Genomic DNA, 53,592 nt, shown 5'->3' on the forward strand with positions numbered 1-53,592 from the left:
AAGTGCTCGGCGGCGGCACCGTCGGGGAGGGGCCCGCTCCACAGGTCGCGGGCGCGCTCGATGGCAATGCGGTTCCGAACCTCGGCGAGCATCCGCTCGAGCCGGGTGACGCTCTGCTCGACAATGTCGGGGTGCTCCTTGAGGTAGCCGCGGACCCGGACGTCGGACCAGTGGGTGATCGCATCGGAAGCGGCTGCGCTCAGTTCGAGCATCTTGTTGTTGACGTCTTCGATGGTCATCAGAGGGCCTTTCGGGTTGCGGTCGGGAGAGGGTGGAAAGCGGTCATGCGGCCTTCGCTCCGTGTTCGAAGCGGGCGGTGCGGCCGAGGGTGTAGGCCGCTTCGAGGTGCGGGCCTGCCGGGATACCGGGGTGCAGGAGGGTCTTGGTCAGGTCTCCGCGGGGAATCGTGAGGATCGGCTTGCCATAGGGGATGGGGTGAGCGCCCCACTTCCGCCAGACCTCGAGGTCGCGCGGACGCGCCTTGCTGAGGTCGCTGCCGAGGCTGGCCAGGTCGTCGATGGCGAGGAAGTAGTCCAGGCCGTAGAGCGGCGGCGGGAAGTCGCAGTCGTCGTCGCAGCGATGCAGGCTGCCGCAGTGGGCGGCCCGACTGATGCTGAAGTGGAGCGGCGTTGCCCCGCAGGTGTCGGGAATCGGGCCAAGGATCAGCAGGTTGGTTGAGCCGCCGTCGGGTCCGATGCCCTTGGTCGGGTGGACTGCGTCCGTTAGGAGATCCATGTCGAGGCGGTCGCTGGTGCCCTTGACCTCGATCCACCAGCCGATGTCAGGCAACCGGAAGTCGGGCAGGTACGGACGCCGCTGCTCGCCGATCAGGAAGCCCTGCGGTTCGTACTCCCAGCGGAGGCCAAGGTCGTTGAAGACTGTTGCCCAACGGGCCTCCAGGCGCGAGCGGAACAGGTGCCCGGCGTAGTAGGTCTCGATCGCTGTTATGGCCATGCGGATCACATCCGTCCCATGGAGCGGAGGCGGGCGTAGTGCCCCTGGAAGGTGAGTGCGACGGTCCGGCCGGCGGCTCCGTTGCGGTTCTTCGCGACGATGAGGTCGATCTCTCCGGCGCGTTCGCCGGTGTCGGAGCCGTCTTCGGCGAGCGGCCGGTGCAGGAGGACGATCACGTTGGAGTCCTGCTCGATCGCCGAGGAGTCCTTGAAGTCGGTGACTTGCGGGAGCCGGCCGACGGCGTTGCGGTTGAACTGGGCGAGCGCGATCACGGGGATCTCGAACTCCATCGCGAGGAGCTTCAGGCCACGGGACAGCTCGGCGACTTCGTTGGCGCGGGTGGCGTTGGACTTGCTGCCTTCGGGCGTCATGAGCTGGAGGTAGTCGGCGACGACCATGGCGGCCGGGGTTCCGCGGGAGGCCATCCAGCGCATGCGGGCCCGGATCTTGCCGAGGGTGAGGTTCGCCGAGTCGTCGAGGATGAAGTTCCCGGCGTTCTGCATGGCGGGTGCCGCCTTGTAGACCTTGGCCCAGTCGGCTTCGTCGAGCTTGCGCCGGATGAGCCGGTCAAGAGGGACGCTGGCCTCGGCGGACGTGAGGCGGGCCATGAGCTCGGAGCCGCCCATCTCCATGCTGGCGACGAGGACGGGCTTGCCGCGGGTGAGAGCGACGTGCGCGGCGAGGTTCATGCCGAACAGGGACTTGCCTCCGCCGGTCGCGGCGCCGACGGTGACGAGCTGGCCGGGCTTGAGTTCCACGACCTGGTTGAGGTCGGGCCACGGGGTGTCGAGGGCGTTGGGGTCGGTGCCGACTTCGAGTTCGTCGATGAAGCCCATCCAGCGTTCGGCGACGGACAGCTGGACATCGCCGGTCGGGGCTCCGGAGGCGGCGGCTTGGAGGTCTGCCATGGCGGCGTCGAGGATCTCCGCGGCGGTGGAGGCGGCGGTGAGGGCCCGGCTGGTGGCACGGCGTGTGGCGGTGAGGACGGCCCGGAGCTTGGCGTTCTCGCGGACGATCTCGGCGTAGTAGTCGCCGTGGGCGGCCGTCGGAACGGACTGGACCAGCATGTGGAGGTAGGCGGCGCCGCCGACCTTGCCGAGTTCCCCGCTGGACATGAGCTGTGCGGCCACCGTGATCGGGTCGATCTTCGGGTCCCGGCTGGCGGCGTACAGGTCGCAGATCGTCATGTAGATCGTCTGGTGGCTGGGCTTGTAGAAGTCCGCGGCGCCGCCGGTGAGGACCGAGGAGATCGGTTCGATGACGGACTTTTGGAGGAGCATCGCGCCGAGGACGGCCATTTCGGCTTCCTCGTTGTGCGGTACTGCGGTGGTGATCTCGTCGGGGAACTCGGGCTCCCAGGCGGGCTCGGTCATGCGGCTTGTCCTTTGCTGGCGGGGTGACAGTCGGGGCAGCGCTCGAGGTGGCGGAGTCCGCGGTCGTCCTCGACTTCGCGGGTGCGGCTGATCTCGTCGCAGTCGGGGTCTCCGCAGTGCGCCGGCTTGGTGCCGGCTGCGGGACGGGGCTGCGGCACGTTGGCGGCTGCGGGCGGCAGGCCCTTCCAGCCGCCGCGGAGGAAGAACGTGGCGTATCGGATGGGCTGGCGGGCCGTCGCCTTGGTGTCGAGCGCGAACTTGACCATGGCGGGCACGCCTGCTCGTTCGACGATCGAGGCGATCTGCATCGTGTCGCCGGCTTGCATGCTCCAGCTGACGACGATCCCGGCCTCGGTCATTGCCTTGATGAGCGGCTGGCAGCGCGTGAAGGCGTCCGGCTGCGATGGGGCCTCGCTGCTTGCCTGCTCTTTTGGGAATGGGGAAGGTGGTCCACTTTCTGGACCACTACGTGCAAAACCTGGACCACTACGGTCCTCATGCGGTCCAGAATCTGGACCACTACGAGAGGTGTCGTCACGGGTTTGCGGTCCAGTTTCTGGACTGCTACCAGGCTCTAGTGGTCCAGTTTCTGGACCGCTACGAGCGGCCGACCGGGAGTATCCGATGGCCTTCGGCAGCCTGTAGAGATGAGACCGACGGCCCGCCGCCTCCTCCGCAACCTCTAGTTCGCCGAGCTTCTTGGCCGCAACGAGAGCGGCGCTGACGGTCGATTTCGACTTCGTATTCAGCGCTCGCATAAGGGCCGGGTAGCTGAGCTTTACTTCGCACGCCGCGGTGCGCACCTGGTCCGCTACGAACAGCACGGCGATCCGCGCGTTGCCCTTCGACTGGGAGTGATCCCACACCCAGTTCATGGCGTCCAAGGTCACGGCAGGCTTCTCTCTGGCTGGTGCGGGTAAAGGGGTGCGGGCTAGGCCGCGGTGGCCATGGCTTCGAGGTCGGCGCACAGCAGGCGCCGGTAGCCTTCGACGGCCTGGCGGGTGACGACGCCGTTGCCGAGGATCTTCAGCTGCTGGGCGCGCGGCAGGTCGAGGCCGGTAACCCAGCCCTCCGGGCAGCCCATGAGCCACTCGACGAACTGCGGGGTGAGGCGGCGGTTACCGCGCGCGCCGGGTTCGGTGGGTTCCGGCGCCGGACGCCCGAGGAGGGCTTCCCAGCGGCGCACGGCGGGGCCGTAGTCCACTCCGTCACTCGTCACCCAGCGCTCGGGGCCGAGCTCGGCCTTCCGTACAGCGATGCTGAGCGGGGTGCCCTGTCCGTTGCCGTTGATCTTCTTGGCAAGGTTGCGCTGGCGCCGGGCCTCCCAGGACTCGATCGACTCGCTGTCGTTCGGGTTCGAGGCGGCAGGGGTGGGGAGGAGCCACGCGATGTCGGTCAGCGTCTTGCCGGCGTTGAACTTCTTCCCGGGTGTACGGCGCGAGGTCCAGTTGCGGCTGCAGCGGGCGTCGGCAACGGTCGGCGTCGACATGAGGACTACGCCGTCATCTCCCGTGGGGGCGGCAGCAGGAACACCACCTCGTCCTCCAGTGTCGGCCCGTGCCCGCCGGCCTTCCGCTTCTCCGGGTGCTGCGGCCCACCGTTCACGCCAAGCTGCGCTGTCGGGGTCTTCAGCAACGGGATGGGCGATGAGGAACCAGCGGTCCCGCGGGTGCGGCGCGCCGACGGCGGGGTCGCCAGCTCGTACACATGTCCACCGCGCGTCATACCCGATCGCGGCCAGCTCGGCGACGACTTCGCCGAGGCCCCGCGACCTGATCGCCGCCACGTTTTCCAGGAAGACGAGGCGGGGTCGAATGATCCGAACAGCCTGAGCAACGTTCGTCCAGATCCCGGAGCGGGCATCGGCTAGTCCCTTTCGGAGTCCGGCGTTGGAGAGCCCCTGGCAGGGGAAGCCGGCGGTGAGTGTGTGGATCTGGTACTGGGCAGCGACGGCGGCCCAGTCGGCCTTGGTGATGTCGTGGAGGTTGGTGGCCCACGGGAAGCGGGCGGCCATGACCTGGGCGGCGTACTTGTCGTTCTCGGCGTAGACGAGGGTCTTGTTGCCGGTGATCTGCTCGACGGCAAGATCCAATCCGCCAAAACCTGAACATAGGGACAAGTTGGTCATTTCGCACTCCCCTTCCTGATGGGCGAGGTTCGCCGCCCCGTGGCTGCTCGGCGGGCGGAATCGAGCTTTCGATGGCAGGGGACACAGAGGCGCTGGTAGTCGCTGACGTCTCCGTAGCGGCCGGTCAAGTTCGCCCACTCGTATCGCTGGTCGGTAGCCGATGTGCCGCACTTCTGGCAGTGGTTCGGCTTCCCTCTGACTGACTCCACGCGGAGGTGCAGGGCCTGATATCCGGCGGCTTCGCCTTTCCACATGGGATTGTTCTCGCCGGACTGATCCCTCTTGATGGCCTTGCGCCGAGCTATGCCATGTCGCGGCATGAGGCGCTGCAAAACCTTGTGCGTTGTGCCGGTGAGCTGGGCGACCTCTCGCATGGTGTGGCCCGCCTCGTAGAGCTCGCGGACCTTAGCCACCAGCTCGGGGTCGTAGTCCTTGGTCGGAGGGGGTTGCCACTGCGATGCGGCTCGGTCGTAGATCCCCTTAGGCATGTCGACCGCCGAAACCCGAGCAGAGGGAGAGGTTCGTCATCAGGCGGCCTTTCGCATGTCGCGGATCTTGTCGTGGACGTAGTCGGCGCTCATGTCGAGCCGGGCGGCAATCTCGTGCGGGGGGATGGCGAATGCGGCCAGGTGCTCGATGTCTGCGCGGCGGGCGGCAGCGAGCGCCCTGCGGTTCCCGTCATCGAGAGCTGGCTGGAAGTCCGGGTCATCGAAGTCCTCGGCGTCCCAGTAGGCGGTGCCGGCCCACCCCTTCGCAGCGGCCTTGGCGCGCACCGCCTTCGCCGACCGGTGCAGGACTCCGAAGCTCTCCGGCTCCTGTCCGGCGAGTTCGGCGCAGGCGTCCTTAACGGCAACCGCAGTGAAGAGTCGGATGGTCCGGCCGAGTTCTTGCCGCATCAGGTAGGCGACGTAGCCCTCGCCGGTCTTGAGTCGGGAGTCGAGCCACGGCGTGGGCCAGCCGTCTGCCGACAGAGCCCTGAGCCGCCGGATCGTGCCGACGTTGGGAATGAAGGCCCCGTTGCGAGTGGACGTGGCCTCCGGAACGGGTACCGCCAGGATCTTTGCGGCGGTGTAATAGCGGATCTTCTTAGCGATAAGGACCTGGTGCAGGTGGGCTTCTCCCACCCCTGCGCGCTGGGCGATCAGCCGGTCCGGCAGGCCAGCCATTCGAAGTGCCCAGATGTGGGCGACGGCCGGCTTGGCTGAGACGAAGGAGCCCCGGCCGGTGGCGCGGAGGTACTTCCACTTCGAGGCCTGCGCACAAGCTGCGGCGGTGCAGAGCGTGCAGTGGCATCCGCGGTGATAGCGACGGTGGTCGCCGTGGTCCAGCGCTTCGGTGGGGATGATGGTCCGGCTCACTTGTCTTCCTCCGTCCGGCGGGTCTGGTGGGGGATGAATACGAGTTCTGCTGCGATGCGGTCGTCGCTGTACGGGTCGCCGGGTTCCTGCTCGATGCCGGCTTTGCGGAGGGCGCGGTAGGCGGCGAGGTCTGCGATGAGCTGGGGCCGCCGGTCGGGGATTGGCTCCGGACCGGGCCCGCTGCAGTGCCAGCCGACGGTGACGAGGAGGCCAAGGACGGCGCCGATCGCGAACCAGTCGTAGGCGCTCATGCCGCCCTCCGGCTGCGTGCGGCGCGGGCCTTCTCGGCGGCTGCCTTCTTGGCCCGCTCAGCCCGGCGGATCTTCAGGAAGTGGTGCGGGGTGACCGTCAGCCGGTACTGGTTGACCTTCTTGCCGCGGGCCTTCGGGTTGGCGGACCGGACCTCGCCGACGACGATCAGCAGGTGCGGCTCCCGCATCAGTAGGCCGTGGAAGTACAGGCCGGCCTGGTGGTGTTCTGTCTCGGGGAGGACGGCCCGCAGGTCGTTCATGGATACCGGCTGGCCGTCGGCGGCTATGTGGGCGAGGGCCTGGTCGTAGGTGGCCTCGGTCCAGTCGGACACGCGGCTGTAGAGGTTGGCGAGGTGGGCGTTGGCCTGGGTGCGGGCCTCGTCCGGGGTGAGTTCCATGACGGTTCCTCTCGCGTGTGCTCTTCTTGGGGTGGGCCAGCCCGATTGCCGCGGGCTGGCCCGGCCCTGCTAGTCGACGAGTTCGCCGTCGATGGGGTCGTCGTCTTCGTCGGGGTCGACTTCGCCGAGCGGGGCGGCTGTCAGCGTCGGCGCGTCGAGGCGTTCGATGACGGCGCTGCGCTTCTCGGCTGAGGTGGGCACCCACTTGCCGAGCCGGCGGGCTGCGGTCTTCAGCCACATGGCCTCTTCGTCGGTCCGCCACGGGCTGTACTCGCCGTCGGCGCCGTCGGACTTGGCCTTGGCGCGGGCGATGTGGCTGGCGTTGAGGACGACGACCTTGCTGATTGCCCCGCCCTGCATGGCGGCGTAGGCGTAGGCGCCGACGAGGGGGCCGCGGTCGGCGAACCAGTCGGCCTTGTGGAAAGGCTGCTTCATGGCGCCGGGCCAGCGCGGGGGGTGCTGTTCGTCGAGGGCGCCGGGTGTCCAGAGGAACAGGTCGTTCTGCCGGACGACTTCGACGACGACCGAGGAGGCGGCGCCGGCGTTGTAGATCAGTTCGACGATGCCCTGGTAGCCGACGATGCCCTGGACCTCGGGCCGGCCCTTGCGCTTGATGGGCCGCAGGTAGAACTGTTCGGTGCCGGGTTCCAGGCCGAGGCGGGCGGCGGTCATGAGGGCGCTCATGAGGGAGCCGGGGTTGGACTGGGCGGCCTCCATGAGGCGGGGGTTCTGCCGGAGGACCCCGACGGCGAGGCGGGCGAACGTGTCGACCTTGACGTGGCTGGCCGCCACGGTCGCGAGCTCCGCCTTGTACTGCTCGATGAGGGCGGCGGGTGTCTGTTCCTGCCGGGCGATGGCGTTGCCGATCTGGCTCACGGGTGGCTCCTCAGTGCGTGTAACGGGCGGCGGGTTCGTCGAACTCGGGGCGGTGATCGCCGCCGTAGCGAACGGATACGACGTCGTCATGTGATGAGCCGTCGCTGTAGCGCTGGGTGAAGAGCTCCGCGAATTGGCGCCGGTACTCGCTCGCCTCCTCGGCTGCGGGCCACCCCTTCTTGCTGCCGTCGGGCAGGAAGACGTAGGAGACGTAGCCATTGAGGGGCGCCACGACGGGCCCAAGTACGAGGTGCCGGTAGCCCTCGGGCAGGGACTGGCGGAAGGCCTCGATGTTCGGCAGGCCGCCGGGGCGGTAGTCGTTGGTGGTGACGATCACGGTGTCGTGGGCGACGTATCCCATCAGTGGCTCCTGTACGGGACGAGGGAGTGTGTGGTGCCGTCTTCGCGGACGGTGCGGTAGGCGATGCGGCGGTCGCCGTGGACGGCGCGGTAGCCGTTGCCGATCAGGTCCAGGACTTCGGAGCGGACCTGGCCGAGCTGGGCGTCGGCGGTCCGGCTTTCGGAGTAGGCCTTGTCCCAGCGCGCCACCAGCTCGGCGGGGATCTCGACGTCGCGGTCCTCGCGGCCGTCGGGCTGGACGCGGATGGTCTGGTAGGTGGCGTCATCGGCGTCGATCGACGGGCGTTCGTCCCGCCAGATGGAGTCGAGGAACCGCTCGGCTGCAGCTCGGAGGATCAGCGCCTCCGACTCGTCGTACTCGACGACGTACTCGCGGTAGTCGTGGCCGGAGATCAGGACGGCCACGTGGCAGACCTTCAGGCCGAGCGTGTCGAGCTGCCACTGGATCTGGCACCGGTAGTGGACGGGGATCTGCTCGCTGCCCGACGGACCCCATTCGTCACCGAACGGGGACGTCTTCACCTCGAGGAGCTGCGGCAGCGTGCCCGGTTCGACCATCCACCCTGTGAACGGAGTGAAGATCCGGTCGGGGGTGGCGCGCTGCCAGGGCCGATCGCGGTGCCGCCAGGTGCCAGCCTCGACGACCTCGCTGGTGTCCTGGTGTTCGTCCATCCACTTCTGGGCGACCGCGCCTTCGAGGCGGGTGCCCCACTCCACGGCCGGGTTGGGCTGGAACGGCGGGGACGGGAGGCCGGCCTTGCTGTGCCAGAGGGAGAAGCGGGACTGCCACGGGGAGAGGCCGACCACCGCGGCGATCTGGGTTGCGGTGATGCACAGGCCGTTGCGGGCCTCCTCCCATTCCGGCGTACCGGGGGTGAACTCGCCCAGGAGGATCCCGGTCGGGGTCTCGATGGCGCTCATGCCGCCACCTCGCCGAACGCGTCGTATTCGAGGTCGCTCTCCTCGTCCTCGACCGAGGCGGCCGAGAAACAGCGGGCGCAGAGTTCCGCGCTGGTGAACTCCATCCAGCCGCGGGGCACCCAGGAGAACGTGAACAGGGGGCGGACCTGCTTGCAGCTCTGGCAGCGCCCTTCCGGCGCCGGCTTTGCCATCAGCTGGCCTTCGGGAGGACACGGTCGACGGTGCAGGGACCGCACTCGGGGTGTCCGCAGTCGACGCCGAAGGAGTGCTCGACGGCCTGGTTCCAGGCGTAGCCCCAGTGGAGGACGACGGCGTACATGACGGGCGAGTACTGACTGTCGTCCCGCAGCCGAAGCTCGGCGAAGATGGCGTTGTGTTCGGCGGCGAACTCCAGCGCTTCGGCCAGGGAACTCTTGTCGTGAAGGTCGTCCATTCCGAGGATCCAGACGGACCATTCCTGGTCGTCGTAGCCGACCTTCTGGCGGTTGGGGCCGAAGAGGTGCGCGGTCATTCGATCTCCTTCAGGGATGGGTCGGGCCAGCCTCCGAGGGGGAGGTGGAGGCTGGCCCGTGGCCGGAGCTGCGTTGGAGCGCTGCTCGACGGCCGGTCAGTTGGTTTGGTGCGTCCGCCGCTGGCCTGTGGGCATCCGGCGGCGGACGGGTTCAGGTGTTCTTCTGGTGTCGGGCCAGCTGGTGCGGCAGGTCGTCCTTCGGGCAGGCCAACCCGTCCTGTCCGAGCCGCACCCACTCGGAGGCGATGGCCGCGGCCTCGGCTTCCGCGGTGGAACCGAACAGGGCCACGTGGTCGCCGTTCTCGAAGGGATGCAGGCAGACGTCGCAGTCGACGACGAAGCTCGTCACGGTCCGGAAGCTCATCCGAGGACCCCCTCGGCTGCAGCCTGCGCCAGCGTCCGGACCAGCCCCCGGTTGTGCTCGGCGACGATCCGCTCGGCCAGCTCCGGGGACTCGGCGTCCGCCACGTACTGGATGCGGTCGCCGTCGCCGGTCACGATGAGGCAGCGGCAGAACTCCCGGTACTCGTCGGTGCACTCCTCGGCCCGCCACTCGGCGGCTATCCGGGTGTCGCTCATCGGGTCCTCCGGAGGTAGTGGCGCCCGGTGAGGGCGAGAGCGGCGAAGAAGAGGGCTGCGCCAGCGTTCAGCGCGGCGAGCCTGCCGACGGTCATCCGGGCGCCGAACTCCTCGAGCGTCTCGACGTACCCGGCGGCCGCGGTCGCGGCGAAGTCCGGGTCGACCGGCAAGGCCTTCCGCGACGGCGCGGCCGGCGGGTCCGTCAGCAGCGGCGACACGACGGTCTCCATGGCCATCACGCCACCTGCCTCTGCTGGAACTGCGTGAAGCGGGCGTAGCGGGCGTGGACCGCGGCGACCTTGTCGAGGTACTCGGCGATCGTCCACGGCTTGAAGCCCTGGGCGCGGCGACCGAACTCGACCTCCAGACGAGCCAGCTCGGCGATCTCCAGGTCGGCGAGGGACTGCATCAGGGCGCTCACGACGCCACCGCCTGCGGCTTCTTCGCGGCGTCGTACTGGGCGATGCCCCAGACGGTTGCGTGGCAGCACCACAGGTAGTGGGTGGTGAAGCGCTCAAAGTCCAGCTCGTGCGTGTCCTCGAAGCGGAAGTCCTTGTACTCGAACATCGCGAGGGCGTCGTGCGCGGCCTCGACGGTTCGGATCGATTCGTCCGACAGGATGTCCGCGTAGACCTCGTCGATCAGGTTCGGGTAGTCGCGGACGCTGCCGCTGATGTAGTCAAGGACTTCCTTGCGGAACTCGTCGCGGGAGAACTCCTTGACGCCCGCCCCGCCCGACACCTTCTGCGACCAGTAGTTCGGGTTGATCCCTTTGCCGCGGAAGAACTCGAACATGTCCGGCATCCGGGAACTCATGAACGTGTCGGCGTCCGCCTTGGTGGCGAAGCTCTCCATGTCTCCGGTGATCGCCAGGTGCCCAGGCCAGGTGACGATCTCGAACCAGTGGAGCCACGAGTTCGGCTGCGGGGCCGCAAACCGGAGGTGTCGGTGGAGGCCGCTATCAAGCAGAACGGTCATCTCGTGCGTGGCGACGTCCTTGGCGAACCGGGCTTCGATCTTCGTGGCGTCGCTCACGACTGACCTCCGGCTCGCAGGTACGGGTAGCGGCTGGCGCCCTCGATCGGGCAGGTGCTGTCGGCGTCCAGGTCGAGGAGCTGGTGACGCTGCTCGGCCAGCAGGCCGGCGCGCTCACGGCGGGCGGCGAGAGCCTTGAGCTCGGTGATCAGGACGGCCTCGGCGACGTCCAGGCGGGCGATCTCGGGGGTCGGAGTGCTCATCGAACGCCTCCCTCGACACGCAGCCGGTCGATCAGGAGCGGGGCTGGCGTCGTGGTGTCGCTGGCCAGGAGCCGCGCCACCTCGGCCAGTACCTGGGCGCGGATCTCGGCGCGGTAGGCGTCGGCCTTCTGCTCCAGGTGCCGCGGCTCGCAGCCCGTGCAGGCCGCGGACTCGCAGTCGTCGAGGTGGATGTCGAGGATGCGGGGGCTGCGACCGTTCGCCTGGAGGGCGGTCAGGAGTTCGCGGTCGGAGGCGTTCATCGGGCACCGCCCTGGGGGACTGCCGGCCAGCCGTCCTCGGTGGGCGACCCAGCGGCCAGCCACTCGACGTACCGGGCGAGGATCTCAACCTCGGCGTCGTCGCCATCCCACTGACCGGGGTTGGTCATCGTCGCCTCGATCCGCTCGACGAGCAGGCGGTACGAGACGGCATTCAGTACGAGCTTCGACGGGTTTGCCTCGTCGCCGAGCAGGTCACGCTCGACCTCGGCGCGGTAGGCGTCGAGCGTGGCGGTGTAGACCTTCGGCTCGACGAGCCCGTTGCCAGTCGCCAGCTGGAAGGCCATTACCTCCAGTCGACCCCGGGCGGTGGGGTTGGTGGGAGCCGGATCACCGGCGATGATGTGGGACATCGGGGTCCTCGTTTTCTCTGCAGGAACGTGCAGGGTGAGGGTGGATCGCGGTAGGCCCTCGGTGCCGGCGACCGGCGAAGTAGTCGGCGTCGGGGGCCGCATAGCCGCTAGGCGGCGCGGGTGCGGGGGGACCGGCTAAGGCGGCGGCCGCCCTGGCGGCGCATGTCGTAGTAGTACTGAAGGTCGTTGCGGTGGACCCGGATGGGAGCCCGCTTGCCTGCGCGGCTGACCGGGGCGCCCTCCGCGATCAGGCGGCGCACAGTGCGCACGCTGCATCGCAGCTCATAGGCCACTTCCTGCACGACGAGGATCATGGCGTCGGGATCCGGCTTCCTCGGCTTGTTTGCGTCGTTGATGTCGATGTCGGGCGACCTCGTGGTGTCCACGGGTGTCCTTTCAAGCGGGGACCTATGCGAGCAGGTCGTCGTCGGCTGACTGAAGCGCGTCACGGAGGCGGACGTAGAAGCCCGGGCTCATGTGCCGGCGAACACCTCGTTCGATCTTTCTGAGGTAGTTCGGCGTGCAGCCCACCTGGAGGGCGAGTGCACTCACTGACTTGCCGGCTTCCATGCGCTTGGTGCATATCGCCGTCCCGTCCACCTCGTAGGTGGTTGGGGGGTGGTTCATGCCTCGAAGTTAGCCTGTAGTTGACCGCCATGTCTAGCCGTTGTTAGCAGCTAGTTGGACGTAGGTTTGCCAGACTTGGCGCTTACTTGGCGTTGACCTGCACAAAGAGGCTGACAAGTTGCAGCCAAAAAGGGGGTCAGTCCTAGCTGGTCCCCGCGAGTCCTGCGATGATGGCTGTCATGGCACCCAGTGACCCCGCGCCTTACTCCGACGCCGATCTCCAGCGCCTCGCCGACGCTGCCGTCCAGCGACGCCGAGAACTGGGACTGGCCCTGAACGCCGAAAACGCAAAGAAGGCCGGGCTATCCCGGGGCCCCTGGCAACGCGTCGAGCGCGGCGAGGTGCTTCGGCTCGGCAACTACGTGAAGATGGACGCCCTGCTCCGTTGGGCCCCCGGCACATGCGTCAGCATCCTCAAGGGTGGAGTCCCGGTGTCGGCCGAGCCGTCGGCAGTCGAGCCGGGTACGGTCATCTCCGAGCTCCCGCCCGAGGTCCACGAAGCCGAGGCGCGGGACGTGATCAAGCTGGCCGCCATTGCGACCACTGACGGCCTGACGGCGGAGCAGATCCGGGCGCTGAGTGAGCGGGCTGTGCAGGATCTTCGCGCTGCCGGGCTCATCTGATCTTTAAACTCAGTCGATGGTCGTACAACCATCCCCAGAGTCACAGCTACAGCCAGAAAAACACCGATCACTTTCTGCTGAAGTGGTTCACATTTCCACCACACGTGGCAGAGTCAGATCACGTCCTCCGAGGCTCCCGCACCGTCCCTGACACTAGGGGGAGCCATGCTCAACACTGGCGCGCTCATAGTCGACTACGGTCCCACCTTCCGCGGTGAGGCCGTTCTCTCCGACACTGGGATCGTCTGCGTAGTACCAGGCCAGAGTCGGATGGCCCGCGATGCGGCAAAGCCCGTCATGCGGGAGCTCGTTCGGCGGCTTGGCGGTAACTGCGACAGCTGTCACGGCTGCCCTCTAGGCGCCTGAAGCTGGCGCATGGAGCGCGCCGTGGGGTCTCGGCAGCATGGGGTTGCCGAGCCCGCGGCGGCTGGCACAGCAAGGGGACGCATCATGGCCAAGAGGGCCCTCGACGTGTACACGGAGTGGCGCGGCGGCACGTGCCGCGTCAAGTGGTGGACAGGCGCCTACCACGCAAATGGGCGCAAGCGATTTGAGTCCAAGGGTGGCTTCGAAGACGAGGAAGTCGCGTACCAGCACGGCCTCGACCAGATGCACGACATCCGGCACGGCGTGCACGTCAGCAACCATGACGGCTCGACCCTGATGGGGGACTGGCTCGACAGCTGGCTGGCCTCCATGGATCACGCCCACCTCACGGAGAAGGGCTACCGGTCGGCCGTCGAGACCCATATCCGCCCTTACTTCAAAGGCAAGTCCGTCTCGCAGATCGACGTCCTGGCCTATCGTGCCTTCCGTAAGCACGTTCATAGCGTCTTGGGTGACCGGTCCGCCCGACAGATCATGATGGTCCTCGGGATGATCCTCGACGACGCCGTGCCCAGGCTCATCAAAACTTCGCCCGTGGAGCGAACCAAGCGCCGGGGCAAGTTCATCAAGAAGCCGAAGGAGCGGAAGAAGGACATGCTTCCGCAGGCCGTCGAGCAACTGGCCCGCAATGCGGAGACCCTGTTCGGCCGCTCCGGCTACGCGTTCGTCTGGACGATGGCCATGACCGGGATGCGTCCGTCCGAGCTGTACGGCCTCACCCGCGAGTACTGCTACCCGAAGTGGCCGGCGTCCGACCCGCGGGTTGATCCCGAGGAGTCGGAGCGCTACGACGAAGACCTGCAGCGGTACGGGAAGGGCGACGAGCTCATGCAGGCCATTCGTGTTGAACGTCAAGTTCAGTACGCTGACAGCCGGCTGCAGTTCTTCCCGCCGAAGTACGAAAGCGCGCGCACGTTGGTCATCCCGCCCTTTTTGGCTGACCTGCTGGAAGAGCTCCTCGAGAGTCACGACAAGAACTGGGTCTTCCCTGCCATCGAGGGCGGATCGCTTGCCGCGGTGAACTTCGACTACGCGTACTGGCGCCTGATCGCAGACGGGGCACCCAAACGGGTCGGGCGATTCGCGAGGGAAGCAATGGTTAAGGTCCCGGCGTTCGTTGGGAAGCGCCTGTATCTGATGCGCCACGGGCACAAGGCCTGGCTGGACGAGGATGGGCACAGCAAGTTCGCGGTGGAGTCCCGCATGGGGCACGAGGTGCCCGGCGTGGAGGGCGTCTACAGCAGCGTGACAGTGGCCATGGAGAAGGCCATCATGAAGACTCTGCAGGAGCGGTGGGAAACGCTGCGAGACTCGGTTGGAGAAGTTTCCCAGTCTTTTCCCAAAGAGGTATCGGCGACAGAGTCGACTGCAGGTCAGGCGGATGGCTGACCTGTAAGTATCGACTTCGCGAAGATCTTCAAGGACACCTCCGGCGGCGCCTACTTCTACCTGGACGACCAGGACCGGGCCGTGCTGGCCGACTCCCGCCAGCACGTCCTGCGGCTCTCGCACGCGCAGAACCCGGACGGCAGCTGGAAGTTCACCGTCGACGACGACTGGGACCTCACCGGTCACGTCCCGCACGACTGCGTCGGCTGGACCAACCTGTGGCCCAGCGGCACCTGCGACCCCGTCACCTCCGTGATGCCCGACTGGAACGGCCGCATCTGGTGGGTCACCCGCCAGGGCCGCGTCGGCACGGTGGACCCGGCGACCGCGCAGATCCGCTCCGTCCAGCTGACCGGAGAGGAGATCCAGAACTCCTTCTCGGTCGCCGAGGACGGCGTCTCCATCGTCACCGACCACGCGCTCTACAGCTTCCGCGCCGCCGCCGACGGCGCCCCCCGGGTGCAGTGGCGCGAGACGTACGACCGCGGTACCGCCGCCAAACCCGGCTCGGTCAACCAGGGTTCGGGCACCACCCCGGACCTCTTCGGCAACGGCTACGTGGCCATCACCGACAACGCCGACGACCGGATGAACGTGCTGGTCTACCGGCGGGGCCCGGACGTCCCCGCGGGCGGCCGGCTGGTCTGCAAGGTCCCGGTCTTCGGATCCGGCGCCTCCACCACCGACAACTCCCTGATCACCTGGGGCAACAGCATCGTCGTCGAGAACAACTACGGCTACGAGAACCCCACCACGCTGCTCCTGGGCAAGTCCGTCGTCGGCGGCGTGAGCCGCATCGACGTCCGCGCCGACGGCAGCGGTTGCGACACGGTCTGGGAGAGCGCGATCCGCTCCCCCTCCACGGTGCCCAAGCTCTCCACCGGCAACGGCCTGCTCTACTTCTACGAGAAGGAGCCCAACGCCTGGGGCATCGACGCCTGGTACCTCACCGCCGTCGACTTCCGCACCGGCGAGCGCCGCTGGCGCCGGCTGACCGGCACCGGACCGCTGTACGACAACAACTGGGCGCCGATCACCCTCGGCCCGGACGGCACCGCGTACATCGGCGTCTTCAACGGCATCGTCGCGGTCCGCGACGGCGGCTGACGCCGCTCCCCGCCCCGCACCCCGGCCGGCACGCGATCCGCGCCGGCCGGGCCCCGCCGGGGCGGGCTCAGCGCCGGTACCACTCCTCGGCGAGCAGCCGGTACGAGCGCACCCGGTCGGCATGGCCGTGCGTGATGGTGGTGATCAGCAGCTCGTCGGCGCCGGTGGCCTCCTGCAGCCGCTCCAGGTCGTCGGCGACCGTCCGGGGCGAGCCGACGAACTGCGTCTCCACCCGGTCCGCCACCAGCTCCTGGTCCGCGTCGGTCCAGGGCAGCGCCCGCGCCTGGTCCGGCGACGGGAAGGGTACGGCGCCCTCGGCGGTACGGATGCTGCGCACCCAGGGCCCGTACCCGGCGGCCAGTTCGCGCGCACTCGCGTCGTCCTCGGCCACGACCACGTCGGACGACACCGCCAGCAGGGGCCGGTCCAGGACGGCGGAGGGCTTGAACGCCGCCCGGTAGCCCTCGGCGGCCTCCAGTACCGTGGCAGGGCTGACGTGGTAATTGGCTGCGAAGGGCAGGCCGTTGCGGCCCGCAGTCTCCGCGCTCGGGCCGCCGCTGCTGCCGAGGATCCACACCTGGATGTCGGCCCCCTCACCGGGCACCGCGTGCGCCTCCACCCCCTGCGCGGAGCGGTACTCGCCGCGCAGCAGGGCGAGGACGTCGTCCACCTGCTCGCCGTAGTCCGGGGGCTCGGCGCCCGGCAGGTTGAGGAGCTGCTGCTGGAGGGCGACCCGGGGGTGGCCGAGCAGGTGGGCGAAGGAGAAGCGGGGCGGGATGCGCAGTCCGCCCGGCGTGTACCCGCCCGCCACCGGGGCCGCGGGCGGCGCGGGCTCCGCCGAGTGCCGGGGCGGCCGGCCCGCGGAACGGCCCAGCCCGAGGTCGAGACGGCCCGGGTGCAAGGCGTCGATCAGGCCGAACTCCTCCACCACGGACAGGGCAGTGCGGTGGCCGAGCTGGACGGCTCCGGAACCGAGGCGGATCGTGCGGGTGGCGGCGGCCGTCAGCGCGATCACCACGGCCGGGGAGGTCCCGGCAACACCCGGGTTCAGGTGGTGCTCGGCGAACCAGTAGCGGGTGTAGCCGAAGGCCTCCGCCTGCCGGGCCAGGTCGATGCTGCGGTGCAGGGCCTCGGCGGCCGTCGAGCCGGAGGAGACCGGGACGAGGTCGAGGACCCCGAGGGGAATGCCGGACATGACCGCTCCTTGGGGGGTCGGGGCAGAGGGCAGGGGGCGCGCGGCGCAGCCTTCAGGGGCCCGGCGGCCGCCCGGCGGTGGACGCCGCGGGTACGGCGAGGCCGAGGTGGTCGCGCAGGGTGGGGCCCGTGTACGCGCTGCGGAAGACCCCGCGCTCCTGGAGCAGCGGTACGACGGTGTCGGCGAAGGCGTCCAGGCCGCCCGGGGTGAGGTGCGGGACGAGGATGAAGCCGTCGGCCGCATCCGCCTGCACCAGGGCGTTGATCGACTCCGCGACCGTGGCCGGGGAGCCGATGAACGTCTGCCGGGCGGTGGTGGCGATGACCAGTTCGCGGATCGAGAGGTTCTCGGCCCGGGCCCGCTCGCGCCACTGGCGGGCGGTGGCGAGCGGGTCGCGGAACTGTCGCACGCTCGCCCGCCCGAGGGCGACGGTGTTCTCGCCCGGCACGGGATCACTGTCGGGGAGCGGACCGTCCGGGTCGTGACCGGACAGGTCCCGGTTCCACACCTGCTCCAGGTACGTGATCGCGGTCTGGCCGCTCACCTGGAGGCGGCGCACCTTGCGGGCGCTCTCGTGCGCCTCGGCATCGGTGTCGCCGAGGACGAAGGTGGCCGCGGGAAGGATCTTCACCTGCTCGGGGGTGCGCCCGTACGCGGGCAGCCGCCGCTTCACGTCCGCGAAGAACCTGCGCCCCTCGTCGAGGGTCGCGTACCGGCTGAAGACGGCGTCCGCGCGCGCGGCGGCGAACTCGCGGCCCTCTTCGGAGTCACCGGCCTGGAAGATCACCGGGCGGCCCTGGGGGCTGCGCGGCACGTTGAAGTGGCCCTCGATGTCGAAGTGGCGGCCGCGGTGGGCGAACGCACCGGCCTGCGCCTCCCGCAGGAAGGTGCCGGAGCCGGGGTCGGCGGCGACCTCCGTCCCGTCCCAGGAGTCGAACAGCCCGGTGGCGGCGTCCAGGAACTCGCGGGCCCGGGAGTAGCGCTCCTCGCGCGGCAGGAAGGCGCCGCGGCGGAAGTTCTCCCCGGTGAAGGCGTCCCAGGAGGTCACGACGTTCCAGGCGGCCCGGCCCTCGGACAGGTGGTCGAGGGAAGCGAACTGCCGGGCCACCTCATAGGGTTCGTTGAAGGTGGAGTTGATCGTGCCGGTGAGGCCGAGGCGCTCGGTGACGGCCGCCAGGGCGGCCAGCACGGTGAAGGTGTCCGGCCGGCCCACCACGTCCAAGTCGTATATGCGGCCGCCTTGTTCCCGCAGTCTCAGCCCTTCCGCCAGGAAGAGGAAGTCGAACTTCGCGCGCTCGGCGGTCCGGGCGAAGTGCACGAAGGAGTCGAAGTCGATGTGGCTGCCGGCCGCCGGATCGCTCCACACGGTGGTGTTGTTGACCCCGGGGAAGTGCGCCGCGAGGTGGATCTGCTTGAGCGGCTCGGTGCTCATGGTGGTCCCTTCCGGTTCCGGGGTCAGGCAGTGGGGCGGGCGGCGGCGTACCGGCCGGCCGGGCGGTCCAGTCCCAGCAGCCCGCGCAGGGTGTCTGCCTCGTACGCACGGCGGAACAGCCTGCGCCGCTGGAGTTCGGGCACCAGCGTGCGGGTGATGGCGGGCAGGTCCTGGGCGGTCACGCCGGGGTGCAGCCGGAAGCCCGACAGGCCGACGCCCCGCCACTCCTGGAGGAGGTCGGCGAGCTGCCCGGACGTCCCGGTGAAGACCGCGGTGCCGGCGCTGTACGGGACCTGCAGCGCGCGGGCGTCGAGCCGGTCCCGGCGGGCCGCGGCCGCCGGGCCGTCCTCGTCGAGGAACACGGTGAACTCCCCGAACAGGTGGAGCGGGCCGGGCGCCGCGGGCCCGCGGGCCTGCCGGAGCTCCGTGACGGCGGCGCGGACCCCTTCGGTGTCGTGCGCGGCGAGGAAGCCGAGGTCCGCGGACCGGACGACGTGGCCGCCGGCCGCGGCGCCGTCGGCGCGGGCGGCCACCAGCGGCTGCCCCTGGGGCGGCCGCGGGGTGATCGAGGGCCCCCGGATACGGAAGTGGCGTCCCTCGAAGTCGATGGGGTGCAACCGGTCCCGGTCGACGAACCGGCCGGTGGCCACGTCGCGGATCTCCGCGTCGTCGTCCCAGCTGTCCCACAGCCGCCGGACCACCTCGACGTGGTCGACGGCCTCCTGGTACGCCTCCTCCACGGGCAGCGGGGCGGGCCGGCGGCCGAAGTGGCGTCCCTCGTCGGTGCGTCGGGTCACCCGGACGCACAGGCCCGCCCGGCCCCGGCTGACGTGGTCCAGGGTGGCGATGGCCTTCGAGACGTGGAAGGGCTCGGTATGGGTGGCGGTCACGCCCGGGACCAGGCCGATGCGGCGGGTCAGCGGCGCCACGCGAGCGGCGGTGAGCACCGCGTCGAGCCGTCCCCGGACCAGGTCCGTGCGGCCGTCGGGGCCCGTGAAGGAGTCCTCGAAGGTGACGAAGTCGAGCAGGCCGGCCTCGGCCTCGACGACGGCGTCGGCCCACAGGCGGGCCGTGAACAGCTCTCCGGGCCGGGCACCCGGCTCGCGCCAGGCGGCCGGGTGCCGGCCCGCGCCGTCGAGAGCGACGGCGAGGTGCAGCGGTGGGGCGGGTGCGGACACGTCGGATGGCGCCTTCCTGCTCGGCCGGACGGCTGACCGCAGGCCCCGTCCGGGAGGAGGAAGGCCGGTCGGCGCCTTCCGCCCACCACGCTAAGCCCGGCCCGGACGCCGTTCAATGACCGCAGTGTTAAGAGCAGTCGGCGGCTGCCGGGACGCCGTCCGAGGCTCCCGGGGAGGGAGGCCCGTCACAGCCAGGGGAGTTGGTCGGCCGCGTACCGGTAGGCACGGAAGACGGAGTTCTGGGCGCCGGCCGAGGACTCCAGGCCGACTCCGTCCCCGAAGGACCGGAACTGCGGCACCACGAACTCCCAGACCACGTCCCCCGCGGGCGTCACCTCGAAGAGCCGGCCGAAGGAGCCCTCGGCGATGAACGTGTTGCCGTTCGGCAGGCGCTGCGCGCTGGACATGTACGGGCTGTAGAAGTTCTGCGGCGGGTTGTCCACGTACGACCACACCTCCTTGCCGGTGCGCGGGTCCAGCTCCAGCACGCGCGAGTACGGCACCGAGGTGGTGTCGCGGTAGGTCCCGTTGTCGAAGACCAGCACGGTGCCCCCGGGGAGCTCATGCGGGTGGTGCTGCTGCGCCAGGACGTCGGGGCCGATGCGCCAGATCACGGAGCCGTCGGCCCGGGAGACGGCCACCGTGCTGGACGCGCTGCGGAAGCCCACCACGACCGAGCCGTCGGCCAGCTCGTTGACGGTGTTCGCCATCGGCCAGTGCTCGCGGGCGAAGTGCGGGTTGAGCGGGTAGTCCTTCGGGTCGAGGTGGTCGATGGCCGCCCAGCGCCACACTTCCTCCCCGTCCCAGGTCAACTCGTACACCACGTCGCCGTAGATCAGCCCGCCGGGCGCCTCCGACCCCGGGATGCCGCCGAGGATCCGTGCCGCGTCCGCGGGGGCCAGCGGCTCCACGACTGTGATCAGGAGGTTCCCGTTGCGCAGGACCGAGGCGTCGTGGTGGTGGAAGGGGTGGCGGGCTTCGCGCAGCACCGTGGAGTCCGGGGCCAGTTCCTGGAAGATGCCTCCGTGGTAGACGTCCCAGATGGGAAACAGGCCCGGTCGGGAGGTGTCCTTCGCGGCGTAGAAGAGGGTGCCGCCCGGCAGCAGCTGGGCCTGGCGGCCGGGCGGGTGCGGGGAGTTCCAGGTGTGCGCAGGCCGGCCCTCGATGTCCACGAGGTGGATCTCCCCGGCACCGGTGATCGGGGTGTAGAGGGTGTATCCGCCGTAACTGCGCTCGGGGTCGTGGGCGATGAGGCCGACGCCGCGGCGGCGCACGGTGTTCTGGTCGACGGTCATGGGGGTCTCCTCAGGGGTGGGGCGGGTCGGTCGGGGCGGGTCAGTGCACGGTGACGGCGGCGGGGTCCACCGCGGTCAGGGGCGCGGTGTGCAGGCGGCCGAGGAGTGCGGCGCGGTCGGCGGAGCCCGGCAGTCCTTGGGCCGCCTTGGCCCAGGCGGCCTCCTGCCCGAGGTCGGCCAGGAGCTCGGCGGAGAGGGTCGCGCCGTAGCCGTAGCGCGGCTGGAAGGCGTCCACGTAGCCGGCCTGCAGGGCGCCCTTGGACTGGGTGAGCACGGCCTTGCGCGCACCCGCGGGGTCGGCGTCCATCGCGCGCTGCGCCTTCAGCAGGGTGCGAAGCACGGCCGCGGTGGCGCCCTCGTCGGCGGACGGGCCCGCCACGAGCAGGGTCCGGGCGGTGTAGCCGGAAAAGGGGAGTTCGGCGTACCGCTCGCCGAGCGCGGTGCGGGCCGCGTCGTAGAAGCTGGGGAAGGTCACCCCGGCGTCGATGTCCCCGCGGGCGAGGGCGGCCGGCACCTGGTTCGGCGCGAGGTTGACCACCGACACGTCGGCCGTGGTCAACTGCGCCGAGGCCAGCATCCGCGACAGCGCGTACTCCACGTTGGTGCCCTGCGGGACACCGACCTTGCGGCCCCGCAGGGCGGCGAAGCCGGTGACGGGACGGTCGGTGCGGGTGAGCAGGCGCCAGTCGGAGAACCGGGACAGGTCGGCGACGACGCGCAGCTCGCGCCCGCCGAGGACGGCGGTCACCGCGGGCAGGTCGCCCACCACGCCGAGCTGCGCCTGCCCGCCGAGTACGGCGTTCAGTGCGTCCCTGCCGGTGGGCTGCGTGCTGACGGTGGCGTGCAGGCCCTCGGCGGACCACAGCCCGCGCTCCTGGGCCACGTACACGGGTGCGCCGCCGAGGTGGTCGCTGGCGGCGAGGGTGACGGCGGGGCGGCCGTCCGCGCCGCCGGAGCCCGCCGGGGCGGGGGCGCCGTCGCAGGCGGTGGCGAGCGGGGAGAGCAGGGCCGCCAGCAGTACGGCGAGCACCGCGCGGGGTCGGGGCACGGGGAGTCCTTCCAGGGAGAACCGAGCAGGGGAAACGGGCAGGGGGAGTGGAGTGCAGGAGTGGCGGGGTCAGTCCGCCCTGAGATGGCGGGCGATCAGGGCCCGCAGGTCCGGGTCGGCAGGCCCGGGCGGCACCCGGTGGTCGGCCAGGACACGGCCGGGGGTCCCGCCGAGGACGACGACCCGCTGGGCGAGCGCCAGTGCTTCGTCGATGTCGTGCGTGACGAACAGCACCGTGGTGCCCCGGCGCTGCCACAGCTGCCGCAGCAGGCTCTGCATCCGGGACCGGGTCAAGGCGTCCAGCGCCCCGAACGGCTCGTCCATCAGCAGCACTTCGGGTTCGGCGGCCAGGGCGCGGGCCAGCGCCACCCGCTGCTGCATGCCGCCGGACAGCTGGGCGGGGTACTTCCTGGTCCCGTCCGCCAGGCCGACCTCGGCGAGCGCCTCCAGGGCGCGCCGGCGGCGCTGGGCGCGCGGCAGGCCGAGCCGCTTGAGGGCGAACTCGACGTTGCCGCGCGCCGTGCGCCAGGGGAAGAGCGCGTAGTGCTGGAAGACCACCCCCCGGTCGGGGCCCGGGGCGCGCACCGGCCGGGACCCTGCCGTCACCCGGCCGGCGAGGGGCGCCACGAACCCGGCCACGGCGCCCAGCACCGTGGACTTGCCGCAACCGCTGGGCCCCAGCAGGGCGGTGAAGGACCCCGCGGGGAACTCCAGGTCGGTGGGCCCCAGTACCGGGGCGGCGCCGTAGCCGACCGACAGCCCCTCCAGTCGCACGTCCAGGCTCACGAGGTGCTCCAGTGGGCGAACCGGCGGCCGATCCCGGCCAGGACGAGGTCGACGGCCACACCGAGCAGCCCGAGCACGAGGAGACCGGCGAACATCCGGTCCACGCGCAGGAACTGGCCGTCGACCTGCAGCCGGTAGGCCAGTCCGCTGTCCGCGCCGCCCAGTTCCGCGGCCACCAGGGCGAGCAGTGCCACGGAGGCGCCGTAGCGCAGCGCGGCGAGCAGGGCGGGTGCGGCGGCGGGCAGCAGCACCTCGGTGAAGCGCCGGTGCAGCGGGGCGCCCAGCGAACGGGCCGCCCGGAGGTGGGACACCGGTATCCGGGAGACGCCGTCGTGGACGTACAGCCACACGGCGAGCAGGACGGCGTACGCGATGAGCAGCCGCTTGGCGCTCTCCCCGATGCCGAACCAGGCGGTCGCGAGCGGGACCAGGGCGATCGCCGGGATGGGCCTCAGGAAGGAGACCACCGGCGTGACGGCGGCGGACAGCCAGGGCAGGTAGCCGGTGGCGAAGCCCAGCGCGCTGCCGACGAGGGCCCCCAGCGCGAAGCCCTGCCCGGCACGGGCCGCGCTGGCGCCCAGATCGGCGGCCAGGACCCCGCTGCGGGCGCTGTCCGCGAGGGCCGCGAGGGTCTGTCCCGGCGTGGGCAGCAGCCCGGGGGCCACCGCACCCGACCCGGCGGCCAGGTACCAGAGCGCGAGCACGGCGCCGGCTGCGCCCAGGGCCGGGCCGAGCCGGCCGAGAGCCCGGCCGGGCGGTGAGGGGGTGGCGTGCACGGGGCGGCTCCTCGTCGTTGATAAGTGAGGTCAATAATTGACCACGCTTATGACGGGAGTGTTGCGGCCGTGCGAAACCTGACCGGAGCGCCCGGAGGCCGTGATCGTCCATGCGGTACGTTCACCAGCGTGTCTCGACCCGAACCCACGCCCGAGGCGATCGAGGTCGGACGGGTGATCCGGGCCTGCCGCAAGCAGCGCGGCGTCCCGATGGCCGTCCTCGCCACCCGCTCGGGCCTCTCGCAGCCCTTCCTCAGCCAGCTGGAACGCGGCCTCGCCGCGCCCAGCCTCAGCTCGATCTACCGGATCGCCGAAGCGCTCGGCGTCGCCCCCGGCGCCTTCCTGCGGCCGCCCGCGCGGCCGGGCGCCGTCAGCCATGAGAGCGACCCCCAGGTGATCCGGGTGGACGAGAGCGCCGGGCAGGTCGCCCGCGTGCTGATCCCGGGCGGGCGCAGCGGCCTCATGGAGGCCTACGAGCACCACTTCGAGCCCGGCCGGGGCGAACGCGGCTGGTTCGAACACCCCGGCGAGGACTTCCTCTACGTCCTGGAGGGAGAGGTCCTGCTGGAGGTCGAGGGCGAGGAGCCGCTGCTCCTGCGCGCCGGGCAGAGCGCCCACCACCGGGGCGAGGTGCCGCACCGCTGCCGGCTGCCCGGGGAGTCGCCGGCGCGCACCCTGCTGGTGATCGCCAACGGCTGACCCCGGACCCCGGGACGGCCCCGGGTCAGTCCGCGCAGGCGGGCACCCCGTCCAGCCACGCGGGTCCCCGGACGTAGATGTTGCTGACCCAGGCGCCGTAGTCGGGCAGGTAGGACCAGGCGTCGTTGGTGTAGCCGTCCGAGGTGACGGACTCCGCGTGCTTCTGGCACGCGACTCGGATCGTCGTCGGCCCGGGGAAGGCGTGGACGCGCTCGGCCCGGACGGACGGCCCGGTCTTGGTCCAGACACCGCTGCCCCAGGTCCGGAACAGATGCCCGGTCTCCGGTCCGGGGTCGATGCGCACGGCGCCGTGGTAGTCGCCCGCCGACCGGACGTCGCTGACCATCAGCCGGGTCCCGGACTGCCGGGCCTCCGCCATCCTGCCCGCACCGAGGTAGACGGCGATGTGGTGCAGGCGCTGCGGGGTCCCCCACACCAGCAGGTCGCCGGGGAGCAGCGGGCCGAGGCCCTCGGCCGCGGTGAAGCGTCCCGCCGCCCGGTGCGTGTAGAACTGGCCGGCCGCCACCCCGTCGAGGAGGTCGGAGCCGGCGGCCTGCGCGTAGGCGTACCGGACCAGTCCTGAGCAGTCGAAGCCGAGCCGTTCCGGGTCGTGCGCGCTGGCCGGGTCGTCCGGGTCCACCTGCCCGTACGTGGCACCGGGCTGGGGACCGTGCCCGCCGCCCCAGCTGTACCAGACGCCCGCGTCCACCTGCGCGCAGGCAGCGGCCACGGCCCGCTCGGCCGTGGGCGAGGCTCCCGGGGCGAGGACGGCGCACCGGCCGTCCGCGGCGGCGGCCGCCCCGGCGGGTGGGGACAGGAGGAGGACGAGAAGGGCGGTGAGCGTACCGAGGAGGACGGAGCGGTACAGCATGCGGGACCTCGATTCCGGGACGGGTGAGGGGCGATGGGCGGTGGACGGTCGGGCAGTCGGCGCACAGGCGGCGCGCAGGCGGCGGCACCGGCCCTCCCGACGCAGCCTGGGGGCCGCAGCCCGCGTACGTCGAGGCCCCGCGGGAGCCCCGCGGCAACGGGCAACGGGAAACACCCCGGGAAACCCCAAGGCCGGGCGGGAGCCCACCGGTTCACGACTCCGGGCAGCCGGCGCCGGGAAGTCCGGCGGCGCCGCCCGCCGCCGCGGCCTGCTGCGGGCCGGTCGCCACCCGCAGCCGGCAGACCTCCGCCAGCCGCGCCCCGACGTCGAGGTCCCACAACCGGACGGTGCCGTCGGTGCTGCTGCTGGCCGCCGTCCCCCCGTCCGGGGCGAAGACCACGCCCCACACCGCGTTCGTGTGCCCGGTCAGCGTGGCCCCGAGCCGGCGCCCGGCCACGTCCCACAGCCGCACCGTACGGTCGTTGCCGCTGGAGGCGAGGGTGCGCCCGTCGGGGGAGAAGGCGAGGCCCCGGGCGGAACCGGTGTGCCCCGCGAGGACGGCCTCCGGCCGGTGCCGGCGGGCGTCCCACAGGCGTACGGTGCCGTCGTTGCCGCTGCTCGCCAGGAGCCGCCCGTCGGGGCTGAAGGCGACGCCCCGCACGGCTCCCGTGTGGCCGGTGAGCGCGGCCAGCGGACGGCGGGCGGCGACGTCCCACAGCCGGACGGCCAGGTCGTCCCCGGCGCTCGCCAGGATGCGTCCGTCCGGGCTGAACACCACGTCGTTGGCGAAGTCCGTGTGCCCGCTGAGCGTGGCGAGCAGCCGGCGGCCCGGTACGTCCCACAGCCGGACCGCGCCGTCCGACCCGGCCGAGGCCAGGGTGCGGCCGTCGGGGGCGAAGGCCACCGAGAACACGGTCCCGTGCCCGGCTTCGAGCGCGGCCAGCGGCGCGCGTGCGAGGACGTCCCACAGCCGGATCGTGCCGTCGGACCCGGCGGAGGCCAGGGTGCGGCCGTCGGGGGCGAAGGCCACCGAGAAGACGGTCTCGCCGTGCCCCGTGAGGGTCGCCGCGACCCGCCGCCGCGCCACGTCCCACAGCCGGACCGAGTGGTCGGCCTCGGCGGTGGCCAGCAGGTCGCCCGCCGGACTGAACGCCGCGTGCCACACCTCGGCGAACGGGCGCGCCGTCAGCGTCCGCCCCCGCAGGTCCCACAGCACCACGGACTGGTCGAACCCGGCGGTGGCCAACAGGCTCCCCGCGGAGTCCACGGCCACGCCCAGCACGTAGTCGGTGTGCCCGGCGAGGGTGGCCACCGGCCGGCCGCCGGCGACGTCCCACAACCGGGTCGTCCCGTCGCCGCCCGCGCTGACGACCGTCGTCCCGTCGGGCGTGTACGCGACCGCGTTGACGTCGTCGCTGTGGCCGGCCAGCGTCGCGGCCGGACGCAGCCCCGCCACGTCCCACAGCCGCACGGTCCGGTCGACCCCGCCGGTGGCCGCCGTCCGCCCGTCCGGCGCGAAGGCCGCGCCCAGCACCTCGTCGGTGTGCCCGGAGAGCACGCCGAGCAGCCGCGCCCGGCCGGCGTCCCACAGCCGCACGGTGCGGTCGGCTCCGGCCGACAGCAGGGTCCGGCCGTCCCGGGACCAGGCCAGGGCGTTGACCCGCCCGGTGTGCCCGCTGAGCGAGGCGAGCTCCCGGTGCTCCCCGGCCGCCTCCCACAGCCGGACCGTGCCGTCGGTGCCCGCCGAGGCCAGGGCGTGGCCGTCGGGGGCGAAGGCCAGGGCCCGGGCGCCCGTCGTACTGTCCGGCAGCACCGTCGGCGTCCGGGGGTCGCCGATGCGCCAGAGCCGGGCCGGCCCGTCCGTGGAGGTCGCGGCGAGCAGCCGGCCGTCGGGGCTGAACGCGACCGACCGGACCCGGCCCGGCAGGGTGAACGTCGCGGTCGTGACCCGGTCGGCCATCCGCCGCAGCGCCACCGTGCCGTCGGAACTGGCTGTGGCCAAAAACAGGTTGCCGGGGGCGAAGGCCACCGCGTTCACGGGGCCGCCGTGGCCGCCGAGCCGGGCCACGAAGGGCTGGGCCTGGGTGCTCAGCAGGGCGCCGCGGGCCTCGTCGGTCGCGGCGGTGCGGTAGGCCTCGCCGGCGAGCAGCATGGAGCGTTCGGGCTGGCCGGCGGCCAGCGAGGCGGACTGCAGGGCCAGGGCCCGGGACCGGGCGGCGCGCTCCTGGGCGAGGGCCCCGGCGCGCTGCTGGTAGGCCAGGCCGCCGGCCGTCAGGGCCAGGGCGAGCAGGGCGACGAGAGTGGCCAGCATCCCCTGGCGGCGCCGCACCTGGCGCCGGGCCAGCCGCTGCCGGTCCTCCTCGGCGTCCCGGCCCGCCCGGAGGAAGGCCGCCTCCCGGGGGGCGAGCCGGCTCCAGCCGTCGAACTCGTCCGCCCAGGAGCACACCCCCTCCAGCCGGGTGCCCCGGTAGAGGGCGCTGGGGTCGCGGCCCTCGCGCTCCCATTCGCCGGCGGCGTGCGCCAGCTGCTGCTGCATCAGCAGTCCGGCCCGGTCGGCATGGATCCAGCCGTGCAGGCGGGGCCAGGCGTGCAGCAGCGCCTCGTGGGTGATCTCGACGGTGTCGCTGCCCATGGTGATCAGCCGGGCCCGTACGAAGGGGTCGAGCGCCGCGGCGACGCCGTCGGCGTCGGCCAGCTGGTCCATCAGGTCGGCCCGCCCGATCCGCCGCCGGGTGGCTCCCGCGCCGTCGGCCACGTGGACCAGCCGTACCAGGATCCGGCGGATGGTCCGCTGTTCGGCCGGGTACAGCCCCGCGAAGACGGTCTCGGCGGTCCGGGCCACGGCTCCGCCGATGCCGCCGCTGTGCTCGTACCCGGCGACGGTCAAGGTGGCCCCCTCGCGCCGCTGCCAGGTCGCCATCAGGGCGTGCGAGACCAGGGGCAGGGCGCCGGACGGGGTGTGGCCCGGCCCCGGGCCGGGCTCCGGGGAGGAGCCCGGCCGCTCGTGCAGGCCGGCGTCGCGCAGCAGCAGCGGGACCAGGCCCGGTTCGAGGGCGAGCCCGGCGAGGGCGGCCGGGCGGGTGATCGACTCCCGCAGCTCCGCGACGGACATCGGGGGCAGGACGAACAGCGCCTCGGTGAACACGGAGGCCAGTTCGGGCAGGCCCAGGCAGTCACCGGAGAAGTCGGCCCGCACGCCGAGGACCACGACCGCGGGATCGGGCCCCGGCCCGCAGTCCCGCGGAGGGACGGTCCCGCCGGGACCGGGGCCGCCGGAAACGGCCGGATCCGTACCCCTTGCCGACACCGCACGGAGCACCCGGACGAAGGCGCGGCGCTCCTCCTCGTCGGGGCAGAGGGTGAACAGCTCCTCGAACTGGTCGACGATCAGGACCGGTCGGACAGGCGGCGGTTGCGGACCGGCGCGGCCCCCGGCCAGGGGCTCGGAGAACCGGCGGACCGCCTCCAGCAGGGCGCGCGGCCGCTCCCGGACCTCCCCGGCGGTGAGGCCGGGATCGCTGCCCAGCACCTTCGCGGTGGCCTCCAGCAGCTCCTGCAGCGGATGCGCCGTGGGGGTGAAGCGGACCACCGGCCAGCTTGCGGCGCCCGCCATGGGGAAGCCCCCGGGGCGGCGCAGGGCCGGTACGAGTCCGGCGTTCAGCAGGGAGGACTTCCCGGCTCCCGAGGGGGCGACCAGCAGCAGCGGGCCGTTCCCGGTGCGTTCGAAGACCCGCTCCACGAGGGCGGCCGTGGCACGCTCCCGGCCGAAGAACCAGCCCGCGTCCAGCGCGGTGAAGGCCGGCAGGCCGCGGTAGGGGCAGTCACCCTGCGCCTGCGGTCCGGGCGCCTCGATTCCGGTTCCGTTTGTGTCGGTCGCCGCGGTGCCGACGGGAGCGCCCCCGCCGGGTGGTTCGGCCTCCCGGGCCATCCGCAGGAGCTCGCCCTCCGCTCGCAGGACCTCGTCGCAACGCCGCGCGACATCGACGGTGACACGCTTGGAACCGGTCTCGATCTTGCTGAGATAGCCCTTGCTGTAGTGCGTCCTGCGGGCCATGTCGGCCAGTGACAGGCCGCGTTGCACACGAAGGCGCCGGAGCTGCGCCGGAAAGGACGGCGCGGTGTCTTCGGGTGGTTCGTGCTGGTGATCGGTGTTCCGTCGGCGGTCCGGATCCCCCACAACATCCCCCATGGCAGAGCGCGCCCAGGCGGCGAGATGACGTCGCCAAGGCTATCGCGGGGGTCGGACGGACCACGCCATCCTGATTCCGGTATGACGAGAACAGGATGGCCCGAAGCCGTGGGTCGGCGGCTTCGGGCACCTCCCGTCAGGCAGGGTTCACGGCCGGTTGAGGCGGATCGAGTTGATCGGCCCGAGGTCGGCGTAGACGCCCCGGCCGGCGGCGATGGCGCCGCCGCAGCCCGCCCCGTTGGAACCGGTGCACAGATTGGCGCTGGCGCCGCCGGTCTGGTTGTTGAGGACCCAGTGGTTCCCGAACTGGTTGCTCAGGTTGTGGGCCCCGTAGGCGTAGAAGATGTGGGTCGGCTTGACGGCCGGGTTCTGGTTCTGCGGGTAGATGCAGACCGCTCCGTCCGGGCAGCCCGCCCAGGCGTCGGCCGGGGCAGCCCCGGCCGTTCCGTTGAGCGCGATCACGGCGACGGCGGCGGTCGCGAGCGCGGCGGCGCCGCGGAACATCTTGCGCATGGTTTCCCCTTGTGGGTCGTGCCTCGTGCGGACAACTCCAGGCTTTCCCGGCCGGACCCGGCGGTCGACGGGTTGCCTGTTGCCCGCCGCCGACGGCGGCCGGGAAACCGGCCCTGACCTGCGCCGCCGCTCGCGGGGAGGCAACGGCCCGGGACGGGGGCCGACCGGGGGAGGCGCCCGGCGGGAACGAACGCCGGCCACGTGCCGCCCCGCCCCCTTTCGGACGCCCGCCGTCCGAGGCGGTGCGGGGGCGCGCGTACGGGCCCGCCGCTTCGCCCCTCCCCGGCCCGCGCGCCGGTAGGAAAATGGAGCCGTTTGCGCACCGTGGGTATCCATCCGCTCACCCGGTGTGGCGGGAGGCCGTGATCGCCCCTAGCTTCGGCATGTGACGAACCGACAGATGAAGCACCTCGCCTGCATCGCCCTCGCCATGGCCGCGGGAATCGGCGCGGCCGCGCCCTCCGCAACCGCCGGTGCGGCGGCGGCCCGGCACACGGTGCAGGCGGGTGAATCGATCCAGGAAGCGGTGGACGCCGCCAAGTCCGGGGACACCATCACGGTGATGCCCGGCACCTACCGCGAGAACGTACTGATCACCAAGCGGTTGACCCTGCGCGGATGGGGGCCGCAGACGGTGCTGATGCCGCCGCAGGCCCCGGCTCCGCAGGCCGTCCGTGCGGGCGCGGTCTGCTCGCAGGCCGACACCGGCATCTGCGTGATGGGCACGCCCGAGCAGACCGTCGACCGGGTGACCATCCGGTCGCTGACCGTCTCCGGCTTCAAGCGCAACGGCCTCTGGGCCTCCTACACCGACCGGCTGACCGTCGAGCGGGTGATCTCCGAGAAGAACGGCACCTGGGGCATCGCCCAGGAGCGCTCCACCCGGGGCGCCTTCCGCGAGAACACCGCCCGGGACAACGCGGAGTCCGGCATCTTCATCGCCAACACCGTCGAGCGGGAGGGCGGCGCCACCGACACCCTGGGCGCCGTGGTCCGCCACAACACGATGACCGGCAACCGCATCGGCGTGACGGCCCGGCGGGTCCGCAACCTCAGCATCCAGGACAACACCCTCACCGGGAACTGCGGCGGCGTCTTCGTCGTCGGCGACGAGGGCGAGCCGGGCGCCGGGGCCATGAGCGTCCGCGGCAACCTGATCCACGCCAACAACAAGTTCTGCCGCGGCAACAGCCGCCTCCCCGACATCCAGGGCGTGGGCATCGTGCTGACCGGGGCCGAGGAGACGACCGTGCGGGGGAACTCCATCCGCGACAACGTCGGTGCCTCGCCGCTGTCCGGCGGCATCCTGCTCTTCAAGAGCTTCGTGGGCGCCCAGAACAGCGACAACCTCATCAAGGACAACACGGTGCTGGGCAACAAGCCGGCGGACCTGGCCGACCAGGGCACCGGCACGGGCAACACGTTCCTCGGCAACCGCTGCCAGGTGTCGCAGCCCGCAGGGATGTGCTGACCGGTGTCCGCCGCCACCGCCACCAGGAGAAGAGAGGCCGTATGACCACCGTCAGCCCCACCCCCGCTCCCGTCACCCCCGCCGCCGCACCGGCCCCCGCGCCCGGCATGCGGCTGCGGGAACTCGTCTTCGGCGCCGCCTGCGCCGCGGCCGTCCGGGCGGCCGCCCGTCTCGGCGTCGCCGACGCCCTCGGCGAGGCACCCGCCACCGCCGAGGAACTCGCGGCCGCCGTGCACGCCGAACCGCTGCCCCTGCGCCGGCTGCTGCGCGCCCTGTCCTGCTACGGCGTCTTCCAGGAGACCCCGGACGGCCGCTTCGTCCACACGGAGATGTCACGGCTGCTGCGCGAGGACGACCCGCACAGCCTGCGGTACATCTCCCTGTGGTGCACGGAGCCCTGGACCTGGCAGGCCTGGCCGCTGCTCGACGACGCGGTCCGCTCCGGGGGGAACGTGTTCGAGGGCGTCTTCGGCAAGGGCTTCTTCGACTACCTCCACCAGGACGCGCACGAGTCGGCCCACGTGTTCAACCGGGCCATGACCACGTCCAGCATGCAGTCGGCGCTGGACGTCGCCGAACTCCTGGACCTCACCGGGGTGTCCGAGGTCGCCGACATCGGCGGCGGCCAGGGCCATGTCCTGGCCGGCCTGCTGGAGAAGCACCCGGAGGTCCGCGGCACCCTGCTGGACCTGCCCGGCGTGGCGGCCAAGGCCGACCCTCGGCTGCGGGAGGGCGGCGCGCTCGCCGCACGGACCCGGATCGTCCCCGGCGACTGCCGCGAGGCCATTCCCGTCGAGGCCGACCTCTACATCATCAAGAACATCCTGGAGTGGGACGACGAGAGCACCCGCCGGACCCTGCACAACGTCATGGCCGCGGCCCGCCCCGGAGCACGGGTCGTCGTCATCGAGAACCTCGTGGACGACACCCCGTCGATGCGGTTCACCACGGCCATGGACCTGATGCTGCTGCTCAACGTCGGCGGTGCGAAGCACACCCGGGAGAGCCTCGTCACCCGCCTCACGGACGCCGGGCTGATCATCGGGGACATCCGCCCGGTGAACCCGTACCTGCACGCATTCGAGTGCAGCGTGCCCGGGTGACGCAGCCCGCATGGGCACCCCAGGGCCGGCGCGCCGCCGCCGGCCCCGGGGTGCCCGCGCGACTCAGGCGCCCCGCACCAGGGCGCCGTTGACGAGACTCAGGAACTCCTGCGGGGTCTTGCACCGGTCGGCGTCCGCGGGCAGCGGCCGGCCGTGCCGGTTCTCCAGCTCGCCGACGATGCCGAGCAGCCCCAGCGAGTCCAGGCCCCACACCTCGAAGGCCGAGTCGGGCCGGCTCGCCATGTCGGCGGGGTCGACGGAGATGCCGGCGCCCTTCTTCATCAGGGCGGCCAGTTCCTCGATGGTCAGTTGAGCGGTCATGACGGGGTTCTCCTTGTCGGGGGACGAACGGATCAGACCTCCACCGAGGTCCGCCGATCGGTGATCGGACGCATGGTGGACCGGGCCAGGAAGCGGGCCAGACCGCGGTCGGTGGCCAGCAGGCCCTCTTCGGCCCCGGTGGTCCCGTAGCCGTCGCCTTCGTCGAGCAGCCTCCCGAGGACGGCCGCCTTGCGCTCGCCCTCGACACCGAGGGCCAGGGCCGGCCGGGCGTCGAGCGGGCCGCGCAGGTCCAGGAGCCGGACGACGAGGTCGTCGCGCTGGAAGACGGTGCTGCCCTCGACGGGGTTGGTGAGGTCGTCGACGGCCGCCTCGTCCTGCCCGGCGACCAGCCGGGCGAGCGCCATCCCGTACCCGGGCTTGGCCCGGTAGAACAGCGCGTGCCTGCGCACGTCGGCGCCCTCGTCGCCGCCCGCGGACACGTGGTGGACGGCCGGGAGCGCCGCACGGGTGAAGAACACCCGCGCCGACGCCGGGTCGTCGAGGTCCCGGCTCTGCTCCAGGTACGGGTTGAGGGCCTCTTCGAGGGCCCTGACCTCGGGCTGGCGGGCCACGTGCCGCAACGCCGCGAGGAGGTCCCCCTCGACCTCGATGGCGCGGACGATGCGGTTGCCGTGCATGAACAGCGAGGTACGGCGCAGCCAGGTGCTCTCGTCGACCCTCGCCTGTGGTGAGGCGTAGCCGGCCATCAGCTTCGCGACGACGTCCTCACTGCCGGGCTTGACGGTGAAGGTGAGGGCGTGGCGCACCACGCCGTCCCCGCGCCGGGGCGCGCCCTGCAGACGGCCCTTCACGGGCAGCGGGAGGTCGGGCACGGTCTTGCCGCTCTCCTGCAGCACGCTGAAACGCAGGGAGCGGGTGTCCCGGACGCAGCCGTGCAGCGGCTCGACCGAGCGCAGGTGCTCCTCGCTGCCCAGCCAGGCCAGGAAGGGCGGGGCGCTCTCCCATTCGCTGGTGATGAGCCACTGGGAGGGGTTCTCGATCGACTGGCACAGCTCGTCACTGATGTGCCCGGGCACGGAGGACACCTGCTCGCGCAGGTTCTCGTACACCTGGAGGAACTGCTTCTGGGCGCCGTCGTACAGGTCAAGCAGCAGCACGACCCGAAGCCTGGAGCCGTCGAAGGCGGACTGCGATATCCGTTCCGACAAAGTGGTCATCGTTCTCACTCCTTCGGGACCGTGCCGGGCGCCACGTCCCGTGGCACGCCGTCAGTCCTCGGTGGAATCCGTCGGGTGATCCGCCTGCGCATGCGGCCGGTCGGCCCCCGGTTCTCGGGTGGCGCCACCCGGAATCGATCGTGGTCCGGTACTGCGACCGGCGCGAGAGGGGAGAACCAAGCGGGTGAATGGGAGGCGGAAACGTCCCACTGGCTCCCGCCGCAGGGCATGGAAGAGACATGACGGAAAACGTTGACCATCGTGTACCGGTCCTCATCGTGGGCGGCTCACTGGTGGGCCTGTGCACCTCCCTGTTCCTGGGCCGCCACGGCATCCGGCACATGCTCGTCGAGAAGCACGCCGGTACCTCGATGCATCCCCGCGGACGCGGGATCAACGTACGGACCATGGAGGTGTTCCGGGTCGCCGGCGTGGAGGACCGGATCCGCGAGGCGGCCTCGGTGCTCTGCGACAACCACGGCATCCTCCAGGGCGGCTCCCTCACCGGCGACGACCAGGAGTGGCTGTTCGAGGAGATCGACCCCGGCGGCGCCATCGCACGCTTCAGCCCGTCGACCTGGTGCCTGTGCAGCCAGAACGACATCGAGCCGGTCCTGCAGTCGGTGGCCCCCTCCCTGGGCGCGGACCTGCGGTACTCCACCGAACTGCTCTCCTTCGACCACGACGAGACCGGTGTCACGGCCGTGGTGAAGAAGCGGGACACGGGCGAGCACATGACCGTCCGTGCGGACTACCTGGTGGCCGCCGACGGCCCGCGCAGCCCGGTCCGTGAGCAGCTGCGGATCGGCCAGAGCGGCTCCGGGGACCTCTTCCACAACGTGAGCATCACCTTCCGGTCCCACGGGCTCACGCGCATCGTCGGCGACCGCCGCTTCATCGTCTGCTACCTGACGAAGCCCGGCGCGGACGGCGCCCTGCTGCCGGTCGACAACCACGAGCAGTGGGTCTTCCACGCGCCCTGGCACCCGGACCGCGGCGAGACGCTGGAGGACTTCACCGACGAGCGCTGCACCGACCACATCCGCCGCGCCGTCGGCGCACCCGACCTGGACGTGGTGATCACCGGGAAGGCACCGTGGCACGCCGCGGAGCGGGTCGCGCGGCAGTACGGCTCCGGCCGGGTCTTCCTCGCCGGTGACTCCGCCCACGAGATGTCCCCCACCGGGGCGTTCGGTTCGAACACCGGGATCCAGGACGCCCACAACCTCGCCTGGAAGCTGGCCGCGGTCCTGGAGGGCTGGGCCGGTCCCGCTCTGCTGGAGACGTACGAGAGCGAACGGCAGCCGGTGGCCCGGGCCACCAGCGAGCGGGCCTCGGCCCGCTCGGCCGAGCACAGCCACCCGGGGTACGCCCCCGCCCCCGCGGCGGCCGGCGGACGCCAGGGCGGGGTCCTCGCCGTGGCCATGGGCTACCGCTACAACCAGGGCGCCGTGGTGGGCACCGACCCCGCAGGACCCGTCGTACCCGAGCGGATGCAGCTGTCCGGCGAACCCGGCACCCGCGCCCCGCACCTGTGGCTCGGCCTGGACGGCGCGCGCAAGTCCAGCCTCGACCTGTACGAACGCTCCTTCGTCCTGCTCAGCTCCGAGGGCACGCCCTGGCGGGCGGCGGCCGTCGAGGTCGCGGAACAGCTGGGCATGCGCCTGGACGCGTACGCGATCGGCATCGGCGCGGACGCCGACCTGATCCCCGAGAACGGAGCCGACTGGGCGCAGGCCCACGGCACGCACCCGGAGGGCGCGGTCCTCGTCCGCCCCGACGGGTTCGTCGCCTGGCGCTGGACCCAGGCCGTGGAGGACCCGCAGGCCGTCCTGCACGAGGTCATGAGCACCCTGCTCGGCCGGTCCTGATCGGACCTGGCGCCGGCGCCGGGCCCGTCAGCGGTCCGGCGCCAGCCGGTGCAGCCGCAGCGCGAGCTGCAGTTCCAGGGCCCGGTCCGGGGCGTTCCAGTCCGGTCCCAGCAGGCGCCCCACCCGCTCCAGACGCTGGACCACGGTGTTCACGTGGACGTGCAGCACGTCCTTGGTCCGGGTCAGGCTGGCGCCCTGCACGAAGTACGCCTCCAGGGTCGCGGTCAGCTCCGTGCCGCGGGCGGCGTCGTAGTCCAGTACGGGGCCCAGCGTCCGCGCCACGTACCCGGCCGTGTCCGCCCGGTCGCCGAGGAGCACCCCCACGAAGCCCAGGTCGGCCAGGGCCCCGCCCCGGCCGGCACGGCCCAGCGCCAGCAGCGCGGACAGCGCCCGGTGGGCCTCGGCGTGCGCGGCAGGCAGCCCGGCCGGCCCTTCGGCGGGACCGGCCGCGCCCACCGTGACCTCCGCGGTGACCGCCCGGCCCAGTTCGGCGGCGAGCGCCTGGGCGCGGGGGCCCGGATCCGCGCCCGGCAGGACCAGGACGACGTGCTCGTGGTGGAGCCCGGCCATGCCCCCGCAGCCGTGCGCGGTCCGGGCCGCCGCCGCGAGCAGCCGGTGGCGGGGGACCGCCTCGCACTGCAGGACGAACACCGCCGGCGGCCGGTCCAGGTCCACGCCGGTGCGCCGGGCCCGGCCGGCGAGCCCCGCGGGGTCCCCGGAGGCCGACAGCAGGTCGCCCAGCAGTTCCCCGCGCACCCGGTCCTCGGTCTGCGCCACGGAGTGCCGCAGCAGCAGGAGCAGCGCGGTGACCACGCCCGCCCGTTCGAACAGGAGCCGGTCGGCGTCCGCCAGGTCCGGACGGCCCGTCAGGGCGATGCTGCCCAGCAGCTCCGGCCCGGCCAGCACGGCGCACACCCAGGTCCCGTCGAGGGGGACGGCCCGGCCGCCGGCCCGGGAGGCCGCCACGGCGCGGGCGGGTGCGGCGAGCGGTGGCGTTCCCGTCCGGGCCAGTTCCGCGCCCTCCGCATCGTGGATCACGATCCCGCCGGCCAGGAGCCCGGCGAGCTGCTCGGCCACCCCGGCGGCGTCACCGCCCCGCAGCACCAGGTCGGTGAGCTGGTCGTGGGCCCGCTCCGCACGCCGCATGGCCTCGCTCTGCGCGCGCACGGTCTCGGTCGCGGCCCCCAGGTCCACGAGCGCGGCCCGGGTCTCCTCCAGCAGCCGGGCCCAGTCGATGGCGACCGCCGCGTGGTCGGCCAGGGAGGAGAGCAGCGCCACCTCGTCCGGGGTGAAGGCGCGCGGCGTGCGGTCGGCCGCGTACAGCACCCCGATGACCTGGGCGCCCACCCGCAGCGGCACCCCCAGGATGGCCCGCAGCCCCTCTTCGAGGACGGCGCCGTCGATCGGGGCGGTGTGCCGGAAGCGGGTGTCGCCCTGGTAGTCCCCGGTGGCGTACGGGCGGGCGCTCTGGGCGACCAGGCCGCCCAGCCCCTCGCCCATCCCCAGCCGGACCCGCTGGAAGGCGGCGGCCACCGCACCGTCGGTGACCCGCATGTACGTGTCCCCCGCGGCCTCGTCGTTCAGCGACAGGTACGCGACGTCGGTCCCGAGCAGCAGCCGGGCCCGGTGGACGATGGCCCGCAGCACCGCGTCCAGGTCCCGCAGCGCGGCCAGGTCGCTCGCCGTGTCGAACAGGGCGCTCAGCTGGGCCTCGCGGCGGCGGTGCTGGCCGAGCGTCCGGCGGATCCGCAGGGCCGTCTCGGTGGCCTCGGCCAGCTCGGCGAGCTCCTCCGGGCCCGCCCCGGCCGCCGCGGCCTGCGCGCCGGGACGGCCGAACTCCTCCGCGGGCGCGCTCCGGGCCAGCAGGTCGAGCAGCTGCCGCATGCCGGCGCGGGCATCGGGGCGGGCGGAAGCGGATCCTGAGCCGGTCACGGTGCGGAGCATACGGGCAGGTCCTCCTCGGACGGGACGGGCGGTGGCGGTCAGCCGGAGCGCCGGTCGGCCGGCGTCCCCGCCGGTCCGGACGGGACCCCGCCCGGCGTGCGCGGGCGGGGCAGGACGGCGGCCGGGCCGTCCACGGCCAGGTCGCGGCCCCGGGTCTCCCGGGCGGCGAACACGGTCACGGCGGTGACCAGGGCGGTGAAGGACAGGTAGACGGACACGGGCACCGACGACCCGTAGTCCTTGAGGAGTTCGACCGCGATCACCGGCGCCAGCGCCCCGCCGATGACGGAGGCGAGCTGGGAGCCCATCGAGGCGCCGGAGTAGCGGACCTTGGTGTCGAACATCTCGGACAGGAACGCGGCCTGCGGACCGTACATCGCCCCGTGCAGCAGCAGTCCGACGGTGACGGCGGAGGCGATGACCGGGAAGGACTCCGTGTCCAGCAGGGCGAAGAAGGCGAAGGCCCAGCCGGCCATGCCCACCGCGCCGACCAGGGTGACCGGCCGCCGTCCGATCCGGTCGGACAGGGCGCCCCACAGCGGGATCGTCACGAAGTGCACCGCCGACCCGATCAGCACGGCGTTCAGCGCAGCGCTCTTGGGCAGGCCCAGGTGGGTGGTGACGTAGACGAGCAGGAACGCGGTGAGGACGTAGTACGAGACGTTCTCGCCGAGCCGGGTCCCGATCGCCGTCAGCACCTGGCGCCGGCCCGTGCGCAGCACCTGCAGCACCGGCGGCTTCTCCGCTACCCCGGCCGCGGCCTGCTCGTCCGCCGCGCGCCGGGCGGCCAGGAAGACCGGGGACTCCGAGACGGATATGCGGATCCACAGCCCGATCACCACGAGCACCCCCGAAAGCAGGAAGGGGATCCGCCAACCCCACGCGAGGAACGCCTCCTCGGACTGCACCGCCGCCAGCAGCGCCAGGACGCCGGTGGCGAGCAGGTTGCCGCCGGGCGCACCCGCCTGCGGCCAGGAGGCCCAGAAGCCGCGGTGCCGGTCACCGCCGTGCTCGGAGACCAGCAGGACCGCCCCGCCCCACTCGCCGCCGAGGGCGAAGCCCTGAATCAGCCGGAGCAGGGTGAGCAGCAGCGGGGCGCCCGCCCCGATGCTCGCGTGGGTGGGCAGCAGACCCATCGCGAAGGTGGCCCCGCCCATCATCAGCAGGCTGAGCACCAGCAGCTTCTTGCGGCCCGTCCGGTCGCCGAAGTGGCCGAACACGATGCCGCCGAGCGGCCGGGCGACGAAGCCCACCGCATAGGTCAGGAAGGCGAGCACGGTGCCCGTCAGCGGGTCGCTGGACGGGAAGAACAGGGTGTTGAAGACCAGGGCGGCAGCCGAGCCGTAGAGGAAGAAGTCGTACCACTCGACGGTGGTGCCGACCAGGCTCGCGGCGACGATCCTCCGGATGCCTGACCCGGCCGGGGCGGCCGTTGCGGGGGAGACCATGTGCACCACTCCAGGCGGTAGGCGGGGACGTTCGGTGTCGGCACAACGTAGAAGCCGCCGCAGCGGCGGCCTATGGGCCGGGGCCTCACCATCGGGCCCCGTCCGGTGTGGCCGGGCACCACACCGGGGCTGTCGGGGCGGCGGCGCGCTCAGTGCGCGCCCCAGCCCCCGTCGAGGGAGAGGGAGGCGCCGGTGACGAAGCCGGTGTGCGGGCCGCAGAGCCAGACGACGGCCGCGGCCACCTCCTCCGGCTCGATCAGGCGTTTGATCGCGGAGCGGCTGAGCAGCACGTCCGCCACGACCTCCCCGGGCGCGATGCCGTGGGCGGCGGCCTGGGCCGCGATCTGCCCCTCCACCAGCGGGGTGCGGACGTAGCCGGGGCTGACGCAGTTGCTGGTCACCCCGTGCGGGGCGCCCTCCAGGGCGGCGGCCTTGCTGAGCCCCTCCAGCCCGTGCTTGGCGGCGACGTAGGCGGACTTGTACGGGCTGGCCCGCAGGCCGTGCACGCTGGAGATGTTCACGATCCGCCCCCAGGACCCCGCGTACATGTGCGGCAGGCACTGGCGCAGCAGCAGGAACGGCGCGGTGACCATCACCTTCTGCATCAGCTCGAACCGCTCCGGCGGGAGCTCCTCCAGGGGGGCCACATGCTGGAGCCCGGCGCTGTTGACGAGGACGTCCACCGCGCGCGGCAGGCCGTGCACGGCCCCGGCGTCCGCGAGGTCCACGGCGTGCGCCCGCCCGCCGACCGCCCGGGCCGCCTCCTCGGCGGCGGACCCGTCCAGGTCCACCACGTGCACGAAGGCGCCGGCTTCGGCCAGGGCCTGCACACAGGCCCGCCCGATGCCGCCGGCGCCACCGGTCACGAGGGCGGTGCGCCCCCTGAGGTCCACGCCCTGGGAGCCGCCGGGAAAGCCTGCGGGAACCGCGTCGGATTCGCTCGTCATGGGGGCACACGCTAGGCAGGCCCGTCCTCGCGGCACATGTGCGCGGACCCCACAGTCCGGCGCCCCCCGGTGGGGCGGGACGACATGGTCACGGACGCAACCCGGGCCGGTCCGGCCCCGGGCCGGCGGGGAGGGGGCCCGGAAGGGCCAGCCCGAATGCAGCAGGCGCAGGCCCACCCTTTCGAGGGAACCGTCCCCCCACGGCCCATCGAGCAGGGGTTTCCTGCCGAAGAGAAGGTGCGGCCCCGTGGGGGCCGCGCGACGCACCCGCGTCGTTCTGCAGCAACGAGGAGACGTCTCATGTCCCGTGTTCTGAAGACTGCCGGTCTGGCCCTGGCCGTCGCCGTGGCGATCGTCGGCGGTGCCTCGGCGGCCTCCGCCGACGCCGACGCCTCGGGTGCGGCCATCGGCTCCCCGGGCGTGCTCTCGGGCAATGTGATCCAGGTCCCCGTCCACGTGCCGATCAACCTCTGCGGCAACAGCGTCAACGTGATCGGTCTGCTGAACCCGGCGCTCGGCAACACCTGCGTCAACGCCTGACCCGGCACGACAGCGGGGCGGGGGTCCTCGGACCCCCGCCCCGCGGCGTGGTGCAGTCAGCCGGCCGGCACCCCGGGCGCCCCCGGGGACGGGCCTCAGGCCTGCTTGCCGTCCTGCTTCGCGGCCTGCTCCGCCTTCTTCTCCTTGATCCGGACCGTCTCTTTGCGGACCTCGGCCTGGGTCGCGCGCTCGCGCCGGAGCCACTCGGGCAGCTCGTCCTTCAGCGCCTCGATCTGCTCCGTCGTCAGGGGCTCGGTGACCCCGCCGCGGGCCAGACCCGCGATGGAGACGCCCAGCTTCGCCGCCACCACGGGGCGGGGGTGCGGGCCGTCGGCGCGCAGGTCCTGCAGCCACTGGGGCGGATCGCTCTGGAGCGCAGCCAGCTCGGTGCGCGAGACGACACCCTCCTGGAACTCGGCGGGGGTGGCCTCGAGGTACACACCCAGCTTCTTCGCCGCGGTCGCGGGCTTCATGGTCTGGGTGCTCTGGTGCGACGTCATGGTGCCAAGGGTATCGAGCATGTGCGCTACCTCCGACCACGACCGGTAACCTGGCGGGGTGACAGGCTCGGAAACAACCCCTTCGTTCCGGCTCGCGTACGTCCCCGGAGTGACGCCCGCCAAATGGGTGCGGATCTGGAACGAGCGGCTGCCCGGCGTCCCCCTCGCCCTCGTCGCGGCCCCCGCCGCCGAGGCCTTCGGCGTCCTGCGTGACGGCGCCGCCGACGCGGGATTCGTCCGTCTCCCGGTGGACCGGGACGACCTCAGCGCGATCCCCCTCTACACCGAGACCACCGTGGTCGTGGTCCCCAAGGACCACCTCGTGGCGGCGGCCGAGGAGGTCTCCGCCGAGGACCTCGCCGACGAGATCGTGCTGCACCCCCTCGACGACACCCTGGACTGGGAGAACCCGCCGGGGCGCCCGGCGCTGGAGCGCCCCGCCACCACGGAGGACGCCGTCGAGCTGGTGGCGGCCGGTGTCGGTGTGCTCGTCGTTCCGCAGTCGCTGGCCCGCCTCCACCACCGCAGGGACCTCACCTACCGGCCGGTCTCCGGTGTGCCGCAGTCGCGCGTCGCGCTCTCCTGGCCGCAGGAGGAGACCACCGACCTGGTGGAGGAGTTCATCGGGATCGTCCGTGGCCGGACCGTCAACAGCACCCGCGGCCGCCCCCCGACCCCGCCGCAGCCCAAGCGCAAGCGCCCGGAGGCGGGCGGCGCCCAGCGCAAGCCCGCGGGCGGCAAGTCCGCCGGTGCCAAGGGTGCGCGCGGCGGTTCCGCGGGGTCCGGCGGCAAGGGTGCCAAGGGCGGCGCCAAGGGCGCCCGCCGCGGCAAACCGCGCGGACGCTCCTGACCCCGCCGCCTCCCGGCCCCGTACGCCGACGGCCCGCCGCCCCCGTGCCGGGGCGGCGGGCCGCCGTCGTTCAGGAACCGGCCGCGGCCGGTTGCGCCGACGCTGCCGGGCGGTCCACCGGGCCGTCCGCCGCGGTGTCCGTCAGCAGGGTGACCAGCGCGTTACGGGCGCGCGCGACCCGGGAGCGGACGGTGCCCACCGGGCAGCCGATGGCGAGGGCCGCCTCGGCGTAGGGCAGTCCGAGGAGCTGGGTGAGGACGAAGGCCTCGCGGCGCTCTGCGGGGATGCCCGCGAGGAGCTCGGCGAGCGCTATGCCGTCCTCGAAGCCGGGGACGCCCCGCGGCTGGGCCTGCTCGGCCGCCGCCTGCCAGTCGGCCCGGTCCGAGGTCCGGGGCCGCGCGGCCGCGTACCGGAGGCTGTCCACCACCGTGCGGCGGGCGATGGACAGCAGCCAGGTCCGCGCCGAGGAGCGGCCCTCGAACCGGGGGAGCGCGCCGAGGGCCCGGACGAAGGTGTCCTGCGTGAGGTCGTCGGCCGCCTGCGGGTCGGCGCTGAGGTGGGCCACGTAGCGCCAGACGTCGCGCTGCAGGGAGCGCACGAACCGGTCGGTGCACCGCGGGTCGCCGCCGCGGGCCGCCAGCGCCAGCCGGGTCACCGCCTCGTCGGCTCCGCCGGTCGGCCGGGCGGGCCCGTTCCCGGGCGCGCGGAGGGTGGTCAGGGCAGGGGTCATCGCCTGGTGTCCTTCGGGCAGGATGCGGGTCCGGCGCCGCGTGTCGGGCGGCGCCGGCGAGGTCGTACGGCCGCGCGCCGAAGCGCGCAGCCGATGCCCGGGGCGGGGACCGCGAAGCGGGGCCGCGCCACCGGGGAGCCGGCTGTCAGAGGCCGGCGGCCCCGCGCGGCGGACCCCGCGAGGTGAGGGTGTGGCCCGGCAGGAGCCGGCGCAGCGGCTGCGCCACGTGCTCGCGGCGTCCGCGCATCCGCGGCCGGTGCGGCGGCTGGGGAACGCGGAACACCTGGTGCAGCGGGGCCGGCAGCCAGCCGTGCTCGCGGCGTCCGGGCACCCGCGGCCGGTGCGGCGGCTGGGGAACGCGGAACACCTGGTGCAGCGGGGCCGGCAGCCAGCCGGCGCCCGCGCGCAGCCGGAAGACGCCGCGCTCGCCATACGCGAGCCACGGCCCGCACAGCAGGGCCGCCGGCAGGTGGGCGGCCGGCATGCCGCCGGGAGGGGGGCCCGCCGCCATGTCGTGGTCCGCGGATGCGGCGGGGGCCGCGTGGTGGGCGTGGCATCCGCCCCCGGACATCACGTCGGCGCTGACCGGCGGCGCCGGCGCCGCGGCGCCCGGGGTCTGCGGCCTACCGCACGGCAGGTACCGCACCCACCGCCGGGCGGGCGGCCCGCCGCCGGTGCCTCCGGCGGCAGCAGCGGCCTGGGCGCGGGAGAACCCGCCGTGCAGGAACGCCTGGACGCCCACCGCGGCCCAGGTGACCGCGGCGAAGGCCGCGGCCATCGCCCGCCAGGGCAGGGGAGTTGCCGACGCCACGGCGTGGCCGAGCGCAGTGAGCAGCCCGCAGGTGGCCGCGACCACTGCGGCCCGTACCGCTCGGCAACACCGGCCCGGAATCATGGCGGCTCATCGTGGCAGGACGCACGCGAGAGGGGCACGATCAGGTCGCGAATTGCTCCGATCCTGCTAAACACCGGCAGGGGTGAGCCACGCCGCAAGCCCGCCGGGGGAACCCGCCGGCCGCCCCGACCGGCAACTGCTCCGATCCAGGCGGCCGGTGGCGGCAAGCGCTGCGACCGGAGCGACTGGAACTCCGGCGCTGACGGCCTCCGCCTGGTCGCCGAACTCGGCGTCTCACCGGCGGTGTGGGGACTCACCACGCGATCGGCTCGCCCCTCCCTCTCCTCGCTGCTCCGTCGTCGGGGCAGTAGTCGGACGGAGGGGGCGCGGGGTTCCCGACCGGATGGCCTGGACAGGGATCAGGGCAGAGCTGCACCGACGCTATGACAACTCCGCCGGGATTGTGGTTATTTCAAGTGTGACTATGCTCAATTCTCAAGCGGTTGAGGCGTTTTATCGATCACTGATGGGCAGAGTGGGGCGGCCGATCAACACCCCCACGTGACCGCAGGACCGGAGAACAGATGGACAGCAACCTCGTCAGCCACCCACCCGTACCCGCTGGTGGCCAGTCCTTCGACGAGAGTGAGGTGCCGCTCTACTACAGCCGCAAGACGGCGGACATTCTCCACAAGTACGGCCCCGGGCCCCGGATCCACTTCCACATGGGGCTCTTCGCCCCGGGCGCAGCCCCCAACACCACGGTCTCCCAGAGGGTGCTCAAGCGCCGCATCGTCGAGTCGCAGGAGGCGATAGTCGACCACGCGGCCCGGACCTGGGGTGCGTACGCCACACCGCCCGCCCGGCTGCTGGACATCGGCTGCGGAGTGGGCGGAGGCTCCCTCTACTGGGCGCAGGAGCACGGTTCCACGGTCACCGGTCTGACCGTCGCCGGCGAGCACGTCCCCCTGATCAAGGAGTTGGCCCGCCAGGGCGGAGTGGCGGACCGGGTGGACCCGGTCCTCGCCGACGTCCACGGGTTCACCACCACCGACCGGTACGACGCCGCCTACGCCAACGAGAGCTCCGGCTACATGGACCGCGAGCGCCTCTTCCAGGTGGTCGCCCGCGCACTGAAGCCCGGCGGCTGGTTCGGGATCCAGGAGCACTTCATCTGCCGTCCCGAGTGGACCGAGTTCATCGACGGCTACTACAAGACGCGCCTGGGCACCCTCAGCGAGTACATCAGGGCAGCCGGGGCAGCCGGCTTCGAGCTGGAGCAGGACGAGGACGTCACCGACCGGGTCGCCGAGTTCTGGGTGCAGTCCATGGCCTGGAACACGGCCGAACTGGACCGGGTCGAAGGCACCGGCCGCACGCCGGGCACCGCTCCCGCATCCCCGGCCGCCTGGTCGCGCGAACGGCTCCTGGAGTCCACCGTCACCCACGGCAAGCTGTTCCGGATCTGGCGCGACCACGCGATGGAGACCCGTCTGCTGCTGTTCCGTCTCGGCGGGGGGAGCTGACCATGCCGACCGCCTACGCCGAAGGCAGTCGCCCCTCCCGGATCGGCTGGGAGCTGCCGGCCTTCTACTGCCCCTTCGAACGCGGTCTGATCCACCCCGAGGCCGCCGCGGTGGAGAAGCGCGCCGTCGACTGGATCGACGCGTACGGGATCTACCCGGACGCCACCGAGCGGGCCTGGGGACTGGCCACGAACAGCGCCGAGTTCACCAGCCGGATCATCCCCCACGGCGCTGTCGAGCCGATGGTGCTGTTCACCGAGTGGAACTACTGGGCCTTCTCCACCGACGACTGGCAGGACTCCGAGACCGGGCCCGCCGGCACGGCCACCGTCGCCGACCACGGCGCACGGATGATCCGCACCATCGAAGCCCCCGGCACCGGACTGCTGCCGCCGGGGCCGCAGACCGCCGCCCTGGAGGACCTCGCCGCCCGCACCCGGGCCATGCTCACCCCCGTCCAGCTGCGCCGCTTCGTCGAGGCCGTACGGGAATGGGTGCTCGGCGCCACCTGGCAGGCCGCGAGCGCGGGGCGGACCGCCATGCCCGGCCTCAACGAGTTCGTGGCCAAGCGGATCGCGAGCAACGGCACCCGGTTCACCCTGTCCTGGTGCGATGTGGCGAACGGGATCGCCGTACCGGGAGAGGAGCTGTACACCGCCCCCGTACAGGCCCTCACCGACGCCGCCGGATTCATCGTGAGCTGCGACAACGACCTGTTCTCGTACAACAAGGACGACCACCAGGTCCCCTGGGAGCAGAACCTGGTCAACGTGCTGGCCGCGCGCGACGGGTGCACGCCCGCCGAGGCCCTGCCGGCCGCCTACGCCCTGCGGGACCGGGCGGTGACCCTCTTCCAGCGGCTGCGCGAGCAGATCGGCCGGGACGCCGGCGAGCAGCTGGGCCGCTACCTGCTCTCGCTGGAGCACTGGCTGGCGGGCGACCTGGAGTACCACGTCGGGGCGCCCCGCTACGCCAGTCCGCGCAACCGCAACGCCCTCCCGGTGGACGGCGCGCGCTTCGACATCAGCTGGCGGGACACCCCCAGCGACCCGAGCACCGACGCGCCGCCGGTCCCGGCCATCGCCTGGTGGTGGCAGCAGCTCGACGGCGCCCGCCGCTGAGTCAGCGGCGGCCCCACAGGCGCGCCCACCACGAGCGCCGCGCCGCCGGCGGCACCCGGGGCGGTCCCGCCGGGGCCGCCGGGGCCGCCGGGGCCGCCTCGGACGGGGCCGCCGACTGCTCGCCGGGCACCGGGGTGGACCCGGTGACCGTGGCGACGCGCGGGGTGAACCGCACCGGCAGTGCCACCAGGTGGCGGGACATCAGCGAGGCGGTCCAGTGCAGCTCGCCCTCGTGCACCGCCAGCTCCAGATCGGGCAGCCGGGTCAGCAGGGTGTCGATGCCGGTGTCCGCGACGGCCCGGCCGATGTCCTGGCCGGGGCACTCGTGGGGGCCGCCGCTGAAGGCCAGGTGGGAGCGGTTGCCGTGGACGGGCGCGCTCAGGTCGGGCCGGATCTCCGGGTCGAGGTTCCCCGCTCCGAGCCCGAGCAGCACCATGTCCCCGGCCTTGACCCGGGCCCCGCCGATCTCGGTGTCGCCGGTGGCCCAGCGCCCCAGGACGGTCATCAGCGGCGGCTCGTCCCACAGGACCTGCTCCAGGGCGTCCGGCAGCGTCATGTGACCGCCGGACAGGCTCGCACGGAAACGGCTGTCCGTGAGGATCAGGCGCAGCGTGTTCGCGATCAGGTTGGCCGTCGTCTCGAACGCCGCGATCAGCACCAGCCGCAGGTGCTCGACGATCTCCTCGTCGCTCAGACCCGTGCGGTGCTCCAGCATCCAGGTCGTGAAGTCCCGGCCGGGCACCTGCCGTTTGCGTGCGACGAGCTCCCGCAGGGTGAGCGTGACGTACTCGCTGCTGGAGACGGCCGTCGCGGTGCCCCGGATCATGTCGCGGGCCGCCTCGACCAGGCGCGGACCGTAGGACTCCGGGGCGCCGACGAGCTGGGTCATCACCAGCATCGGCAGCGGCTCGGCGAAGGAGGCGATCAGGTCGGTCCGCCCCTGCTCGGCGAAGGCGTCGATCAGCTGGTCGGCGAAGCGCTTCACGTAGCGCCGCACACCGCGCCGGTCGAACCGCTCCAGGGAGTCGGTGAGTGCTCCGCGCAGCCGCTCGTGCTCGGCCCCGTCGACGAAGTGGCACACCGGCTGCCAGGCCGTCATCGGGGTGAGCGGGTGGTCCGGCGGTACGTTGCCCTCCTGCATGTCGCGCCAGCGGCGGGGGTCGCGGCTGAAGCGCGAGGGGGTGCGGGCCACGTCCAGGTTCTCGCGGTGGCCGAGCACCAGCCAGGCCGGCAGGTCGCCGTGCACGAGGACGGGCGCCACCGCACCGTGCTCGGCGCGCAGCTTCTCGTACAGGCCCATCGGGTCGGCCTCGGCCTCGGGTCCGTACAGCCGGTGCGCGGGGCAGCCGGGCGGCGGGAGGGGCTGGGCCGGGTCCAGGGAGTCGGGGAACGGGCTGGTCACGATGCCTCCGGGGTGACGGCGAGGGAGTGCAGGTAGCGCATCAGCGCCATGAGGACGTCACGGCTGGACTCGCGGCGGCGGGCGTCGCACAGGATCAGCGGCACGGAGGCGGGCAGGTCCAGCGCACTGCGCAGCTCCTCCAGCGGGTGCTCGGGCGCCGAGGGGAAGGAGTTGACGGCGACCACGAAGGGCACTCCGCGCTCCTCCAGGCGGCCGATCACGTCGAAGCTGACCTCCAGGCGCCGTGTGTCGACCAGGACGACGGCCCCCAGCGCGCCCTCGAACAGGCCGTGCCACAGGAACCAGAAGCGCTGCTGGCCGGGCGTGCCGAAAAGGTAGAGCACCAGCTCGTCGTTGAGGGTGATGCGGCCGAAGTCCATGGCCACGGTGGTGGAACTCTTGCGTTCCACGCCCGCCGTGTCGTCGACGCCGACCCCGGCCTGGGTCATCGTCTCCTCGGTGGTCAGCGGGCGGATCTCGCTGACGGCGCCGACGAGGGTCGTCTTGCCGACCCCGAAGCCGCCCACGATCACCACCTTGACCGCCGCGGCGGCGGTGGCCGGCAATATGTCCTCTTGCCGCGGCCCCGCAGGAGCGTCAGAGCTTTCGAAGTCCATCGATCACTGCCTCAATCAATGCCAAGTCCGGAAGTTGGGCCAGGGCGACGGGTGCGCGGGAGAGCACGTGGTCGGCGGCGAGCAGATCGCCCAGGAGAACGGTGACCACGCTCACCGGGAGTGCGAGGTACGCGGAGATCTCCGCCACCGAGAGCGGCGACTGGCACATGCGCAGGATCGACGCGTGCTCCGGCTGCATCCCGGGTCTGGGCCCCGACCTGGCGATGATCAGTGTCACCAGGTCGAGGGTGGTGGCCGATAACGGGCCGCTGCGACCACCCGTGATGACGTAGAGCCGCTCGGGAGTGCCGTCCTCCCACGGGGAGCCCGGGTCGCTCACGCGGGCTGTCCGTCGCGGCGCGGCGGGCTGCTGAGGTGCTCTCCGATCCGCGCCACCAGGTCCCGCATCCGCTGGCCCATCAGTCCGGCGTCGACCCCTTCGTCGGCGAGGACCGCGAGGTAGGCGCCGGCCCCGGCCGCCATCAGGTAGAAGAACCCGCCGTCCATCTCGATCACGACCAGCCGCATCCGGCCCCTGCTGTGGGGGAGTTCGGAGGCGACCGCCCCGGCCAGGCTCTGCAGGCCGGCGCAGGCGGCGGCGAGCCGGTCGGCCGTGTCGGTCTCCGCCCCGTACTGGGCCATGCGCAGGCCGTCGGCGGAGAGAACGATCACGTGGCGGGTCTGCGGAACGCTCTCGGCCAGGTCCTTGAGCATCCAGTCCATATTGGTCTGCATCTGGCTCACGGCTGTTCCCCCTTGCTCGCCGAGTCAGGCGAGGCGTCACTGTTCTGGCTTGCCCCGGTCCGCCCGGGACCGGTCTGACTGTCCTCGGAGAGGCCGCTCTGGAAGGCGGCCAGCCACATGCCCGGCTGCACCTGGGGCTCGGGCTCCGCCGGCGCCGCGGCCGGGACCGCCGGGGCCGCCGGGGCTGCCGGGGCGAAGTCGGCGGGCTGGGCCGGCACGGTGGCACGGGCCTTGCGGCGGCGCTGCGGAAGGCCGTTCGCCGTCCGCTCCGTGACCTCGGGGAGGTCGTCGTCGCCGTCGTAGGCGGCCGGGGCGGCCGCCGCGTGCCGCGGGCCGGTGGCCGGACGCGGGACCCGGGGGTCCGCGGCGGGGGCCGCCGAGTGCCGCACGTTCCAGGAGGCGGTCGGGCCGGCCGGTGCGGCCGACGGCTGCAGCGCGGCGGCGCGGGGGCCCGAGGAGGTGCCGATGCCGTGGGCGACCCCCGTCGCGGAGGAGACGGTGGTGATCAGGTCCTGCGGGATGACCAGGACGGCGCGCACGCCGCCGTACGCCGAAGCGCGCAGCGAGACCTGGAAGTTGTAGGCCTGCGAGAGCCGGCCGACCACGGCGAGGCCCAGGCGCGGGGTCTCGCCCAGGTCGGTCAGGTCGATTCCCTGCTGGGCCTGGCGCAGCATGCGCTCGGCCCGCTTGCGGGCTTCCTCGCTCATGCTCAGACCGCCGTCCTCGATCTCGACCGCGATGCCGGAGTTCACGTCGACGGCGGTCAGGTGGACCCTGGTCTGCGGCGGGGAGTAGCGGGTGGCGTTGTCGAGCAGCTCGGCCAGGGCGTGGATGAGCGGTTCGACGGCCGGGCCGACGACGGCGACCTGGGAGACCGAGTGCAGCTCCACGCGCTGGTAGTCGATGATCCGGGACATCGCACCGCGCAGCACGCTGTACAGCGGCACGGCCTTGCTCCACTGCCGGCCGGGGCGCGCACCGCCGAGTACGGCGATGGAGTCGGCGAGACGGCCGATGAGCGCGGTGCCGTGGTCGAGGCGGAGCAGATCGCCGAAGACCGCGGGGCTCTGTCCGTGCCGGTCCTCCATCTCCCGCAGTTCCGTGGCCTGCTGGTGGACGATCGCCTGGACGCGGCGGGCGATGTTCACGAAGGCGCGCTGCGCCGAGTCGCGCAGGTCCTCCTCCGCGACCACGGCCTCGAGCACCGAGCGCAGCACGGCCTGGTGGGCCGCGGTGAACTCGGGGGTCAGCCCGTGCCGGTAGGGCTCGGAATCCCCCATCGAGGCCATGACGTCCTCGGGGAACTCGCCCTTGCGCAGCCGCGCCACGATGTCGGGCAGCAGGCTCTCGGCCAGCCGTACGGTCTCGTGCTGCTGGCGGGACAGCGCCGCGTCCTGGGCGGCGACTCTGGCCCGGAGCACCGCCATCGCCTTGCCCCGCCGGGCGGTTTCGCTGCAGGAGAGTGCGACGGCGACGAAGGCCGCGGCGCCGATCCATGCGACGGGGGTGCGTGCGGGTGCCGACACGAGCACCACCGCGACCACTGCGGCCGCAGCCGTCAGCAGTGCGGGCAGCACCCATACGACGGGTGAGGCGGGCCCTGGACTACCGGGCGACGATCCCTCTCGAACCATCAGAACCCTCAAACGATCGACAGCGGAAGATCATTGGACATCAGCCCGGGATCTTATCGGTTCTACGCACGGGTATTGACAGATGGTCAGGATGCGCGCCGTTACGTTCAGTTGGCGTCGGGAATCATGTCCGAAAACAGCCGCCGTCCCGTACGCAGACGAGCAGACCCGGTCAGTCACCTGCGCTGCGGTGCCCGTGCAGGCCGCCGGCCGTGCGCGGCGCGGACGCGGGTGCGCCGCCTGGCCGCGCACCCGCGGGATTCGGCCGGTTTCCGTCGGGCGGCGACCCGCGGGGGCCGTCGCCGACCACGGAACGTGGTCCATACCAAACCCTTGACAGGTCATTTGTTCACTTCTTAACTCACACAGTGAACTAAGCGGTTCCCTCCCCCCACACCAGGAAGGGAGAGTCATGGACTCCCCCCGCTTGTCCCGCCGCCTGCTGCTGTCCCTGGCCTCGGTCCTCGCCCTCGCATCCCTGGCCACCGGTCCGGCCCAGGGGGCCCCGGCGGACACCGCCCGCCCCGCCCCGTCCGGTCCTGCCGCCGCGGCGGCCGCCGTCACCTTCTCCGACGATTTCGACGGGCCCGCGGGCTCGGCGGTCGACGGGGCCAAGTGGCAGACCGAGACCGGCGACAACGTCAACAACCACGAACGGCAGTTCTACACCGCCGGTAACCGCAACGCCGCCCTCGACGGCCAGGGCCACCTGGTGATCACCGCCCGTCGCGAGAACCCGGGCAACTACAACTGCTGGTACGGCCGTTGCGAGTACACCTCCGCCCGGCTGAACACGGCCGGCCGGTTCACCACGACCCACGGCCGCGTCGAGGCCCGGATGAAGATCCCCCGCGGGCAGGGGATGTGGCCCGCGTTCTGGATGCTGGGCGCGGACATCGGCCAGGTCGGATGGCCGGCTTCGGGTGAGATCGACGTGATGGAGAACGTGGGCTTCGAGCCGTCCACCGTCCACGGGACCCTGCACGGGCCCGGCTACTCGGGCTCCGGCGGCATCGGCGCCGGCTACACCCTCCCCGGCGGCCAGGCCTTCGCCGACGCCTTCCACACCTTCGCGGTCGACTGGAGCCCGGGCGCGATCACCTGGTCGGTGGACGGCGCCGTCTACCAGCGTCGCACCCCGGCCGACCTCGGTGGCCGCCAGTGGGTCTTCGACAAGCCGTTCTTCCTGATCCTCAACCTCGCGGTCGGCGGCTACTGGCCCGGCGACCCCGATGCCGGGACCTCCTTCCCGCAGCAGCTCGTCGTCGACCACGTCCGGGTGACCACCGGCGACGGCCAGCCCGGCGCCGGCGCCATCACCGGGATCGGCGGCAAGTGCGTGGACGTGGCGGGGGCGGGCACCGCCAACGGGACGGCCGTCCAGCTCTACGACTGCAACGGAACCGGCGCCCAGCAGTGGAGCGTCGGAGCCGACGGTACGGTGCGGGCACTCGGCAAGTGCCTGGACGTGGCCTCCGGCGGCACCGCCGACGGCACCCCGGTCCAGCTGTGGGACTGCAACGGGACGCCCGCCCAGCAGTGGGCCCTCCCGGCGGCCCGGGACATCGTCAACCCGCAGGCGAACAAGTGCCTCGACGCCACGGGCGGCAGCTCGGCGAACGGCACCCGGCTGCGGATCTGGACGTGCACCGGGGCCGCCCAGCAGAAGTGGAGCCGCTGACCCTGAACGGTTTCGCTGGAGGACCGGCGGAGAACCGCTCAAGGATCGCTTGAAGGCCCGCGCCCCGATCCCACGGCCCGGCCGGGCCCGCCCGCGCAGTCCGCGGCCGGGCCCGGCTCCGCCGACTCCCTGGCCTGCGTACTCCTGCGCGTGACAACGGAGTCCGGGCGAGATGGGAGGGCTATGGGGCGGAGAGGCAGCACATCTTCGCAATGGTCCCGCTTGGCCTATTTCCCCTTGTCTCGCTATGCGGATACGGGGTTGCACTCCCCTACCGCAAATGATCTTCTGTGCGGCGAAGGCCATTGGATGGCAACTCCGTATTCCGCCGGCTCCCCTCTTGTGAATGGGGAATTCCGGGGCGGAGCGGGGGAGGGGTGGCGGGGGCCATGGCTTGTGAAGACGGAAACGGTATGCATTCGACGGCGGCCGCGCGGCCGCCGTCCACTCTCGTTGCACTCCGGCCCGAGTCGTCACCGGCGTGTCGTTGCATTTTTCACATACATGCAACACATTCCCGCGGCTCCCGCTGAGACACGCTCCGCTCTCCTTGAGAAGGTGGAGTCCGTCACGCTTACGAGGGGTAAGTCTTGCGTTTCCTACATGATCTGATCGAGAAACAATGCGAGGTCGAGGCGTCCCGTCCTGCGCTCACCGCAGGGGGTGCCACCTGGAGTTACGGAGAACTCCGCAGCCGCTGCCGGAACCTGGCCGGCCGCCTCTCCGCGTCGGGAGTCGCCCCGGGGGACCGGGTCCTCGTCCACGCCCCCAACGGGCCGGGGACGGTGGCCGCCCTCTTCGCCTGCTCGTACGCGGGCGCCGTGGCGGTGCTCCTCAACCCCCGGGTCCGTCCCTTCCACCTCGACCACATCGCCGCGGACTGCTCCCCGGCGCTGGCGCTCGTCGACCCCGAGCTGACCGCGGCCCACGCCGGCACCGGAGTGCGCACGGTGGCCCTCACCGAGGACCTGTGGGAGACGGCGCCGGCTCCCGGGCCGGCCCCAGGCCCGGCGGACGCCGCCGGGCGCTCCGAGGACGAGCTGGCCTGCCTCATCTACACCTCGGGCAGCACGGGCATGCCCAAAGCCGTGATGTCGCCGCACCGCCAGATGGCCTTCGCGATCGACGCGATCGGCCAGATGCTGGGCTACGCGGCGGACGACACCGTGTTCTCCTGCACCCCCCTCTCCTTCGACTACGGCCTCTACCAGGTGTTCCTCTCCCTGGCGGCGGGCGCGCACCTGGTCCTGGACGGGGACGCCTCGGCCGGACCCGCGCTGCTGCGCAGGCTGGAGGAGACCGGTGCCACGGTCTTCCCGCTCGTGCCCGCCCTCGCGGCCACCCTGGTCCGCCTGGCCGCCCGGTCCGGCGAACACCGGCTGAAGCTGCGGCTGGTGACCAACACCGGCGCCGCGCTCGGCGAGTCCCACATCGCC

At 72.3% G+C, this 53,592-nt stretch carries 59 protein-coding genes and 1 pseudogene (2 of these 60 cut by a window edge); 13 read left to right on the plus strand and 47 right to left on the minus strand.

Going from position 1 to position 53,592, the window contains the following annotated elements; translation table 11 throughout:
• From ACLJTM_RS06790 to ACLJTM_RS06905, 24 genes are all read right to left on the minus strand, one after another.
• On the minus strand, positions 1-239 hold the 5' portion of the coding sequence (locus ACLJTM_RS06790; protein WP_411102489.1) for a hypothetical protein. Its footprint begins 232 nt before the window's first position; 239 of the gene's 471 nt are visible here — the first part of the coding sequence; the start codon lies at positions 237-239; its stop codon lies beyond the left edge, outside the window.
• A 43-nt stretch (positions 240-282) separates the two neighbouring features.
• A complete protein-coding gene (locus tag ACLJTM_RS06795; protein ID WP_411102490.1) occupies positions 283-954 on the minus strand; it encodes a hypothetical protein in 672 nt (223 codons plus the stop codon).
• Positions 955-959: 5 nt separating this feature from the next.
• The gene (locus tag ACLJTM_RS06800) at positions 960-2,327 is read right to left on the minus strand and encodes a replicative DNA helicase (protein WP_411102491.1); all 1,368 of its coding nucleotides are present in this window, start codon (positions 2,325-2,327) and stop codon (positions 960-962) included.
• A complete protein-coding gene (locus tag ACLJTM_RS06805) occupies positions 2,324-2,686 on the minus strand; it encodes a hypothetical protein (RefSeq protein ID WP_411102492.1) in 363 nt (120 codons plus the stop codon). The genes ACLJTM_RS06800 and ACLJTM_RS06805 overlap by 4 nt, the downstream gene beginning before the upstream one ends.
• A gap of 572 nt (positions 2,687-3,258) precedes the next feature.
• Positions 3,259-4,455, minus strand: a complete 1,197-nt coding sequence (locus ACLJTM_RS06810; RefSeq protein ID WP_411102493.1) for a DNA cytosine methyltransferase — start codon at positions 4,453-4,455, stop codon at positions 3,259-3,261.
• Positions 4,452-4,943, minus strand: coding sequence for a hypothetical protein (locus ACLJTM_RS06815; protein WP_411102494.1), 492 nt, complete (start codon positions 4,941-4,943; stop codon positions 4,452-4,454). Before ACLJTM_RS06815 ends, ACLJTM_RS06810 begins: the two co-directional genes overlap by 4 nt.
• A 39-nt stretch (positions 4,944-4,982) precedes the next feature.
• Positions 4,983-5,813, minus strand: a complete 831-nt coding sequence (locus ACLJTM_RS06820; protein WP_411102495.1) for a hypothetical protein — start codon at positions 5,811-5,813, stop codon at positions 4,983-4,985.
• A complete protein-coding gene (locus ACLJTM_RS06825; RefSeq protein ID WP_411102496.1) occupies positions 5,810-6,064 on the minus strand; it encodes a hypothetical protein in 255 nt (84 codons plus the stop codon). The genes ACLJTM_RS06820 and ACLJTM_RS06825 overlap by 4 nt, the downstream gene beginning before the upstream one ends.
• Positions 6,061-6,462 (minus strand): hypothetical protein, encoded by a 402-nt coding sequence (locus tag ACLJTM_RS06830; protein ID WP_411102497.1) that lies wholly within the window; start codon positions 6,460-6,462, stop codon positions 6,061-6,063. The genes ACLJTM_RS06825 and ACLJTM_RS06830 overlap by 4 nt, the downstream gene beginning before the upstream one ends.
• A gap of 69 nt (positions 6,463-6,531) precedes the next feature.
• Positions 6,532-7,338, minus strand: a complete 807-nt coding sequence (locus ACLJTM_RS06835; RefSeq protein WP_411102498.1) for a recombinase RecT — start codon at positions 7,336-7,338, stop codon at positions 6,532-6,534.
• Positions 7,339-7,348: 10 nt separating this feature from the next.
• Complete coding sequence (locus ACLJTM_RS06840; protein ID WP_411102499.1) at positions 7,349-7,699, minus strand: hypothetical protein; 351 nt, start codon at positions 7,697-7,699, stop codon at positions 7,349-7,351.
• Complete coding sequence (locus tag ACLJTM_RS06845) at positions 7,699-8,619, minus strand: YqaJ viral recombinase family protein (protein ID WP_411102500.1); 921 nt, start codon at positions 8,617-8,619, stop codon at positions 7,699-7,701. The genes ACLJTM_RS06840 and ACLJTM_RS06845 overlap by 1 nt, the downstream gene beginning before the upstream one ends.
• Entirely contained in the window at positions 8,616-8,810 is a 195-nt protein-coding gene (locus ACLJTM_RS06850; protein ID WP_411102501.1) for a hypothetical protein, read from the minus strand. The genes ACLJTM_RS06845 and ACLJTM_RS06850 overlap by 4 nt, the downstream gene beginning before the upstream one ends.
• A complete protein-coding gene (locus ACLJTM_RS06855; RefSeq protein ID WP_411102502.1) occupies positions 8,810-9,130 on the minus strand; it encodes a hypothetical protein in 321 nt (106 codons plus the stop codon). The genes ACLJTM_RS06850 and ACLJTM_RS06855 overlap by 1 nt, the downstream gene beginning before the upstream one ends.
• A 151-nt stretch (positions 9,131-9,281) precedes the next feature.
• Positions 9,282-9,494: a hypothetical protein gene (locus ACLJTM_RS06860; protein ID WP_411102503.1), complete on the minus strand. Its 213-nt coding sequence runs from the start codon at positions 9,492-9,494 to the stop codon at positions 9,282-9,284.
• Positions 9,491-9,709 carry a hypothetical protein gene (locus ACLJTM_RS06865; protein ID WP_411102504.1) on the minus strand — a complete coding sequence of 73 codons (219 nt, stop codon included), beginning with the start codon at positions 9,707-9,709 and terminating at the stop codon, positions 9,491-9,493. The genes ACLJTM_RS06860 and ACLJTM_RS06865 overlap by 4 nt, the downstream gene beginning before the upstream one ends.
• A complete protein-coding gene (locus ACLJTM_RS06870; protein WP_411102505.1) occupies positions 9,706-9,945 on the minus strand; it encodes a hypothetical protein in 240 nt (79 codons plus the stop codon). The genes ACLJTM_RS06865 and ACLJTM_RS06870 overlap by 4 nt, the downstream gene beginning before the upstream one ends.
• Positions 9,945-10,130, minus strand: a complete 186-nt coding sequence (locus ACLJTM_RS06875; RefSeq protein WP_411102506.1) for a hypothetical protein — start codon at positions 10,128-10,130, stop codon at positions 9,945-9,947. Before ACLJTM_RS06875 ends, ACLJTM_RS06870 begins: the two co-directional genes overlap by 1 nt.
• On the minus strand, positions 10,127-10,744 hold the full coding sequence (locus ACLJTM_RS06880) for a hypothetical protein (protein WP_411102507.1): 618 nt from the start codon (positions 10,742-10,744) through the stop codon (positions 10,127-10,129). The genes ACLJTM_RS06875 and ACLJTM_RS06880 overlap by 4 nt, the downstream gene beginning before the upstream one ends.
• Positions 10,741-10,947 (minus strand): hypothetical protein, encoded by a 207-nt coding sequence (locus ACLJTM_RS06885; RefSeq protein WP_411102508.1) that lies wholly within the window; start codon positions 10,945-10,947, stop codon positions 10,741-10,743. The genes ACLJTM_RS06880 and ACLJTM_RS06885 overlap by 4 nt, the downstream gene beginning before the upstream one ends.
• On the minus strand, positions 10,944-11,207 hold the full coding sequence (locus ACLJTM_RS06890; RefSeq protein ID WP_411102509.1) for a hypothetical protein: 264 nt from the start codon (positions 11,205-11,207) through the stop codon (positions 10,944-10,946). The genes ACLJTM_RS06885 and ACLJTM_RS06890 overlap by 4 nt, the downstream gene beginning before the upstream one ends.
• Positions 11,204-11,578 carry a hypothetical protein gene (locus ACLJTM_RS06895; RefSeq protein ID WP_411102510.1) on the minus strand — a complete coding sequence of 125 codons (375 nt, stop codon included), beginning with the start codon at positions 11,576-11,578 and terminating at the stop codon, positions 11,204-11,206. The genes ACLJTM_RS06890 and ACLJTM_RS06895 overlap by 4 nt, the downstream gene beginning before the upstream one ends.
• Positions 11,579-11,685: 107 nt before the next feature.
• Positions 11,686-11,964 carry a hypothetical protein gene (locus tag ACLJTM_RS06900; RefSeq protein WP_411102511.1) on the minus strand — a complete coding sequence of 93 codons (279 nt, stop codon included), beginning with the start codon at positions 11,962-11,964 and terminating at the stop codon, positions 11,686-11,688.
• Between the two features lie 22 nt (positions 11,965-11,986).
• Positions 11,987-12,205: a helix-turn-helix domain-containing protein gene (locus ACLJTM_RS06905; protein WP_411102512.1), complete on the minus strand. Its 219-nt coding sequence runs from the start codon at positions 12,203-12,205 to the stop codon at positions 11,987-11,989.
• A 179-nt stretch (positions 12,206-12,384) separates the two neighbouring features.
• On the opposite strand from ACLJTM_RS06905, the gene ACLJTM_RS06910 reads away from it, so the two are divergent.
• The 3 genes and pseudogenes from ACLJTM_RS06910 to ACLJTM_RS06920 all read left to right on the plus strand — a co-directional run.
• Complete coding sequence (locus ACLJTM_RS06910; RefSeq protein ID WP_411102513.1) at positions 12,385-12,828, plus strand: hypothetical protein; 444 nt, start codon at positions 12,385-12,387, stop codon at positions 12,826-12,828.
• A gap of 450 nt (positions 12,829-13,278) precedes the next feature.
• A complete protein-coding gene (gene xerC, locus ACLJTM_RS06915) occupies positions 13,279-14,604 on the plus strand; it encodes a tyrosine recombinase XerC (protein WP_411102514.1) in 1,326 nt (441 codons plus the stop codon).
• A gap of 9 nt (positions 14,605-14,613) precedes the next feature.
• A pseudogene (locus ACLJTM_RS06920) lies at positions 14,614-15,711 on the plus strand (hypothetical protein); the annotation flags it as partial.
• A gap of 67 nt (positions 15,712-15,778) precedes the next feature.
• Here the strand turns inward: ACLJTM_RS06920 and ACLJTM_RS06925 are convergent.
• From ACLJTM_RS06925 to ACLJTM_RS06955, 7 genes are all read right to left on the minus strand, one after another.
• Positions 15,779-16,906, minus strand: coding sequence for an LLM class flavin-dependent oxidoreductase (locus ACLJTM_RS06925; RefSeq protein ID WP_411102515.1), 1,128 nt, complete (start codon positions 16,904-16,906; stop codon positions 15,779-15,781).
• 52 nt (positions 16,907-16,958) lie between these two features.
• On the minus strand, positions 16,959-18,338 hold the full coding sequence (locus ACLJTM_RS06930; protein WP_411102516.1) for an NtaA/DmoA family FMN-dependent monooxygenase: 1,380 nt from the start codon (positions 18,336-18,338) through the stop codon (positions 16,959-16,961).
• A 23-nt stretch (positions 18,339-18,361) separates the two neighbouring features.
• Positions 18,362-19,516: an LLM class flavin-dependent oxidoreductase gene (locus ACLJTM_RS06935; protein ID WP_411102517.1), complete on the minus strand. Its 1,155-nt coding sequence runs from the start codon at positions 19,514-19,516 to the stop codon at positions 18,362-18,364.
• Positions 19,517-19,701: 185 nt separating this feature from the next.
• Positions 19,702-20,811 carry an aryl-sulfate sulfotransferase gene (locus ACLJTM_RS06940; RefSeq protein WP_411102518.1) on the minus strand — a complete coding sequence of 370 codons (1,110 nt, stop codon included), beginning with the start codon at positions 20,809-20,811 and terminating at the stop codon, positions 19,702-19,704.
• A gap of 40 nt (positions 20,812-20,851) precedes the next feature.
• Positions 20,852-21,859, minus strand: a complete 1,008-nt coding sequence (locus ACLJTM_RS06945) for an ABC transporter substrate-binding protein (protein WP_411102519.1) — start codon at positions 21,857-21,859, stop codon at positions 20,852-20,854.
• Positions 21,860-21,928: 69 nt separating this feature from the next.
• Positions 21,929-22,645 carry an ABC transporter ATP-binding protein gene (locus ACLJTM_RS06950; protein ID WP_411102520.1) on the minus strand — a complete coding sequence of 239 codons (717 nt, stop codon included), beginning with the start codon at positions 22,643-22,645 and terminating at the stop codon, positions 21,929-21,931.
• Complete coding sequence (locus ACLJTM_RS06955) at positions 22,642-23,421, minus strand: ABC transporter permease (RefSeq protein WP_411102521.1); 780 nt, start codon at positions 23,419-23,421, stop codon at positions 22,642-22,644. Before ACLJTM_RS06955 ends, ACLJTM_RS06950 begins: the two co-directional genes overlap by 4 nt.
• A gap of 129 nt (positions 23,422-23,550) precedes the next feature.
• Between ACLJTM_RS06955 and ACLJTM_RS06960 the strand changes: the two genes are divergently transcribed.
• A complete protein-coding gene (locus ACLJTM_RS06960; protein WP_411102522.1) occupies positions 23,551-24,120 on the plus strand; it encodes a helix-turn-helix domain-containing protein in 570 nt (189 codons plus the stop codon).
• Positions 24,121-24,145: 25 nt separating this feature from the next.
• Here the strand turns inward: ACLJTM_RS06960 and ACLJTM_RS06965 are convergent, their stop codons facing one another.
• The 3 genes from ACLJTM_RS06965 to ACLJTM_RS06975 all read right to left on the minus strand — a co-directional run bounded on the left by ACLJTM_RS06965 (position 24,146) and on the right by ACLJTM_RS06975 (position 29,693).
• Positions 24,146-24,991 carry an NlpC/P60 family protein gene (locus ACLJTM_RS06965; protein ID WP_411102523.1) on the minus strand — a complete coding sequence of 282 codons (846 nt, stop codon included), beginning with the start codon at positions 24,989-24,991 and terminating at the stop codon, positions 24,146-24,148.
• A 211-nt stretch (positions 24,992-25,202) separates the two neighbouring features.
• On the minus strand, positions 25,203-29,180 hold the full coding sequence (locus tag ACLJTM_RS06970; RefSeq protein WP_411102524.1) for a helix-turn-helix domain-containing protein: 3,978 nt from the start codon (positions 29,178-29,180) through the stop codon (positions 25,203-25,205).
• 147 nt (positions 29,181-29,327) lie between these two features.
• Positions 29,328-29,693, minus strand: coding sequence for a hypothetical protein (locus ACLJTM_RS06975; protein ID WP_411102525.1), 366 nt, complete (start codon positions 29,691-29,693; stop codon positions 29,328-29,330).
• A gap of 400 nt (positions 29,694-30,093) precedes the next feature.
• Here ACLJTM_RS06975 and ACLJTM_RS06980 point away from each other — a divergent pair, with 400 nt between their 5' ends.
• Positions 30,094-31,164: a nitrous oxide reductase family maturation protein NosD gene (locus ACLJTM_RS06980; RefSeq protein WP_411103260.1), complete on the plus strand. Its 1,071-nt coding sequence runs from the start codon at positions 30,094-30,096 to the stop codon at positions 31,162-31,164.
• A 41-nt stretch (positions 31,165-31,205) separates the two neighbouring features.
• Positions 31,206-32,267, plus strand: a complete 1,062-nt coding sequence (locus tag ACLJTM_RS06985; RefSeq protein ID WP_411102526.1) for a methyltransferase — start codon at positions 31,206-31,208, stop codon at positions 32,265-32,267.
• A gap of 63 nt (positions 32,268-32,330) precedes the next feature.
• On the opposite strand, the gene ACLJTM_RS06990 is transcribed toward ACLJTM_RS06985, so the two are convergent.
• Entirely contained in the window at positions 32,331-32,588 is a 258-nt protein-coding gene (locus ACLJTM_RS06990) for an acyl carrier protein (protein WP_411102527.1), read from the minus strand.
• Positions 32,589-32,620: 32 nt separating this feature from the next.
• The gene (locus tag ACLJTM_RS06995) at positions 32,621-33,766 is read right to left on the minus strand and encodes a SchA/CurD-like domain-containing protein (RefSeq protein ID WP_411102528.1); all 1,146 of its coding nucleotides are present in this window, start codon (positions 33,764-33,766) and stop codon (positions 32,621-32,623) included.
• A gap of 239 nt (positions 33,767-34,005) precedes the next feature.
• Here ACLJTM_RS06995 and ACLJTM_RS07000 point away from each other — a divergent pair, with 239 nt between their 5' ends.
• Positions 34,006-35,637 (plus strand): FAD-dependent oxidoreductase, encoded by a 1,632-nt coding sequence (locus tag ACLJTM_RS07000; RefSeq protein ID WP_411102529.1) that lies wholly within the window; start codon positions 34,006-34,008, stop codon positions 35,635-35,637.
• Positions 35,638-35,664: 27 nt separating this feature from the next.
• Here the strand turns inward: ACLJTM_RS07000 and ACLJTM_RS07005 are convergent, their stop codons facing one another.
• The 3 genes from ACLJTM_RS07005 to ACLJTM_RS07015 all read right to left on the minus strand — a co-directional run bounded on the left by ACLJTM_RS07005 (position 35,665) and on the right by ACLJTM_RS07015 (position 39,976).
• A complete protein-coding gene (locus ACLJTM_RS07005) occupies positions 35,665-37,581 on the minus strand; it encodes a helix-turn-helix domain-containing protein (RefSeq protein WP_411102530.1) in 1,917 nt (638 codons plus the stop codon).
• 38 nt (positions 37,582-37,619) lie between these two features.
• Positions 37,620-39,029 carry an MFS transporter gene (locus ACLJTM_RS07010; RefSeq protein WP_411102531.1) on the minus strand — a complete coding sequence of 470 codons (1,410 nt, stop codon included), beginning with the start codon at positions 39,027-39,029 and terminating at the stop codon, positions 37,620-37,622.
• Positions 39,030-39,178: 149 nt separating this feature from the next.
• On the minus strand, positions 39,179-39,976 hold the full coding sequence (locus ACLJTM_RS07015) for a 3-hydroxybutyrate dehydrogenase (RefSeq protein WP_411102532.1): 798 nt from the start codon (positions 39,974-39,976) through the stop codon (positions 39,179-39,181).
• 300 nt (positions 39,977-40,276) lie between these two features.
• On the opposite strand from ACLJTM_RS07015, the gene ACLJTM_RS07020 reads away from it, so the two are divergent.
• Positions 40,277-40,516 carry a chaplin gene (locus ACLJTM_RS07020; protein WP_411102533.1) on the plus strand — a complete coding sequence of 80 codons (240 nt, stop codon included), beginning with the start codon at positions 40,277-40,279 and terminating at the stop codon, positions 40,514-40,516.
• 95 nt (positions 40,517-40,611) lie between these two features.
• On the opposite strand, the gene ACLJTM_RS07025 is transcribed toward ACLJTM_RS07020, so the two are convergent.
• Positions 40,612-41,016, minus strand: a complete 405-nt coding sequence (locus ACLJTM_RS07025) for a DUF5997 family protein (RefSeq protein ID WP_411102534.1) — start codon at positions 41,014-41,016, stop codon at positions 40,612-40,614.
• Between the two features lie 58 nt (positions 41,017-41,074).
• Here ACLJTM_RS07025 and ACLJTM_RS07030 point away from each other — a divergent pair, with 58 nt between their 5' ends.
• A complete protein-coding gene (locus tag ACLJTM_RS07030) occupies positions 41,075-41,866 on the plus strand; it encodes a LysR family transcriptional regulator substrate-binding protein (RefSeq protein ID WP_411102535.1) in 792 nt (263 codons plus the stop codon).
• A 70-nt stretch (positions 41,867-41,936) separates the two neighbouring features.
• Here ACLJTM_RS07030 and ACLJTM_RS07035 read toward each other — a convergent pair whose 3' ends face one another.
• Positions 41,937-42,596 (minus strand): sigma-70 family RNA polymerase sigma factor, encoded by a 660-nt coding sequence (locus ACLJTM_RS07035; RefSeq protein ID WP_411102536.1) that lies wholly within the window; start codon positions 42,594-42,596, stop codon positions 41,937-41,939.
• A gap of 145 nt (positions 42,597-42,741) precedes the next feature.
• Positions 42,742-43,452, minus strand: a complete 711-nt coding sequence (locus ACLJTM_RS07040; RefSeq protein ID WP_411102537.1) for a hypothetical protein — start codon at positions 43,450-43,452, stop codon at positions 42,742-42,744.
• Positions 43,453-44,015: 563 nt separating this feature from the next.
• On the opposite strand from ACLJTM_RS07040, the gene ACLJTM_RS07045 reads away from it, so the two are divergent.
• On the plus strand, positions 44,016-44,957 hold the full coding sequence (locus tag ACLJTM_RS07045; protein WP_411102538.1) for an SAM-dependent methyltransferase: 942 nt from the start codon (positions 44,016-44,018) through the stop codon (positions 44,955-44,957).
• A 2-nt stretch (positions 44,958-44,959) separates the two neighbouring features.
• Positions 44,960-46,078 (plus strand): terpene synthase family protein, encoded by a 1,119-nt coding sequence (locus tag ACLJTM_RS07050; protein ID WP_411102539.1) that lies wholly within the window; start codon positions 44,960-44,962, stop codon positions 46,076-46,078.
• Between the two features lies 1 nt (position 46,079).
• Here the strand turns inward: ACLJTM_RS07050 and ACLJTM_RS07055 are convergent, their stop codons facing one another.
• The 5 genes from ACLJTM_RS07055 to ACLJTM_RS07075 are packed head-to-tail and all read right to left on the minus strand — an operon-like array spanning position 46,080 to position 50,475.
• A complete protein-coding gene (locus tag ACLJTM_RS07055; RefSeq protein WP_411102540.1) occupies positions 46,080-47,480 on the minus strand; it encodes a cytochrome P450 in 1,401 nt (466 codons plus the stop codon).
• Entirely contained in the window at positions 47,477-48,097 is a 621-nt protein-coding gene (locus tag ACLJTM_RS07060; RefSeq protein WP_411102541.1) for a GTP-binding protein, read from the minus strand. Before ACLJTM_RS07060 ends, ACLJTM_RS07055 begins: the two co-directional genes overlap by 4 nt.
• Positions 48,078-48,437: a DUF742 domain-containing protein gene (locus ACLJTM_RS07065; RefSeq protein ID WP_411102542.1), complete on the minus strand. Its 360-nt coding sequence runs from the start codon at positions 48,435-48,437 to the stop codon at positions 48,078-48,080. The genes ACLJTM_RS07060 and ACLJTM_RS07065 overlap by 20 nt, the downstream gene beginning before the upstream one ends.
• The gene (locus ACLJTM_RS07070) at positions 48,434-48,832 is read right to left on the minus strand and encodes a roadblock/LC7 domain-containing protein (protein ID WP_411103261.1); all 399 of its coding nucleotides are present in this window, start codon (positions 48,830-48,832) and stop codon (positions 48,434-48,436) included. The genes ACLJTM_RS07065 and ACLJTM_RS07070 overlap by 4 nt, the downstream gene beginning before the upstream one ends.
• A 5-nt stretch (positions 48,833-48,837) precedes the next feature.
• Entirely contained in the window at positions 48,838-50,475 is a 1,638-nt protein-coding gene (locus tag ACLJTM_RS07075; protein ID WP_411102543.1) for a sensor histidine kinase, read from the minus strand.
• Between the two features lie 412 nt (positions 50,476-50,887).
• Here ACLJTM_RS07075 and ACLJTM_RS07080 point away from each other — a divergent pair, with 412 nt between their 5' ends.
• On the plus strand, positions 50,888-52,156 hold the full coding sequence (locus tag ACLJTM_RS07080) for a ricin-type beta-trefoil lectin domain protein (protein ID WP_411102544.1): 1,269 nt from the start codon (positions 50,888-50,890) through the stop codon (positions 52,154-52,156).
• Between the two features lie 590 nt (positions 52,157-52,746).
• Positions 52,747-53,592: the 5' portion of a class I adenylate-forming enzyme family protein gene (locus tag ACLJTM_RS07085; protein ID WP_411102545.1), read on the plus strand. The gene runs 648 nt beyond the window's last position; the window shows 846 of its 1,494 coding nt (coding positions 1-846); its start codon is at positions 52,747-52,749; its stop codon lies off the right edge, out of view.

The organism is Streptomyces sp. cmx-4-9 (assembly GCF_046548835.1).
Taxonomy (GTDB): domain Bacteria; phylum Actinomycetota; class Actinomycetes; order Streptomycetales; family Streptomycetaceae; genus Streptomyces.

Coding starts and splice junctions, on each gene's coding strand:
- ACLJTM_RS06985 (WP_411102526.1), top strand. CDS start 31,206: ATGACCACCGTCAGCCCCACCCCCGCTCCCGTCACCCCCGCCGCCGCA.
- ACLJTM_RS06855 (WP_411102502.1), bottom strand. CDS start 9,130: ATGACCGCGCACCTCTTCGGCCCCAACCGCCAGAAGGTCGGCTACGAC.
- ACLJTM_RS07060 (WP_411102541.1), bottom strand. CDS start 48,097: ATGGACTTCGAAAGCTCTGACGCTCCTGCGGGGCCGCGGCAAGAGGAC.
- ACLJTM_RS06860 (WP_411102503.1), bottom strand. CDS start 9,494: ATGAGCTTCCGGACCGTGACGAGCTTCGTCGTCGACTGCGACGTCTGC.
- ACLJTM_RS06815 (WP_411102494.1), bottom strand. CDS start 4,943: ATGCCTAAGGGGATCTACGACCGAGCCGCATCGCAGTGGCAACCCCCT.
- ACLJTM_RS06850 (WP_411102501.1), bottom strand. CDS start 8,810: ATGGCAAAGCCGGCGCCGGAAGGGCGCTGCCAGAGCTGCAAGCAGGTC.
- ACLJTM_RS07005 (WP_411102530.1), bottom strand. CDS start 37,581: ATGCTCCGCACCGTGACCGGCTCAGGATCCGCTTCCGCCCGCCCCGAT.
- ACLJTM_RS07020 (WP_411102533.1), top strand. CDS start 40,277: ATGTCCCGTGTTCTGAAGACTGCCGGTCTGGCCCTGGCCGTCGCCGTG.
- ACLJTM_RS06995 (WP_411102528.1), bottom strand. CDS start 33,766: ATGACCACTTTGTCGGAACGGATATCGCAGTCCGCCTTCGACGGCTCC.
- ACLJTM_RS07070 (WP_411103261.1), bottom strand. CDS start 48,832: ATGCAGACCAATATGGACTGGATGCTCAAGGACCTGGCCGAGAGCGTT.
- ACLJTM_RS06870 (WP_411102505.1), bottom strand. CDS start 9,945: ATGGCCATGGAGACCGTCGTGTCGCCGCTGCTGACGGACCCGCCGGCC.
- ACLJTM_RS07025 (WP_411102534.1), bottom strand. CDS start 41,016: ATGACGTCGCACCAGAGCACCCAGACCATGAAGCCCGCGACCGCGGCG.
- ACLJTM_RS06910 (WP_411102513.1), top strand. CDS start 12,385: ATGGCACCCAGTGACCCCGCGCCTTACTCCGACGCCGATCTCCAGCGC.
- ACLJTM_RS06830 (WP_411102497.1), bottom strand. CDS start 6,462: ATGGAACTCACCCCGGACGAGGCCCGCACCCAGGCCAACGCCCACCTC.
- ACLJTM_RS07045 (WP_411102538.1), top strand. CDS start 44,016: ATGGACAGCAACCTCGTCAGCCACCCACCCGTACCCGCTGGTGGCCAG.
- ACLJTM_RS06800 (WP_411102491.1), bottom strand. CDS start 2,327: ATGACCGAGCCCGCCTGGGAGCCCGAGTTCCCCGACGAGATCACCACC.
- ACLJTM_RS06845 (WP_411102500.1), bottom strand. CDS start 8,619: ATGAGCGCCATCGAGACCCCGACCGGGATCCTCCTGGGCGAGTTCACC.
- ACLJTM_RS06805 (WP_411102492.1), bottom strand. CDS start 2,686: ATGACCGAGGCCGGGATCGTCGTCAGCTGGAGCATGCAAGCCGGCGAC.
- ACLJTM_RS06840 (WP_411102499.1), bottom strand. CDS start 7,699: ATGGGATACGTCGCCCACGACACCGTGATCGTCACCACCAACGACTAC.
- ACLJTM_RS06865 (WP_411102504.1), bottom strand. CDS start 9,709: ATGAGCGACACCCGGATAGCCGCCGAGTGGCGGGCCGAGGAGTGCACC.
- ACLJTM_RS07010 (WP_411102531.1), bottom strand. CDS start 39,029: ATGGTCTCCCCCGCAACGGCCGCCCCGGCCGGGTCAGGCATCCGGAGG.
- ACLJTM_RS06885 (WP_411102508.1), bottom strand. CDS start 10,947: ATGAGCACTCCGACCCCCGAGATCGCCCGCCTGGACGTCGCCGAGGCC.
- ACLJTM_RS07080 (WP_411102544.1), top strand. CDS start 50,888: ATGGACTCCCCCCGCTTGTCCCGCCGCCTGCTGCTGTCCCTGGCCTCG.
- ACLJTM_RS06890 (WP_411102509.1), bottom strand. CDS start 11,207: ATGAACGCCTCCGACCGCGAACTCCTGACCGCCCTCCAGGCGAACGGT.
- ACLJTM_RS06965 (WP_411102523.1), bottom strand. CDS start 24,991: ATGCTGTACCGCTCCGTCCTCCTCGGTACGCTCACCGCCCTTCTCGTC.
- ACLJTM_RS07050 (WP_411102539.1), top strand. CDS start 44,960: ATGCCGACCGCCTACGCCGAAGGCAGTCGCCCCTCCCGGATCGGCTGG.
- ACLJTM_RS06975 (WP_411102525.1), bottom strand. CDS start 29,693: ATGCGCAAGATGTTCCGCGGCGCCGCCGCGCTCGCGACCGCCGCCGTC.
- ACLJTM_RS06810 (WP_411102493.1), bottom strand. CDS start 4,455: ATGACCAACTTGTCCCTATGTTCAGGTTTTGGCGGATTGGATCTTGCC.
- ACLJTM_RS06980 (WP_411103260.1), top strand. CDS start 30,094: ATGAAGCACCTCGCCTGCATCGCCCTCGCCATGGCCGCGGGAATCGGC.
- ACLJTM_RS07075 (WP_411102543.1), bottom strand. CDS start 50,475: ATGGTTCGAGAGGGATCGTCGCCCGGTAGTCCAGGGCCCGCCTCACCC.
- xerC (WP_411102514.1), top strand. CDS start 13,279: ATGGCCAAGAGGGCCCTCGACGTGTACACGGAGTGGCGCGGCGGCACG.
- ACLJTM_RS06905 (WP_411102512.1), bottom strand. CDS start 12,205: ATGAACCACCCCCCAACCACCTACGAGGTGGACGGGACGGCGATATGC.
- ACLJTM_RS06795 (WP_411102490.1), bottom strand. CDS start 954: ATGGCCATAACAGCGATCGAGACCTACTACGCCGGGCACCTGTTCCGC.
- ACLJTM_RS06970 (WP_411102524.1), bottom strand. CDS start 29,180: ATGGGGGATGTTGTGGGGGATCCGGACCGCCGACGGAACACCGATCAC.
- ACLJTM_RS06940 (WP_411102518.1), bottom strand. CDS start 20,811: ATGACCGTCGACCAGAACACCGTGCGCCGCCGCGGCGTCGGCCTCATC.
- ACLJTM_RS06930 (WP_411102516.1), bottom strand. CDS start 18,338: ATGAGCACCGAGCCGCTCAAGCAGATCCACCTCGCGGCGCACTTCCCC.
- ACLJTM_RS06990 (WP_411102527.1), bottom strand. CDS start 32,588: ATGACCGCTCAACTGACCATCGAGGAACTGGCCGCCCTGATGAAGAAG.
- ACLJTM_RS06925 (WP_411102515.1), bottom strand. CDS start 16,906: ATGTCCGGCATTCCCCTCGGGGTCCTCGACCTCGTCCCGGTCTCCTCC.
- ACLJTM_RS06825 (WP_411102496.1), bottom strand. CDS start 6,064: ATGAGCGCCTACGACTGGTTCGCGATCGGCGCCGTCCTTGGCCTCCTC.
- ACLJTM_RS07035 (WP_411102536.1), bottom strand. CDS start 42,596: ATGACCCCTGCCCTGACCACCCTCCGCGCGCCCGGGAACGGGCCCGCC.
- ACLJTM_RS07015 (WP_411102532.1), bottom strand. CDS start 39,976: ATGACGAGCGAATCCGACGCGGTTCCCGCAGGCTTTCCCGGCGGCTCC.
- ACLJTM_RS06895 (WP_411102510.1), bottom strand. CDS start 11,578: ATGTCCCACATCATCGCCGGTGATCCGGCTCCCACCAACCCCACCGCC.
- ACLJTM_RS07000 (WP_411102529.1), top strand. CDS start 34,006: ATGACGGAAAACGTTGACCATCGTGTACCGGTCCTCATCGTGGGCGGC.